The sequence below is a fragment of the Streptomyces sp. MP131-18 genome (assembly GCF_001984575.1).
In the GTDB taxonomy this organism is placed as follows: Bacteria; Actinomycetota; Actinomycetes; order Streptomycetales; family Streptomycetaceae; genus Streptomyces; species Streptomyces johnsoniae.
Genome location: NZ_LZNS01000001.1, coordinates 2,202,674 through 2,260,344 on the forward strand (window position 1 = coordinate 2,202,674; position 57,671 = coordinate 2,260,344).

At 72.9% G+C, this 57,671-nt stretch carries 43 protein-coding genes and 2 pseudogenes (1 of these 45 cut by a window edge); 19 read left to right on the top strand and 26 right to left on the bottom strand.

Annotated features, from left to right (window positions below; translation table 11 throughout):
* Positions 1–34 precede the first annotated feature (34 nt).
* The 10 genes and pseudogenes from STBA_RS09630 to STBA_RS09675 all read right to left on the bottom strand — a co-directional run bounded on the left by STBA_RS09630 (position 35) and on the right by STBA_RS09675 (position 12,157).
* Positions 35–1,237 (bottom strand): MBL fold metallo-hydrolase, encoded by a 1,203-nt coding sequence (locus STBA_RS09630; protein ID WP_107485013.1) that lies wholly within the window; start codon positions 1,235–1,237, stop codon positions 35–37.
* A 298-nt stretch (positions 1,238–1,535) separates the two neighbouring features.
* Positions 1,536–2,062, bottom strand: a pseudogene (locus STBA_RS09635) (transposase).
* A 130-nt stretch (positions 2,063–2,192) separates the two neighbouring features.
* Positions 2,193–3,230 carry a group II intron maturase-specific domain-containing protein gene (locus tag STBA_RS35600; protein WP_107485014.1) on the bottom strand — a complete coding sequence of 346 codons (1,038 nt, stop codon included), beginning with the start codon at positions 3,228–3,230 and terminating at the stop codon, positions 2,193–2,195.
* A 47-nt stretch (positions 3,231–3,277) separates the two neighbouring features.
* Positions 3,278–3,535: a hypothetical protein gene (locus tag STBA_RS09645; RefSeq protein WP_077058847.1), complete on the bottom strand. Its 258-nt coding sequence runs from the start codon at positions 3,533–3,535 to the stop codon at positions 3,278–3,280.
* Between the two features lie 276 nt (positions 3,536–3,811).
* Positions 3,812–3,934, bottom strand: a complete 123-nt coding sequence (locus tag STBA_RS39245) for a hypothetical protein (RefSeq protein ID WP_290443767.1) — start codon at positions 3,932–3,934, stop codon at positions 3,812–3,814.
* Between the two features lie 1,445 nt (positions 3,935–5,379).
* On the bottom strand, positions 5,380–7,509 hold the full coding sequence (locus STBA_RS09655) for a bifunctional serine/threonine-protein kinase/ABC transporter substrate-binding protein (RefSeq protein WP_077058849.1): 2,130 nt from the start codon (positions 7,507–7,509) through the stop codon (positions 5,380–5,382).
* 165 nt (positions 7,510–7,674) lie between these two features.
* On the bottom strand, positions 7,675–9,960 hold the full coding sequence (gene secD, locus STBA_RS09660) for a protein translocase subunit SecD (protein WP_077058850.1): 2,286 nt from the start codon (positions 9,958–9,960) through the stop codon (positions 7,675–7,677).
* A gap of 67 nt (positions 9,961–10,027) precedes the next feature.
* Positions 10,028–10,450, bottom strand: coding sequence for a hypothetical protein (locus tag STBA_RS09665; protein ID WP_077058851.1), 423 nt, complete (start codon positions 10,448–10,450; stop codon positions 10,028–10,030).
* A 70-nt stretch (positions 10,451–10,520) separates the two neighbouring features.
* Complete coding sequence (locus STBA_RS09670; RefSeq protein WP_077058852.1) at positions 10,521–11,186, bottom strand: response regulator transcription factor; 666 nt, start codon at positions 11,184–11,186, stop codon at positions 10,521–10,523.
* Between the two features lie 11 nt (positions 11,187–11,197).
* Positions 11,198–12,157 (bottom strand): sensor histidine kinase, encoded by a 960-nt coding sequence (locus tag STBA_RS09675; RefSeq protein ID WP_077058853.1) that lies wholly within the window; start codon positions 12,155–12,157, stop codon positions 11,198–11,200.
* A gap of 348 nt (positions 12,158–12,505) precedes the next feature.
* Between STBA_RS09675 and STBA_RS09680 the strand changes: the two genes are divergently transcribed.
* The 3 genes from STBA_RS09680 to STBA_RS09690 all read left to right on the top strand — a co-directional run bounded on the left by STBA_RS09680 (position 12,506) and on the right by STBA_RS09690 (position 14,039).
* Positions 12,506–12,829 carry a TraR/DksA C4-type zinc finger protein gene (locus tag STBA_RS09680; RefSeq protein WP_077058854.1) on the top strand — a complete coding sequence of 108 codons (324 nt, stop codon included), beginning with the start codon at positions 12,506–12,508 and terminating at the stop codon, positions 12,827–12,829.
* A gap of 86 nt (positions 12,830–12,915) precedes the next feature.
* Positions 12,916–13,230 carry a hypothetical protein gene (locus STBA_RS09685; protein ID WP_077058855.1) on the top strand — a complete coding sequence of 105 codons (315 nt, stop codon included), beginning with the start codon at positions 12,916–12,918 and terminating at the stop codon, positions 13,228–13,230.
* Complete coding sequence (locus STBA_RS09690; RefSeq protein WP_077058856.1) at positions 13,227–14,039, top strand: rod shape-determining protein; 813 nt, start codon at positions 13,227–13,229, stop codon at positions 14,037–14,039. The genes STBA_RS09685 and STBA_RS09690 overlap by 4 nt, the downstream gene beginning before the upstream one ends.
* Positions 14,040–14,441: 402 nt before the next feature.
* Here the strand turns inward: STBA_RS09690 and STBA_RS09695 are convergent, their stop codons facing one another.
* Positions 14,442–15,263, bottom strand: a complete 822-nt coding sequence (locus STBA_RS09695; RefSeq protein ID WP_077058857.1) for an SDR family oxidoreductase — start codon at positions 15,261–15,263, stop codon at positions 14,442–14,444.
* A gap of 85 nt (positions 15,264–15,348) precedes the next feature.
* Here STBA_RS09695 and STBA_RS09700 point away from each other — a divergent pair, with 85 nt between their 5' ends.
* The gene (locus STBA_RS09700; protein ID WP_077058858.1) at positions 15,349–16,200 is read left to right on the top strand and encodes a helix-turn-helix transcriptional regulator; all 852 of its coding nucleotides are present in this window, start codon (positions 15,349–15,351) and stop codon (positions 16,198–16,200) included.
* 195 nt (positions 16,201–16,395) lie between these two features.
* Here the strand turns inward: STBA_RS09700 and STBA_RS09705 are convergent, their stop codons facing one another.
* Positions 16,396–17,280 (bottom strand): fructosamine kinase family protein, encoded by an 885-nt coding sequence (locus tag STBA_RS09705; protein ID WP_253194605.1) that lies wholly within the window; start codon positions 17,278–17,280, stop codon positions 16,396–16,398.
* A gap of 261 nt (positions 17,281–17,541) precedes the next feature.
* Here STBA_RS09705 and STBA_RS09710 point away from each other — a divergent pair, with 261 nt between their 5' ends.
* A complete protein-coding gene (locus STBA_RS09710; protein ID WP_077058860.1) occupies positions 17,542–18,531 on the top strand; it encodes a helix-turn-helix domain-containing protein in 990 nt (329 codons plus the stop codon).
* 30 nt (positions 18,532–18,561) lie between these two features.
* Here STBA_RS09710 and STBA_RS09715 read toward each other — a convergent pair whose 3' ends face one another.
* The 3 genes and pseudogenes from STBA_RS09715 to STBA_RS09720 form a co-directional block, all read right to left on the bottom strand.
* Entirely contained in the window at positions 18,562–19,548 is a 987-nt protein-coding gene (locus STBA_RS09715; protein ID WP_079251825.1) for an MBL fold metallo-hydrolase, read from the bottom strand.
* Between the two features lie 356 nt (positions 19,549–19,904).
* Positions 19,905–20,066, bottom strand: a pseudogene (locus STBA_RS38735) (hydrolase); the annotation flags it as partial.
* A gap of 104 nt (positions 20,067–20,170) precedes the next feature.
* Positions 20,171–21,553: a glycoside hydrolase family 43 protein gene (locus STBA_RS09720; RefSeq protein WP_077058861.1), complete on the bottom strand. Its 1,383-nt coding sequence runs from the start codon at positions 21,551–21,553 to the stop codon at positions 20,171–20,173.
* Between the two features lie 581 nt (positions 21,554–22,134).
* On the opposite strand from STBA_RS09720, the gene STBA_RS09725 reads away from it, so the two are divergent.
* Together STBA_RS09725 and STBA_RS09730 are read left to right on the top strand one after the other, a co-directional pair.
* Positions 22,135–23,253, top strand: coding sequence for a cellulase family glycosylhydrolase (locus STBA_RS09725; RefSeq protein WP_077058862.1), 1,119 nt, complete (start codon positions 22,135–22,137; stop codon positions 23,251–23,253).
* A 131-nt stretch (positions 23,254–23,384) separates the two neighbouring features.
* A complete protein-coding gene (locus STBA_RS09730; RefSeq protein WP_079252371.1) occupies positions 23,385–24,050 on the top strand; it encodes a DUF998 domain-containing protein in 666 nt (221 codons plus the stop codon).
* Between the two features lie 25 nt (positions 24,051–24,075).
* On the opposite strand, the gene STBA_RS09735 is transcribed toward STBA_RS09730, so the two are convergent.
* The 3 genes from STBA_RS09735 to STBA_RS09745 all read right to left on the bottom strand — a co-directional run bounded on the left by STBA_RS09735 (position 24,076) and on the right by STBA_RS09745 (position 27,190).
* Entirely contained in the window at positions 24,076–25,602 is a 1,527-nt protein-coding gene (locus tag STBA_RS09735) for an MFS transporter (RefSeq protein ID WP_077058863.1), read from the bottom strand.
* A gap of 48 nt (positions 25,603–25,650) precedes the next feature.
* Positions 25,651–26,202, bottom strand: coding sequence for a TetR family transcriptional regulator (locus STBA_RS09740; protein ID WP_077058864.1), 552 nt, complete (start codon positions 26,200–26,202; stop codon positions 25,651–25,653).
* A gap of 379 nt (positions 26,203–26,581) precedes the next feature.
* Positions 26,582–27,190 carry a TetR/AcrR family transcriptional regulator gene (locus STBA_RS09745; protein WP_079251826.1) on the bottom strand — a complete coding sequence of 203 codons (609 nt, stop codon included), beginning with the start codon at positions 27,188–27,190 and terminating at the stop codon, positions 26,582–26,584.
* A gap of 465 nt (positions 27,191–27,655) precedes the next feature.
* On the opposite strand from STBA_RS09745, the gene STBA_RS09750 reads away from it, so the two are divergent.
* From STBA_RS09750 to STBA_RS09780, 7 genes are all read left to right on the top strand, one after another.
* Positions 27,656–28,963 (top strand): cation:proton antiporter, encoded by a 1,308-nt coding sequence (locus tag STBA_RS09750; RefSeq protein WP_077058866.1) that lies wholly within the window; start codon positions 27,656–27,658, stop codon positions 28,961–28,963.
* Positions 28,964–29,016: 53 nt separating this feature from the next.
* Positions 29,017–30,156 carry an acyl-CoA dehydrogenase family protein gene (locus STBA_RS09755; RefSeq protein WP_077058867.1) on the top strand — a complete coding sequence of 380 codons (1,140 nt, stop codon included), beginning with the start codon at positions 29,017–29,019 and terminating at the stop codon, positions 30,154–30,156.
* Positions 30,153–31,625, top strand: coding sequence for an amino acid adenylation domain-containing protein (locus STBA_RS09760; protein ID WP_077058868.1), 1,473 nt, complete (start codon positions 30,153–30,155; stop codon positions 31,623–31,625). The genes STBA_RS09755 and STBA_RS09760 overlap by 4 nt, the downstream gene beginning before the upstream one ends.
* Before the next feature lie 75 nt (positions 31,626–31,700).
* Positions 31,701–40,313 (top strand): type I polyketide synthase, encoded by an 8,613-nt coding sequence (locus STBA_RS09765; protein ID WP_077058869.1) that lies wholly within the window; start codon positions 31,701–31,703, stop codon positions 40,311–40,313.
* A 210-nt stretch (positions 40,314–40,523) separates the two neighbouring features.
* On the top strand, positions 40,524–41,852 hold the full coding sequence (gene ccrA, locus STBA_RS09770; protein ID WP_077058870.1) for a crotonyl-CoA carboxylase/reductase: 1,329 nt from the start codon (positions 40,524–40,526) through the stop codon (positions 41,850–41,852).
* Between the two features lie 53 nt (positions 41,853–41,905).
* Positions 41,906–42,907 carry a ketoacyl-ACP synthase III gene (locus tag STBA_RS09775; RefSeq protein ID WP_077058871.1) on the top strand — a complete coding sequence of 334 codons (1,002 nt, stop codon included), beginning with the start codon at positions 41,906–41,908 and terminating at the stop codon, positions 42,905–42,907.
* Positions 42,907–43,779, top strand: coding sequence for a 3-hydroxybutyryl-CoA dehydrogenase (locus STBA_RS09780; RefSeq protein ID WP_077058872.1), 873 nt, complete (start codon positions 42,907–42,909; stop codon positions 43,777–43,779). Before STBA_RS09775 ends, STBA_RS09780 begins: the two co-directional genes overlap by 1 nt.
* Here STBA_RS09780 and STBA_RS39455 read toward each other — a convergent pair.
* Complete coding sequence (locus STBA_RS39455; RefSeq protein ID WP_366510922.1) at positions 43,679–44,017, bottom strand: hypothetical protein; 339 nt, start codon at positions 44,015–44,017, stop codon at positions 43,679–43,681. The genes STBA_RS09780 and STBA_RS39455 overlap by 101 nt on opposite strands.
* Positions 44,018–44,037: 20 nt before the next feature.
* The gene (locus STBA_RS09785; RefSeq protein WP_077058873.1) at positions 44,038–44,403 is read right to left on the bottom strand and encodes a TetR family transcriptional regulator; all 366 of its coding nucleotides are present in this window, start codon (positions 44,401–44,403) and stop codon (positions 44,038–44,040) included.
* Between the two features lie 212 nt (positions 44,404–44,615).
* Here STBA_RS09785 and STBA_RS09790 point away from each other — a divergent pair, with 212 nt between their 5' ends.
* Positions 44,616–44,888, top strand: a complete 273-nt coding sequence (locus tag STBA_RS09790) for a hypothetical protein (protein WP_077058874.1) — start codon at positions 44,616–44,618, stop codon at positions 44,886–44,888.
* 65 nt (positions 44,889–44,953) lie between these two features.
* Positions 44,954–46,297, top strand: a complete 1,344-nt coding sequence (locus STBA_RS09795; protein WP_077058875.1) for an NAD(P)/FAD-dependent oxidoreductase — start codon at positions 44,954–44,956, stop codon at positions 46,295–46,297.
* 76 nt (positions 46,298–46,373) lie between these two features.
* On the opposite strand, the gene STBA_RS09800 is transcribed toward STBA_RS09795, so the two are convergent.
* A complete protein-coding gene (locus STBA_RS09800) occupies positions 46,374–47,144 on the bottom strand; it encodes an AfsR/SARP family transcriptional regulator (RefSeq protein ID WP_077058876.1) in 771 nt (256 codons plus the stop codon).
* Between the two features lie 737 nt (positions 47,145–47,881).
* Between STBA_RS09800 and STBA_RS09805 the strand changes: the two genes are divergently transcribed.
* Both STBA_RS09805 and STBA_RS09810 read left to right on the top strand, forming a co-directional pair.
* Positions 47,882–48,754 (top strand): histidine kinase, encoded by an 873-nt coding sequence (locus STBA_RS09805; RefSeq protein ID WP_107485017.1) that lies wholly within the window; start codon positions 47,882–47,884, stop codon positions 48,752–48,754.
* Positions 48,755–48,765: 11 nt separating this feature from the next.
* Positions 48,766–49,380: a response regulator transcription factor gene (locus STBA_RS09810; protein WP_077058878.1), complete on the top strand. Its 615-nt coding sequence runs from the start codon at positions 48,766–48,768 to the stop codon at positions 49,378–49,380.
* Here the strand turns inward: STBA_RS09810 and STBA_RS09815 are convergent.
* The 4 genes from STBA_RS09815 to STBA_RS09830 all read right to left on the bottom strand — a co-directional run bounded on the left by STBA_RS09815 (position 49,373) and on the right by STBA_RS09830 (position 53,635).
* Positions 49,373–51,124, bottom strand: coding sequence for a fatty acyl-AMP ligase (locus tag STBA_RS09815; protein ID WP_077058879.1), 1,752 nt, complete (start codon positions 51,122–51,124; stop codon positions 49,373–49,375). The two genes, STBA_RS09810 and STBA_RS09815, sit on opposite strands and share 8 nt — an antisense overlap.
* Positions 51,125–51,237: 113 nt before the next feature.
* The gene (locus tag STBA_RS09820) at positions 51,238–51,924 is read right to left on the bottom strand and encodes a hypothetical protein (RefSeq protein WP_077058880.1); all 687 of its coding nucleotides are present in this window, start codon (positions 51,922–51,924) and stop codon (positions 51,238–51,240) included.
* A gap of 266 nt (positions 51,925–52,190) precedes the next feature.
* Positions 52,191–53,336 (bottom strand): galactonate dehydratase, encoded by a 1,146-nt coding sequence (gene dgoD, locus STBA_RS09825; protein ID WP_077058881.1) that lies wholly within the window; start codon positions 53,334–53,336, stop codon positions 52,191–52,193.
* Positions 53,333–53,635, bottom strand: a complete 303-nt coding sequence (locus tag STBA_RS09830) for an FCD domain-containing protein (RefSeq protein ID WP_290443775.1) — start codon at positions 53,633–53,635, stop codon at positions 53,333–53,335. Before STBA_RS09830 ends, dgoD begins: the two co-directional genes overlap by 4 nt.
* 328 nt (positions 53,636–53,963) lie before the next feature.
* On the opposite strand from STBA_RS09830, the gene STBA_RS09835 reads away from it, so the two are divergent.
* Complete coding sequence (locus STBA_RS09835; RefSeq protein ID WP_077058882.1) at positions 53,964–56,984, top strand: CARDB domain-containing protein; 3,021 nt, start codon at positions 53,964–53,966, stop codon at positions 56,982–56,984.
* Positions 56,985–57,052: 68 nt separating this feature from the next.
* On the opposite strand, the gene STBA_RS09840 is transcribed toward STBA_RS09835, so the two are convergent.
* Positions 57,053–57,671: the final stretch of an asparagine synthase-related protein gene (locus tag STBA_RS09840; RefSeq protein ID WP_077058883.1), read on the bottom strand. It continues 1,106 nt past the right edge of the window; 619 of the gene's 1,725 nt are visible here — the last part of the coding sequence; its start codon lies beyond the right edge, outside the window; it ends in the stop codon at positions 57,053–57,055.

Below are 57,671 nucleotides of genomic sequence, written 5' to 3' on the forward strand. Positions count from 1 at the left end.
AAAGCGCGAGGCTAAACGGCGACCGCCGCACAGGTCAGCGGCGGCGGTTTCCGACGCCGAGCTGCATCAGGTCCTCGCCGACGATGAGCCGGCCGGAGTAGCCTTCGGCCGCGGGCAGCCAGTGCTCAGGGCCGGGGTCGGCCGGGACGAGGTGGGTGAGCACCAGGTTCTTCACCCCGGCGGGCTCGGCCACGTCCCTGCCGACCTGTTCGATGGTCGTGTGGCCCTGGAGCAGGGCCATGCGCATGAACTCCCGCTGGTCCGGCGGGAAGACGGAGACGATCTCGTCGATGTACGCGGCATCCACGCACTCGTGCACGAGGTAGTCGGCGCCGCTCGCCAGGTCGATGAGGTTCTGGCTGACCCTGGTGTCGCCGGACACGACGACGGAGCCGTCCGGTGTGTCGAACCGGAAGGCGAACGACGGGGCCGTGGGCCGGTGGTCGACCAGGGTCGCGGTGATCCGCACGTCGCCGTCGGTCCACACGGGGATCGGCGCGTCGAGGCGGGGCGGGATGCCGGGCGGATCGACGTGCCAGAGCGAGGAGATGTCGATGTCCTGCACGACGAACAGCTCGTCCGGGAGCCGGAACAGGCTGGCGCGCGCCCGCTCGTTGAGGTCGGCGGCGAACGTGTCCCGCAGCCGGTCGGTCGTTCCGCTGATCCCGGGTATGGGCCGCTCCGGTGTGACGACGGGGGGCTCCGGCCGGCCGGGCGGGCTGACCGGAGGAAGGGTGTCGCGGTCGCCGGGGCCGAAGACGCGGATGGGCTCGGACAGGCCCGTCCCGTTCGAGGGCACCGTCGGGTACAGCGCCGGCCATTCGACCCAGTGATCGGAGTGCATGTGCGTGAGGAAGATGCCGCGCACGTTGTCGAGCACACCGGAGGGCGACCCGCTGCCGAGACCGGCCGCGGCGATGCGCATCTGCGAGCCGAATCCGAGGTCGACGAGGTACACCCGGTCCTCGTAGACGATGGCGGTGGATATGCCCATGCGCGCACCGTCGGTGAGGACGGGGCCGCCGGCCGTGCCCAGCAGGACGACGCGGGTGCGGTGGCGGCTGCCGCTGATGTCCGGGCGCGCGGCGCCGGGCGCGCCGGCCGCCTGCGCGGCCCCCGACGTCCCGGCCACGCCCAGCCCGACGGCCGCGGCGGCCACACCGGCCGTTCCGGCGGCACGGAGGGCACCGCGGCGGGACATGTGGGCCCTGAGCAGTGGTCCGAGGTCGTCACACACAGAAGCTCTCCTTCACGTCGTCACTCGGCCTGCCCGAGCGGCAGAGGCTGCGATAACCGGCCGGACGCAGCATGCTGACGGATTCGCCTCGAGGATCGCTCAAGGCGGCACGGGGTCGGAACCACCACGTATCGATCGGGAATGCCTCGCACGCCCGCTGCCGGCCTCATCTGGCGGGTGACCCGATGTCCAGGACCGCGATGGTCTTCTCGGAGTGAGTCAAGGCGTCTTGGCGACTGCCAGTGCCAGAGACCCATATGACCTGGTTACTGAGAATGAACGCGTGATGTCGTTGACTTCAGCCGGGGCGGATGGTCAGGCCGGTCTCGGTGAGGCATCCGTCGATGAGGTGGCTGCGGTACTGGATGTGGCGTAAGCCGCGTCTGATCGTGCGGATCAGGTGTCCGGGGGTGGAGAAGGCGACGTGGGAAAGCCAGCCACGTCGCAACAGGGACCAGATGCCCTCCACGGGGTTGATGTCCGGTGCGTACGGGGGAGGTAGAAGATGGTCAGCCAGTCGTGGGAGGCGGCGAACTCGCGCATGCCGGCTGCCTCGTGGACGGTGAGGTTGTCCCAGACCAGCACGATCGGGCCGCCGAGTTGCTGGCGGGCGGCGGTCAGCACATAGCGGTAGTCACGCCAGGCGAAGCTGTTGCGCCCGCCGGCGGGATCATCACGCCGCGGGCGGTAGATCAGCCGGGATCTTTCGCCGGGTTTACAGCAGGCCAGCGCGGCGATGGAGACCCCGCGGCGGGAGCGCCCGCGAACCCGCACCACCGGGGCGCATCCGCGCCTGCCCCAGGTCCTGGCGACCGGCTGCGTCATGGAGAATCCGGCCTCGTCGCCGAGTAGGCCCGGGCGCGGTGCCGGGATTGCTCCCGGCCCGTTTCCCCGGACCTCTCGCCGAACCCGCCGTGCCTATTACTGGGCAACGGGCTCTCCACGGTCTCTGCCGTCAGGTTGTTGCAGGGGTCCAGGGGGTGGGAATCGTGTTGCCGCGGTAGCGATACCGGGTGGCCGGGATCGCGCTGATCTTCCGCAACTCGATCTCGCCCGCGCTGATCGGCCGCCACCGCCCGGTGGGGCTGAGCCGTCTGCGGACGTCCGTCCAGTTCCGGTGATGCCGCTCTTGCAGCAGCCGGATGACTCGCCACCAGACGAGGTTGTCCAGGTTGCTGAAGGTGCGCTTCGCGACGGCATGCCTGAAGTAGTTGGCCCATCCGTGGGCGACCTGGTTGAGGCTCACCAGGACCACGGCCAGGTCCTGCTGCGACGTTCTGTGGGTGAGGGTACGGATCTTCGCTTTCACCGACCGGACGGGCCGGTCGGCGATGAAGGTGCAGACGTACCACTTGTCCGTTCCGCGGCGGTCGGCGAGGGTGTGGCGGTCAGCGAAGTAGGCGGCGCGTGCGGCGCGGACGGCTGCCCATCCACGGGGGACGACCGCGAGCAGCATCAGCGGCAGCAGCGCGGGATGGAGGTGGGTCATGATCCCGGCGGCGGCGACGATGCACAGCAACGCGGTGGTGACCGCGGTGAAAGCCTCCACCATGAGATGGACATCCTTGGCGGCGCGGGAGGCCGCTTCGGACTGGTCGGACCAGGCCGGGTCGTCGTAGCAGGCGAGCGGCGCTTTCGTGGTGGCTTCGAGGTAGCGGGTCTCCGCCATCCCGTCGACGCGCGGTCCGATGCGGGCGGTGGTGGCGACCGTGAGCGCGGCCACCACGGACCGGGCGCAGGCTGCGGCGGCGGTGACGATCAGCGCGGGCAGCGCATCGCGTACGCGTTCCGCAGTGGGCCCGGCGGCCAGCAGCGGGGTGAGGGCGCTGGTGGTGGCGTACAGCCCGAATGCGGTGACGGCGCCGGAGACGAGCTGGAGCAGACAGGTCAGGGCGACAGCGCGGGGGGAGGTGCCTGCGGCGAGGTGATGCCACAGGTGGGCGGCGGTGGCGTTCAGGTGCCGCCATCGGCCGCGGCCGGCGCGGATGTCCATGACAGCTGCGCCACCGCCGGGAAGCCGGGCAGCGTAGATCTGTGTAGTCACGGGCACGATGCGGTCCTGACCATGGGAGTGTCCTGCCACCAGGTGGCGCGTGCGGTGTTGAGCCGGGCGAGCCACAGCTCGGTAACGTGCAGGACGTGCAGGACGTGCAGGTCGGCCAGCGGCGCTGGGGCGCCCGCGGCGGCTGCTTCGAGGTCTGCGGCGGCCTGACGGACATCAATCAGGCCGGCCTGGGCGAGTCGCGACGTGGCATACAAACGGTGGTGGCGGGCCTGGCGCCGACGCCACCAGGCCATCGCACGCCACTACCGCCGCCGCCACGAATATCAGGACCCCCGTGACCAGAAGTGCAGCTGCGGTGTCCGACTTGGGGTTTTTCGTTGTCCTGATCCAGTGAGCGGCAGACGGAGTTCCCCGCGCCCTTCCGCCTACGAGAAAGGGAGGCCAAGAGAAGGCCATGGGGACACCGCGTAGATACAGCGCCCCTTCTACAAGAAATCCCCGGGCGAGTGCGCCGATCCAGGTTGCTCGGGCGGACATCGACGGTACGGCGCGTGCCGCGCCGCATCCGCTCAGCTGTCGGCTTCGGGCGGATGCTGACCGCTCGCGCCGGCCTGAAGGCTGTGCTCGACCTCCAGCCCAAGGACCATTCTGTCCAACTCATCTACCTTGCGGCGCATTTCATCCACAGACATCCGGAGCTCCCGCCGTTGGCTTCGCCGAGCGCGTCGGTCGTCCGGCGGCGGCCGCTCCGCCGCCCTCGCCACCCGCTGGTAGTGCTCCTCTACGTCCTCGAAGAGGCGCCGAAGGTGCTGCGCTCTTTCCCACAGCCCCATGTCCCCGGCGCCGACCCACCCGGCCAGCAGCCGCATCCGGTCGGCCAGGAACTGGCAATGGCTGTGCGCGTGCGCGGCTTGACGCTGGAGAGATTGAAGGTATCGACCACCTCGATCCGAAAACACGCGTCCATCTTCCCGCAGCGAACTATCCGATGTCATCCCGTACCGCAGGAGCACACCCTGGCCGCCCGCACCTGCCCCTTGCGGATGCCTGACAATGCGCTGACGCACCGTCCGCCGAACCCGTGTGCATACAGGACGTACAGACCACCACCGGAACCTGACCAGCATCTACTCGAAACCACGGCTGCTGTGTCCGGAAGCCTGTCACTCCCGTGCCACGATCGGTGCATGAGCGAGTACTCCTGGCCCGAGGACGGCACGTCCGCGCCCGATTCAGCGGCTGGACGGGGCCGGTACGGTGTGCGGGCTTTCCCACAGGCTGTGAGTCCCGCGCTCGGCACTCCGGTGCGAACATATCGTCACGTATCGGACCTCCCAGATTCCCTGCGGCGGCGCGGCAGGGGCGTCGTCGCGGAAACGACCAGCTCGCGGGGGGGCACCGACGTCGTGCATGCTGCCGGAACCCGTTGGCGACCCCGACCCGCGCAGCCCATCGCGAAGGCCACCAGCGAAGTGAAGCCAGCCAGCTCGCCGTTCCGCAGCCCGGACGCCAACATCAGGCCGAGAAAAGGGCGGAGCGCGCCGCCGCCACATCCTCAGCCGACGAGCCCTGGCCCGTTGAGGAGCGGACAGCCATTATCGCCCCCCACTTACGGCAGCAGGCTCGAATCTCCATAGTGCCCCGCCGGGGGCACCACGCAGATGGTCGCATGACCAGTGGTGCCGGTCATGACCGTGGCCGGAGGGGCCGTTCCGGCGTGGTGGCCTGCCAGTTGTCTCGCGAGTGGTCCTGGAAACAGCCTCGACTGTGTCGGCTGTCAGGGTGATCCGGCAAAGGGCCTCGTTGATCGTTCCCTCGTAGTGAATCTCCAGCCGCAGAGCCTCGAAACAGCCGGCGGGAGAGGTCATCCGGGAGCAGAGCAAGGTCGACCGGTGTCACGGGCGGGCGGTCGAGAAGGTCCGGATTGGGCTTCAGCGCGGCGAGTTGCTGCTTGAAGTTCCGGCGGTCGGCCCGCCGCTCGTTCAGGCCGCGGATGAAGTCCACAAGCGCCACGTTGCGCAGGGCATTCATGTGTTCCTCGTGCTCCCGGCGCCGGGCATCGTCGAGGGTGAACAACCTCGGTTTGGGGAGGTTGGTGCGGGCACGGCAGTGACGCGGTGTCAAAGGCGGGAGCGTGTCAGGGTTCGTATGTGTAGTCCTCGACCGGGCCGAGCGGGGTGAACTCTCCGTCCTGGACCTGGAAAAGCTGGGGGCCGTCGCCTGCGTAGTCGCCGTCGGAGTCGAAGGCGATGAGGCCGGTGACTCCTTCGAGGCGGTGGCCCGCCACCGCGTCGAACGCCGCTTCCCGGTCCGCCTCCCTGCCCGCCCCCGCAACCGCCTCGATGATCAGCGCGGCAACGTCGAACGTCCTGGCCGAATAATGGCCCGGTCGCCGGCCGTTCGCCTCCTCGAAGAGCTGGGCGAACCGCCGGCCCTCCTCGCTGACGGACGAGTCGAACCGGTGAGAGACCAGGTACCAGCCCTCGGAGACGTCCTGCCACGTGGAGAGGAAGCGGCGGCCCATGAGCTCTTCCCCGCCGACCAGGTCTCCCGTGTAGCCCTTGTCCCGCAGCGCGACTGCCAGGTCACCTGCCTGGTCAAGGGAGCCGCAGAACGCCACGGCGTCCACGGTCGCCTCGACTGCGTACTGGGCGGCCTCCTCGAAGGGCGCCGACCTCCGGGCGTACGATCCCGACTTGCGCAGGCGCTCCACCACCGCGTCCGCCAACTCCCGGCCGGGCGGGGAGGCATCGTCGATCACCACCGCCGCGCTGCCGGCGAGGAAGCCGCCGATCGCCGCCCCCGCCTGCCGGTCGTTCGGGACGCCGCGCAGGAAGGTGGCGAAATCTCGCTGCCCGGCAAACTCCGGGCTGGTGACCAAGGGGCTCACGGCGGCCAGGCCCGCCGCCGAGTACAGCGGGCCCGCCGCCCGTGCCGTGCCGGAGTACGCCGGGCCGACCACCGCGAGCACCCGGCCGTCGTCGATCGCCGCCTGCGCGGCGGCGGTGGCGGTGTCAGCCGTGCCCTGGTCGTCGGCCTCGAAGACCTCGAAACGGAGATCGGGGTGGTCGCCGGACTCGTTGGCCAGGTCGACGGCCAGTCGTACCGACGCGAGCATGTCCCGGCCCACATCGGCGTTGTCGCCGGTCAGCGGGCCCTGGACGGCTATCCGCACGGTCGTGGGCTCGCCGATGGAGCCGTCGCCGTACGTGTCACCGCCGTTCGTGCCGGAGTCACCGCCGCCGCCGCCGTTGCCGTTGCCGGCGCCGTTGCCGTTGCCGGAAGTGGTGAGGGCGTACGTCAGCGCGCCGAGCCCCGCGATGCCCGCCGCTCCCCCGGCGATGGCCAGCGCGCGGCGCCGCGAGGGGCCTCGCGCGGGAGGGGGCGTGTCGGTCCGCGTACGGACCGAGTCGGCCACCGCCGTCGGCAGCCAGTCCAGGGCGGCCAGCCCGCCCGCGTCATCGCCAAGCCGCTCGACCAACTCCGCGACCCCCGGCCGCCGTTCCGGGTCCTTCTCCAGGCACCGGCCCACCAGCTCCCGCAGCCCGCCATCCGGCAGCCGCGTGAGGTCGGCCGGCTCGTACGCCGCGCGGAAGTTGACCTCGTGCGAAAGCCCCGAGCCGAACGGGCCGGTGCCGGTGGCCGCGTAGACCAGCACCGCGCCGAGGGCGAAGACGTCACCGGCCGGGCCGGCGCCCGCACCCCTCAGCTGCTCGGGTGCGATGAACCCGGGCGTTCCCACTATCGCGCCCGTCTGTGTGAGACGGGTGCCGGCGATGGCGAGCGAGATGCCGAAGTCGATGACGCGCGGCCCGTCGCTCGCCAGCAGCACGTTCGACGGCTTGAGGTCACGGTGCACCACCCCGGCGGCGTGGATCGCCTCCAACGCCTCGGCCAGCGCCCCGCCCAGCGCCCGCACCGATTCCTCGGGCCAGGGCCCGTGCGCGGTGACCGCGTCGTTCAGCGGCAGCCCCGCCACGTACGCCGTCGCCAGCCACGGCGGCGTGCCCTCCGGGTCGGCATCCACCACCCCGGCGGTGAAGAAACCGTTGACGCGGCGGGCGGCGGCGACCTCGCGGGCGAAGCGACCGCGGAATCGCGGGTCCTCGGCCAGCTCGGCCCGCACGACCTTCACGGCCACCGGCCGCCCGCCCGGCGACCGCGCCAGGAACACCCGCCCCATGCCGCCGGACCCGAGCCGCGCCAGCACCTGGTAGCGCCCCACCCGCTCCGGATCGCCCGCCTCCAACGCCTGAAACGCCGTCATGTATGTGCCCCGTCCCGATCCGCCAACAGCCGATCAAGCGTAGCGATGAAGCGCTCACGGCAGAGCTGCGCCGTTGCGCAACGCGCGCCCGATGCACGGGGCGCGGCGTTCGCGGGACCGGGATGCCGATCGTTCCCGCAGCATCGCCACGTTGCACGAGGACGGCTACTGCCGCAGCCGCCGGCTCGTCAGCCGTCTCGACGCGGCGACCGGCCGGCCTTTGCCCCGCCCGGCGCGTGCGTGCAGCGCGATGGCCAGGGGGGTGGCGGTGAACACCGAGGAGCAGGTCCCGACGACGAGGCCGATGAGCAGCGCGAGGGCGAAGTCGGTGAGCGAGCCGCCGCCCAGCACGGCGAGGGCGGTCAGGATGAACAGGGCGCCCATGCCGGTGTTGACGGTGCGGGGGATGGTCTGGAGGACCGCCGTGTTGGCGAGGGAGGCGAACGGCCCGGGGCGGGAACTCAGCTCGCGCAGGCGGTCGAAGACGACGACGGAGTCGTTCACGGAATAGCCGATGACGGTGAGCAGGGCGGCCAGGAAGACGCCGTCGACGGGTTTGCCGAGCCAGGCGAAGGCGCCGACGAGGATGAGCGCGTCGTGGGCCATGGTGAGGACCGCGGCGGTGGCGTAGGTCCAGCGGAACCTGACGGCGAGGTAGCCGAGCTGGGTGACGAGGGCGGCGCCGAGCGCGATGAGCGCGCCGGTGCGCAGTTCCTTGCCGAGGCTGGGGCCGATCATCTCGTCGCGGACCTTCTGCGTGTCGCCCCCGAGGTCGCTGATGGCCTGCCTGGCGTCGGCTTCCTGCGCGTTCGAGAGTTCCTGGGTGCGGACGGTCAGCCCGCCGTCGGCGGAGGCGTGGACGACGGCGCGCGGCAGGTCCGCCTCCGTCAGGGCGTCCCTGGCCTCGTCGGCGTCGACGGGCCGCTCGGTGGTGTACTCGATCATCCGGCCGCCGGTGAACTCGACGCCGAAGTCCAGCCCGCGGGCCGTGATGCCGCAGACGGCCAGGACCACGGCCGCGGCGGAGAGCGCGAGCCACCGGCGGCGGCGGCGCATCAGCTGCGGGTTGCGGCGTTCGAGCCAGGAACGGACCCGGCCGCGCACACCGATACCGGAACGGGCGGGGTGGAGACGTGCGCCCCTGCGGTCGACGGTGAGTCCCGCCAGGGCCCGGGTGATCACCAGGGCGCTGAACATGGAGGCCAGCACGCCGATGCCCAGAGTGACGCCGAAGCCGCGTACCGGCCCGGAGGCGAGGAAGAACAGCAGGGCGGCGGCGATGAGCGTGGTGACGTTGGTGTCGGCAATGGCACCGAAGGCTTTGCGGAACCCGGTGGCCAGCGCGGTGCGCACGGTGGTGCGGCGCCGCGCGGCGTACTCCTCGCGGGCGCGTTCGAAGACCAGCACGTTGGCGTCGACCGCCATGCCGATGGCCAGGGCGAAGCCGGCCAGGCCCGGCAGGGTCAGCGTGGCGCCCAGGGCGGCCAGGGCCGCGTAGGAGATCAGGGCGTAACAGGCCAGGGCGCAGGTGGCGAGGAAACCGAGCAGCCGGTAGGCGGCGATGATGAACAGCGACGTGAGTGCGGCGCCGATGAGCGCGGCCCGGGCGCTGGCGCTGATGGCCTCGGCGCCGAGGGTGGGGCCGATGGTGCGTTGCTCGATCGTCTCCACCGGCACGGGAAGGGCGCCGCCGTTCACCAGCAGGGCCAGTTCGCGGGCCTCGGCGCGGTCGAAGTCCCCGGTGATCTGCGTGGTTCCGCCGGTGATGCCCCCGCCGCAGGCCACGGAGGGGTCCACCTGGGGCGACGAGACCAGCTCGTCGTCCAGCACGATCGCGATGCGGCGGGCCGGGTCGCCGTCGCCGGCGCAGGCGGCCCGGCCGGTCAGCCGCGCCCACGCGTCCCCGCCCGCGCCGTCGAAGTCGACGGTGACGAACCAGCCCAGGCCCCGCTGCGCGTCGAGCCGGGCCTCGGCGCCGGACACGTCCGCGCCGGTGAGCTCCGGCGGGCCGAGGCGCAGCCGCTGACCGGTCTCGTCCGGCAGAACCCGTTCCCCGGAGCCGTCCGGGTCCGGTTCGGATTCCGCCTGGCGGGTGCCCGCGGGGCCGAGCACGGGGTGGAACGTGAGCTGGGCCGTACGGCCGAGGACGTCGGCGGCCTCGCGCGGGTCCTGGACGCCGGGCAGTTCGACGATGATCCGGTTGTCACCGGAACGCGTGAGCGTGGGTTCGGCCACGCCCAGCGCGTCGATGCGGTGGCGCAGGACCTCAAGGGTGTGGTCGGTGGCCGCGGCGTCGGCCTCGACGGTGGGCGCGTCGCGGGTCTGGAGAACGATCTGTGTTCCGCCGCGCAGGTCGAGGCCGAGGCGCGGCGGGACGATGACGGCGATGCAGGCGGACAGGGCGAGCACGACAAGGGAAAGGGCGCAGCGCACCCGGGTGGCACGGGTCAAGGGAACGGCTCCAGCAGGCATGCCGCGGCCCACGCAGGCGAGGGCCGCGTGTCGGACAGGGTCTCGGTCAGCTGCCGGAAGGTGGAGCGCGCCCGGCCAGGGGCGCGGTGTACGGGGGGTGCGCGGCGGGGATCGCGGCCCGCCGCGGCCCGGCCGGGCTCAGGAACTCGGACGGGAGTGTGGGGGCCGGCGTGGTGATCAGCGGCTGGAGGGGCAGCTCCGCCGGGGCGCCCTGCTGGGCGCGCGGCGGTGCGACGGCGTCCGGCCTGTCGGCGTCCCAGGTGCCGGCGGCGCGGTCGGGCGCGCTCTCCGCCGGTGCCGAGGGGGCCGCCGCGGCGGCCCCCTCGGCACCGGTGCCCGGCGAGGCGGTCACCGGGGCGGCGAGCAGGCAGACGACGGCGAGCAGGAGGACGGCCAGCGCGCGGCACCGGCCGGCCCGGGGCACGGGCCCTGTGGGGTGGCGGGAAGCCGCGATGGGCCACGGGGGCATGCGCGGCCTCCTCGGGGGCTTCCGGAGCGGGGAAAGCGGGAACGGGCCCGCGCGGGCGGCTGCCGGCGCCTCAGGGCTCGATCAGGCCGGCGCGGATAGCGTAACGGGTCAGCTCCAGCCGGTCCCGCATGCCCAGCTTGTGCAGCAGGTTCGCACGGTGGCGGTGGACGGTCTTGACGCTGATCACGAGGGTGTCGGCGATCTCCTGGGAGGTGTGGCCCTCGGCGATGAGCTTGAGGACCTCCTCTTCGCGGGGCGTCAGGAGGCTGTCGGGCACTTCCTTGCCGTCGCGGGCGCGGTCGAGGTAGTTGCGGATCAGGGCGGTGACCGCGCCGGGGTACAGAAAGGGCTCGCCGCGCCCGACCGCGCGGCAGGCGGCGACCAGGTCGCGGTCGGCGACGGACTTGAGCACGTATCCGCAGGCGCCGGCCTTGAGCGCCTGGAAGAAGTACTGCTCGTTGTCGTACATGCTCAGCATCAGGATGCGCAGGCCGGGCTGGGACTGCGCGAGTTCGCGAGCGGCCTGGAGGCCGGTCATGCGCGGCATGGCGACGTCCAGAATGGCCAGGTCGGGGTGGTGGGCGGCGGCGGCGCGGACGGCTTCGGCGCCGTCCCCCGCCTCGGCCACGACCGCGAAGTCGGGCTCCCCCTCCAGGATGAGCCGAACGCCGCGGCGCACCAGGGCGTGGTCGTCGGCGAGGAGGATGCGTGTCGCGGCTGCGGTCGTTTCTGTCATGGGCGCTTCTGTCATGGGCGGGCGCCCTTTCCTGCGCTGGGCACGGTCAGCAGCACGCGGGTGCCGCCGGCCGGGCGGGGTGCGATGTCGAGAGTGGCGCCGAGCAGCAGGGCGCGTTCGCGCATACCGCGGATTCCCGCTCCCTCGGCCGCCTCGCCGATGCCCCGGCCGTCGTCGTCGATCCGCAGGACGACGGAGGAGCCGGTGCGGTGGATGGCCAGCTCCGCCCGGTCGGCCTCGGCGTGGCGGGCGATGTTGGTGAGCCCTTCCTGGGCGACGCGATAGATCACCACCTCCGCCTCCCGTTCCAGCGGCGGAAGCCCGGACTGGATGCTGCGGGAGACCTTCATGCCGGCGTGGGTGGCGTAGTCGGTGGCCAGGGAGGTGAGGGCCGCCGCGAGGCCGAGGTCTTCGAGGACTCCGGGCCGCAGCCTTCGGGCGAGGCGGCGCACCTCGTCCAGGCTGTCGCGGACGGTCTCCTGGGCCAGGAGCAGTTCACCGCGCAGCGGGTCGGGGGCCTGGTCGGCGGTGCGTTTGAGGCCGAGCAGGACCGCGGTCAGGCTCTGGCCGACCTCGTCGTGGAGCTCGGCCGCGATGCGGCGCCGTTCGGTCTCCTGCGCGGACAGCGCGCGGGCGCTTGAGGTGGCGCGTTCGGCCTCGAGCCGGTCCAGCATGGCGTTGAAGGCGTGGACCGGCTCGGCGATGCCGCCCCGGACGGGCGCGGACAACCGCTGCCCCGGCTTGAGCAGGTCGACCGTGGACATCAGCCGGGACAGCCGGTCGAGCGGCGCGAGACCGACCCTCAGCAGGGCCGCGTTGGCCACCAGCATCACGCCGAGACCGGTCAGCAGGATGGCGGCCTCGGGCAGCAGGATCGGCACCGACACGGTCACCGGCGCCCACAGCAGCAGCGCCGTGGCCGCGCCCAGCACCACGGCGTTCAGGCCGAAGATCCGCCAGAACAGGGACACGGAACGTCACGCCTCCTTCGCCTTCTTCGCCTTCTTGAGTGCGGTCTCCGTCACGCCCCCCAGTGTCGTCCCGGGCCCGGGCCGCCGCTTCCCCGGGCACCCGCCGGGCGTGCGCGGTCAAGCCTGCCTGCTCGGAGGGTCCGGGTCGATGGCGACCACGACCCATTCCGCGCCCGCCCGTGGGCGTCCGCCCGCGCGGGTCTGCACCCCGCAACCCGCCCGAAATGGGGCCTGCGCCCGATGGCCGTCCGTTCCGTGCCGGGTCACAGTGAAAGTTCAGGGAGGAGCGGACCGGGGAACCGGCCCGCTCCTCCGTACGATTTTGTGGCAGAAGGGACCACGTTCGCGATGTCACCGGATACCAGCCGCCCCGCGGCCGAACCCGCGGGAGCGCAGGACACCAGGCAGCGGCTCGAAGACGAGCGCGATACCCGTCTCGCACAGTTGCGGGCCCTCGACAGCGCTTCCGACGGCTCGGAGGCCGACCACCTCGTGGTGCCGCAGCGGAGTGCCGTGCAGCGCGCCCTCCAGGACATCGAGGCCGCGTTCGGCCGGCTGGACAGCGGTACCTACGGGACCTGCCTGGGGTGCGCCGGCCCCATTCCGGCGGCGCGGCTGGACATCCTGCCCCACGCCAGGTATTGCGTCCCCTGTCAGCAGCGCGCCGGCTGACCCGCCGACCGCCCGTCCGCCCCCCTCGGCTCCGGCACTGCCGGAGTCTTCGTTCGTCCGTGGTCCCGCCTCGAAGGGGTGAAGCAGTGAACCATCAGTCCCCAGCCGAGTTGACCGAGTTGGCCGAGCTCCGGCAGACCCTCGGGGAGCAACCTGTCCTCCGCGGGGACCGGCCGAGCGGGCCGGGGCCCGGGCGGGGCGTCGGTGAGCCGGAAGCCGCCTCCCGGCGGGAGGCGCGGAAGGCGCGGGACGCACTGTGCGCCGCCGCCCGCGTGGTCCTCGCCGACGTGGAGGCCGCCCTGCGGCCCACGAACGACGGCAGCTACGGCAACCGCCTGCGGATCGTTCCGCAGGCGCGCTGCTGCTCTCCCTGCCACCGGTCGGGGGTGGCCGGCCGATGAGCCCCCGCGACACCGGCGGCCCGCGCCGCCGGCCGGCCTGGCCGCTCCGCCGCCGGAGCCCGGGGATCGCCCTCGACCTGGGGAGCGCGAGGACCCGGGTCTGGACGACGGGCCGCGGCGACATCCTCGACGTGCCCACGGTCGTCGGCCGCGGCCCCGGAACGGGCCACCCCGTCCGGCGGGGAACGATCGTCGACTCCGAGGGCGTCGCGCGGCTGCTGTCCCGGCTGGTGGCGGAACGCGTGCCGCGGAACGCCCGGCCCGTGGTCGTCTTCACCACGCCCGTGCTCAGCGCCCCGGGCCACCAGGCCGCCGCCGCGGACGCCCTCCGCGCCCTGCGCCCCAGGACCGTGCTGGCCATCGACGGCGTCAAGGCCATCGCCCTCGCCGCCGGAGCCGACCTGTCCCGGCCTCTGCTGGTCGTCGACCTCGGCGCACACCTCACGGAGGTGGCGCTGCTCGCCGACGGCACCGTGGCCGCGGCCCGCCGGAGCGCCACGCCCGCCGACGGCACGGCGGGCGCCTGCCCCGCGGAACGGGCCGCGGGCATCGCCGCCCTGATCACCGGCATGTTCGGTGACGACCCCAGGCCGCAGATGGTCGACGCGCTCGATCGCGGCCTGCTGCTCGCCGGCGGCGGGGCGCTGCGCCCGAAGCTCGCGCGCCTGCTGTGCGCCCGCCTGCGCGTTCCCGTTCAGGCCGTGCCCCAGCCGCAGACCGCCGCCGTGCGCGGCGCCGCCCGGGCGCTGGACGCCGCCCGGCGCCACCCCGGTCTGGACACGCCCGTCGACGCGCCCCCGCCCGCCTGACCCCCGCGAAAGCCGTCGGGCCGCGTTCTCGGACACGGCCACCGGCGAGTACCGGCCCCCGGGGCGCCACCGTGAGCCGGGTCGGCGGCCATGGGCGGTGGGCACGAGCCGCAGCGGGCCGGGCGGCCGAACGGCCGACAGCGGGAGGCGGCCAACCGCTGGTCCCGGCCGTACCGACTGGGAACGTGTCCGGTGCTCCCGTATTCGTGCTCGCCGACGGCCGGGCCCGGCCCGCAGGCCGCTTTTCTACCGTTTCTCTGCCGTTTCTACCTTCGGGTGATGTACACGAGTTCTGCCGGCTACGAGCTGCTTGCCGGGGCAGCGGCGGGACGTTCCCGGTGAAAGGTTCTGGTCATGCCGCGGATGTCCGCGCCGGCATACGGCTGACCCAGGCTCTCCCTTTCAGGCGCCGGCGCCGCCATCGACCGGCAGGATCGCGCCGGTCACGTACGAGGCGCGGTCGCTGAGCAGCCACGCGGCGGCCTCGGCGATCTGCCGGGGGGCGGCCATCCGGCCGAGCGGGATCGTTGCGGTCATCTGCTGGACGATGCCGGGAGTCGCCGCTTCCCAGGCGTCGATCATCTTCGTGGCGGTGCCGCCGGGGGTGATGCCGTTGACCCGGATACGGTCACCGGCCCAGTTCACCGCGGCGGTCTCGGTGAGGCTGTTGAGCGCGCGCTTCATGGCGCCGTATGCCGGCAGGGCGGGGTTCGCGCGGCGGCTGCCGATGCTCGAGGTGTTGACGATCGCCCCGCCACCGTTCCGTCGCATGAGTGCGGCCTCGGCGGTCATGGCGGTCCAGTGCGAGCGGAAGTTCACGGCGAACTGCTCGTCGATGTCCTCGTCGCTGGTGGTATCGACCGGGCCCAACTGCTGCTGCGGGGCCGCGCCGTTGTTGAAGGCCCCGTCGAGCCGTCCGTGCAGCTTTTCGACGCGGTCGATGGCGGCGCGGATGTTCGCGCGGTCGGCGAGGTCCAGGGCGACGGCGTCGGCGATGCCGCCGTCGGCGCGGATCTCGGTGGCGATGCGGTCGAGGGCGTCGGTGCTGCGGGCGGCGAGCACGACGGCGGCGCCCTCGGAGGCGAAGAGCCGGGCCGCGGCCGCCCCGATGCCGCGGCTGGCGCCGGTGACGAACACGACCTTGCCGGCGAGCAGGCCGACGGGCGGGCTGTCGATGTGGCTCGTGTGGTTCGTGTCGTTTGAGTCGTTCGTGTTGTTCGTCATGACACCAGCGTCAGCCCGGCCCCCGGCCGGATACAGGCACAGCCAGTACCAGGATCCGCCGCCGGGCGGCGCGCACACTTGGCGTATGACCAAACAGGAGCTCGGGGCGTTCCTCCGCAGCCGCCGCGAGCGGCTACGGCCGCAGGACGTCGGCCTCCCCTCCGGACCGCGACGCCGGACACCAGGGCTTCGCCGCGAGGAGGCCGCGGTCCTCGCGCACATCTCCACCGAGTACTACATCCGGCTGGAGCAGGGCAGGGCACCGCGACCGTCGGGCGAGGTCCTCGCTGGGATCGCCGGGGCGCTGCGGCTCACCGACGCCGAGTCGGACCACCTCCACGTTCTCGCGGGTACCGCGCCGATCCGTGCCCGGCTGCACCGGCGCGATGTCCGCCCGAGCATCCTCGCGCTCCTGGAGCGGCTGCCGCAGACGGCCGCTTTCGTGATGTCCGCCGCGTTCGACGTGCTCGCCTGGAACGACCTCGCGGCCGCGCTCATGGAGGATTTTGCCGACCTCGCCCCCGAGGACCGCAATCTCGCCCGCCGGGCATTCATCGGGCCGGCGCGGCCTGATGCGTCGCGGTACGGGATCTCCGACGCCGCCGAGTTCCGGCACCAGGTCGTCATGGAGCTCCGTGCCACCCTCGCCCGCTACCCGGCGGACCCCGCGGTGACCGGCCTCGTCGACGAACTCCGCGACGCCAGCCCCGACTTCGTCCGGCTCTGGGAGCGGCACGACGTGCAGGCCGCGCCGATGCTCACCAAGACCTTCCGCCACCCGGTCGTCGGGGAGATCACCGTCGACTGCGACTCGCTCGCGCTCAGGGACCGCGACCAGCATCTCGTTCTCTACAGCGCGCCGCCGGGCTCCCCCGGCGCCGAGGCTCTGGCTCTTCTGAACGTCCTCGGGACCGAGGCCGGTGACTATCTGCGGTAGCGCCGCGCTGACGTCATTGCCCGGGATCTGGTTCGGTTTCCGTGAAGCCGGCACGGCGCGGAAGGTCTCGACGAGGGCCGCCTCGGGTTCGGTGGCGAAACGGGGCGGCGCTCCTGTTCGGCCACGGCCTGCTCGGGTGCGCCCCGGCCCGCTCGCGCCGGCAGACGGCCGGCTGAGCCTTCGACTCAGCTGAGCTCACGGCCGTCGCCGGAACGGGGCGAGCGTGGCGCGCACGAGGTCGGCGGCGCCCCAGTCGGGGTCGAACTGGGCGATCACGGCCAGGTGCTGGCGTAGCTGGAGGATCGGCATGCGTTCGCGCCAGTCGCGGTCGAGCCCGGTCAGCTCGGCGTACAGCTCGAAGAACACGTGCGCCTCGGGCGGCGGCGCCGTCGTCCACAGGTGGGCCAGATCGACCTCGGCCCACGTGTACGACACGGCCGGGTCGATCAGCGCGGGCCGTCCGCCGGGGGTGGTCATGACGTTCAGCGCCCACAGATCGCCGTGCGTCAGGCACGCGGGCCTGACCGGCAGCAGCTCGGGAAGCCGGTCGCACAGCCGCTCCAGAGCCGCCCTGTCCGCGGCGTCGAGCGCCTCCTGGACGCGACGCTCGCCGAGCCAGCGCAGCAGCCGGTGCTGGGCGTAGAACGCGAACCCGTCGTCATCCCAGGTGTTGACCTGCCGACGACGGCCAAGCCAGTTGTCCCGGTGCCACCCGAACCGTGGGTACCGCGTGGTGGTGTGCAGGTGGGCGAGCACATGCGCGAGCTGCTCCCAGAAGGCCCCGGTGCCCGGCCGGGGCCGCAGCACGGACAGCACGAGCAGGTCGCGGTCCGCGAGGATGATCTCGGGCGTGGCGACGCCGCCCGCCTCGCGCAGCACGGTGAGCCCCTCGGCCTCCGCGGCGAAGGCGTCGTCCGACGGCGGTTCGCCGAACGCCTTGACGAACACCGACGTGCCGTCGCCGCGGCGCGCGAGCCCCGCGGTCGCGGCGAGGCCCCCGGTGGCCGGCTCTACCGCGACGACGTCGGTCAGGCCGGCCGCGTGAAGGCGTTGGAGCAGGAAAGACCTCGCGGCTGTCACAGGTGCTCCCCTTCGCTGGTCCCGCGTCATGGCAATCAGCGCCGAGCCCTCCGCGAACTCGCCGGCTCGAGCGCACTCTCAGCGGGAACGACCCTCTCACGAACGCCTGTTGCCCGCGCTCTCCCTCGAAAGCCGCACCGGCGAAGCGGCGCCTGGCAGCAGTGTCCGGGCCGGGGCACCGCCGTCTCGACGTCGGGGGCGGATAGTTCGAGGATGCCGGTGAACGGCACCACCGGCCAGTTACCTTGACGAGGGGGCCTCATGGCTGTGCGCATCCATCTGAGCAGTGCGGATCTGCGAAGCGTCACGGTGGCGCGCTGCGCGGAGCCGTTGTGCGAGATGGAACGGAGCCTGCGGGCGCTGCGGTTGCCGACGCGTGATCCGGTGACTGTCCGCTGGCGCCAGTGGGCGCGCAGGCAGCTGCCGAAAGCGGCGTACCCCCTGCTGACGCTGGTCCCGGCCAGCGGCCCCAGCCCTGACTTCCTGACCCCTCTCACCACCAGCCCCGACCTCGCCCCCGCCCTGAACGCCGTGCTGAGCACGCCACCGGCCCGCCTCCTGGGGGACCTCGGTCCGCTCGCCGACCGCAGCAGACCCTCGTCCTGGGTGGCCGACCTGACGAGCGGGAGACGGCCTGCACTGCGCCGTCTGGAACTGGCGATCACCAGCTACCACGACGCCATTCTGAAGCCGGTGGAGCACCACCTGACCACCGAGTTCGATACGGCTGCGGACGGCATGGCGCAGACCCTGGCTCGCGGCGGTCTCGATGCCCTGCTGCGCGATCTGCATCCCTCCATCCGCTGGGAGCCGCCCATACTCCACGTGGCGCACAGGCGGCTGGACGAGGATGTCCGTCTTCATGGCCAGGGGCTCCACCTGATTCCGTCCTTCTTCGCGAGCTCCAACGCGGTCATGAACGACGTGGTCGCGCCCTACGTCGTGGTCTTCCCGATGCGGCGCCGCGCCCTTTGGCACGCCGACTCCGGCCGCCCGGCACGGGCACTTGCCGACTTGCTCGGCGACACCCGCGCCACCCTCCTGTACGCCATCGCCCGGGCCGCCCGAGGCGTCTCCACCACTGCACTCGCCCAGCGAGCCGGCATAGCCAACTCCACCGCAAGCCATCACGTCAAAGCCCTCCGCGGCGCCCAGTTGGTCGCCACCCGACGCGCCGGCACCAGCGCCCTTCACACACTCACGCCGCTGGGCGAGCAAGTGCTCCGCTCCAATCCACATCCCGCTCGCTGATCCGGGCCCCGGCTCGCCGCGTCGGAACGATCAGGTCCGGAGGAACGGGCGGTTCAGGTGCGAGGTGGCCAGGAGGGCGCGGTGGCGGCGTGCCTCGGCGAGGAGGGACTGCCGACTGCGGCGGGCCGCGGCCGGGTCGCTCTCCAACCGGTAGGCCACGGGCGGCGCGGCCAACTGCACGGCGTGCACCAGAACGTCGCCGGTGATCACGATGCGCCGGTGCCCGCCGTCGACCAGGACGGACTGGTGCCCGGCGGTATGGCCGGGCGTCGGCACGGCGGTCAGCTCCCCGCCCCGGCCGCCGCCCAGCACCCGGACCCGCCCGTCGATCTCGTGCAGCAGTCCGGCCCGGCGCAGCGGCTCCACCACGTACGCCGTGGCGCTGTCGTCCTCGTCGAGCGCCGCTGTCTCGGCACGCTGGACCACGTGGCGCGCGTTCGGGAACATCGGCCGCCCCGCGGCATCGACCGCCCAGCCGAAGTGGTCCTCGTGGAGGTGGGTCAGTATGACCGAGTCCACGTCGTCCCGGTCGATACCGGCCAGTTCCAGCACCGCCGGGAGGTGCCCCGGCACCGGGGCCCATGCGGACGCGGGGCTGCCGGCCGGGCCCACCCCGGTGTCCACCAGGGTGGCCCGGCCGCCCGGCCTGCGGACGGCATAGCAGCGGAAGTCGAGCTCCCACGTGTCGTCCGGCCCGAACGCGTCGGGGTCGAGGCGTTCGGCCCTCGCCCAGTCCTCCTGCCGCGCGTCGGGAAACTGGTCCTGCCGTCTGCCGGGGAAGGGCCCGTGCGCGTCCAGCAGCGCCAGCACCTCGAACGGCCCTGCCTGCCGCGCCACGATGCGCGCCGGGTCGGCGCGGCGTTCCCCGGCCGCCGCCCGGTGCGCCGTGCTCGTGCCGGTCCAGGCGGCCAGCGCGCCGACGCCCACGCAGGCCGCGTCCCGCAGAACGCGCCGTCGGCTGCCGGTCGCCGGGTCGTCCGCCGTCGCGGCGTCGGACGGAACAGGACGGTGGGTCATGGTCTTCCCCTCATCGGTCGGGTCATGGGGCCTTCGGACATCGCGACCCCGCTCCCCGCACGGACCGGCCGCAGGCGAACGGGGGCACCCGCGCGCGGTGACGACGCACGCAACGCGAACGACCGGCCCCTCGGCGAATGCGGACGGTGCCGCTGCCGGGAACGCGCCAGCCCCGTTCGAGGATGACGGGGACGCCCGCCACCGAGCAGTGATTCGATCGTCGTCACAAACCTTGACGACTCGGCCCCCGCCCGGTCCCGAGATCCAACGGGAAGCCGGAGGGCCGTATCTACCGGCCCGAGGACGGTTCCCGTTCACCGGCGGGTACGGCCGGCTCCATGCCGGGCACCACCGGTCGTGGTGCGGGTGTCGCCGCAGCCCCGCGAGGGGCCGGAGTTGGCGTGGTAGACGAGCCGGTTCTCCGTCCCGTCGGGCGACATGAAGCAGCCGTTCGTCCGCGAGGAGGCACTGAGCGGGTCGGAACCGGTGAGTCCGAGCAGGCTGCGCTGGTAGTCGGGCCGCCGGTGAAGGCCGGCAGGCTCGCGAGCACCAAGAGCGGCGGACGTTGGGCGGCAGGCGGCAGGCGGCAGGCGGCAGGCGGCAGGCGGCAGGCGGCAGGTGACTAGTAGGTGATCTGGAACGTGGCGTCCTCACGGGCGACTTGGGGTGAGCCGGCGCCGAGCTGGTCGAGGCGGAGGATGTGGTCGGAGTGGCGGATGCGGTGGTCGGGGTGGTTGTGGGAGCGGAACGAGGTCCACGAGGCGTCGGCAAGGCCGGCCTCGGCGTGAAACGTCGCGTCGGCGGCGAAGAGCGCGGTGCCGTCGTTCGCATCGAGCCGGAGCTCGAAGTTCGCGTGCCGCAGGTAACTGCCCGGGAAGTTCACCGACTCGAACGAGGTGCCGGTGGCGTCGGCCAGCCCCGGCACCAGGTGCCACTGCTGGTCGGCGGGAGGCTCCATCGGGTACGGATCGAGCCGGGCGACGCGGTCCGCGTGCCGCAGGTACCGACCGGGAAGGTTGTATGACTTGAGCCGGCGCCACTCCGGCCCGCCCCAGCCGTCGATCAGCGCGTCCCGCTCGGCCGCGGTGATCGGGCTGATGCCGGCGTGTTTGGCGCTGACCGGTGCGGTGTAGCCGCGGTGGCTCAACGCCGCCCAGGTATCGCCGCCGACGTCGGATGAGTCCCAGGCGTAGAACACCGCGTTGGCCGGCGAGAACGAATCGCCCCACAGCCAGAAGGTGTTGCCGGCGTTCGACGCGACGAGGATCGGCGCCTCGATCGCCTGGCCCTGCCGCAGGCCGCGGGTCAGCGTGGCGTACGTGTTCGGCGCCCCCGTGGCCGACCGGGCCACGTAGAGGTTGCCGTCTTCGAGGTTCTTGTACGCCAGGTAGAAGGCGCCGCCGTGCGGCAGCACGTAGCCGTCGAGGACGTTGAAGCCGGGGTCGAAGTAGACCTGCGGCGGTCCCATGGCGGTGAAGTCGGTGGTGTAGTTGACCATGAAGACGTCGCGGGTGCCGTTGTGGGCCGAGTAGACGACTCCGTACGCGCCGCGCTCCGGGTCCCAGAACGACGTCGGCGCCCAGGAGTGGGTGGCCATGTCGTGCAGGTGGACGCGGCGGTAGCCGGAGAACGAGGTGAGGTCCGCCGAGTCCCATACGTGGATGTACTGGTTGTCGAGGTTGAACACGCGGCCTTTGAGATCCGTGGCCAGGACCACGAACGTGCCGTCCTGCCTGCGCTGGATGAACGGGTCCCGCAGGCCCTGCGTGCCGGCGGTCGGCGTCGCCACCGGATCGTTCTGGTTCAGCGGCATCCAGTTCAGGCCGTCGGTGCTGACCGCCAGGTGGAGGGCGTAGCTGTCATCGCTCTCGTTCGGTGACTCTTTGAAGTAGCACATCACGTAGGCCGCGTACGCCTGCTGCTGGGCGTGCGCGGCTTTCATGGGAACGGCCGCGGCGACGGCGGATGTCAGCGCGGTCGCCAGAACGGTTCGACGTGTCGGCATGGGGCGATCCCTTTCTGCGCGGGGGAACTGACGGAAGGGCCGGCGGCTCCGTCCGCGGGCGACGCCTCCTCGCGGTCGCGGGATGTGCGGCCCGAGCCGGCATGTGTGGGGCATTCCCGACCGCTTGACCGTTTGATATATCGAACGCGGTTCGCAATATCGATGGAAAGTTAGCGCCGCCCTCACGGGCCGTCAACACTCGGGGGCGGACCGGATCGGGCGCATGACCTGGCGATCGGATTCGTTCGATTTTGATCGATGCATGTTGTGTTGATTGACGGGGTGTTCGAGTCGGTCGACCGTGAACGGCATACGCCATCGGTGGGCGGCCACCGACGGCGCGCCCCGCACGGACGGCGGGGAGTCCCCCACCCCAGGAGCTGCCTGATGTCCGCCCGCCGCGCGACCGGCCGTGCCGGTGACTGCCGTCAACGGCAGACACCTCACCCACCCGAACGGCAAGCACTGCCGGGCGCGGAGTGATCGCGGCCTCCTGAACGTCGCCGGCCGTCCGCCGACCGCCCGACCTGCCCCGCCCGCGCCGCCGCCCCGGCGGCCTGACGCATCACGAAAGGGAGATCATGCGCCACTTCCATGCCCACCGCACGACCGGCAGGGCACGGCCGACCGTGCTCCCCGCACGCGCGCACCGCCGTCGCCGCGGCCTGTCGGCAGCGTTGTGCGCGGTTGTCGCCGTGCCGCTCGTGGCACTGTCGTACACATCGGCCACCGCGGCGGAGCCGGCCGCGGAGCCCGCCCCGCTGGCCGCCGCCGACTTCAGGGGCGTGAACTGGGCCATGCCCGGCGACAACTTCACCGACGGCCCTGTCGTTCCCGAAGGACTGAGCGAGGCGGACAGCTACGACACCGTCAAGGCCAAGGCCGCCGTTGTCTACGATCAGTTCGAGAGCAGCATCGGCGCCAACACCGTCCGGCTGCCGATCAACTTCGACTCGTACCCCGGTACGGCGTGGGGCGACGCGTACGCCGGAGCCGTCGACGCCGCGACCGAAAACGGCTTCAACGTGATCATTTCCATGTGGGAAGGGGCAGCGTCGAACGGCCGGATCGACGACATGCAGCACTTCAACACGATGTGGGACGCCGTCGTCGACCGGTGGGGGTCCGACAGCCGCGTCTACTTCGAGCCGATGAACGAACCCCACGGCTACAGCGCCGGGGACTGGGCCGATATCGCCGCCGCCTGGATCGCGGACCGCCCCTCGGTTCCCAGGGACCGGGTCTTCGTCAGCGGCCACGGCTACAACGGCGACGTCACGTACGTGTGCGACGACTCCCGCCTCGACGGGACCTACCTGTCGCTCCACCTCTACGCGTTCCAGTTCGCCGAGATGAGCTACGACGAGTGGGTGGACACCTTCGACGCCCGGATCGGCGACTGCGGCTCCCGCACCGTCCTGGACGAGTTCGGCGCCCCGCTGGACGACGGCAGGAACTACAACGACACGGACAGCGGCGACAACTTCGTCCGCTACATCCGCGCCGCCACCGACACCGTCCGTTCCCACGACATGGGCGCCGTCTACTGGCCGGCTCTCGGCGGCAAACACACGCACCGGCCGGACTACGACTGGTACTCCCTCTACGCCATCGAGGGCAGCGGCACCGACCTGACGCTGACCCTGCGCAACGACAGCATCGTCGACCGGCTCCACCACGCCTGGGCCACCGGCTCCTGAGGAACGCCGGCGGGGGCCGGCCTGACCGGCCCCTGCCGATGACCGTCGAGCCGGCCGCGGCGGCGGCACGGCGCTTGACGGAGCGGTCCGCCCTCACTACGTTCGGCCGTCACAGCACGTCACCACACTGGATGGACGGTCACCGTGTCCCGAAGACCCGCTTCCGTGACGGAGTCGACTCGGCGGAGGACGAGGCGGTGACGGGCTTGTTGTGGCTCGGCGCGTTCGGCTCATGGCTGTTCGTCGTCACCTTCCTCCTCGACGGCTGGACCCGCCCCGGGTATCACCCGGGGCGGCATGCGGTCAGCGCACTGGCGCTCGGTCGACGGGGCTGGATACAGACGGCCAACTTCATGGTCTGCGGCCTGGCGATCACGGCGGGCGCGGTCGCCCTCTCGGACGCGGCGGACAGCCTGTTGCTCGCCCTGGTGATCGGGGCGTTCGGGGTTTCGCTGATCGCGTCGGGCGTGTTCCCGATGGACGCCATGCGGGGCTATCCGCCGGGAACGCCCGAGGGGACACCAACGGACACGTCGGCGCGCCACCAGTGGCACGACTGGGCCGGAGCGATCGTTTTCGGCTCCCTGCCGATCGCGGCGATCATCGCGGCGTTCGTTCTGCCCGAGACCGTGTGGAAGTGGTACTCGGCGCTGACCGCCATCCTCATGTTCGCCGCCGCCGCGGCATTCGGTCAGGCGTGGGAGAACGACCACCCCCGCACCGGTCTCCTCCAGCGCGCCGCGATCATTGTCGGCTGGCTCTGGCTCGGCCTCCTGTTCGCCCACTCGACCCGGTAGCGGCGCCGCCGCGCCCCCGCGACGATCAGTGCGCGACGGTCTCCGCGCCGGTCGGCTGCTCGTGCCTCAGGTAGCGGTACACGGCCAGGCCGCCCGCCGTCAGCAGGGTGATGACGAGGGTCATGGTCAGGGCGTAGCCGTTGTCGAAGGCGCTGGCGGCGGAGTCCAGCAGGCTGCGGGCCTGCGCCTCCGGCAGTGCGGCGGCGACTGCGCGGGCCTCGTCGAGGCTGTCGCCCGCCGAGGCCGGTGTGTCCGGGGGCAGGGCGACGGTCGCGCCGTACACCGCGGTCAGGATGCTGCCGAGGATGGCGACGCCGGTGACATTGCCCAGCTCGTAGGAGACCTCCTCCACCGAGGAGGCCATACCGGCCCGGTGCGCCGGGGCGCCGCCCAGGATGGCGATGGAGGCGGCGGTCATGACCACGTCCAGGCCCGCGCCCGCCACCACCATGCCGGGCACGACCCAGGCGGGGCTGCCGTCCGCGCCCACGGGGCCCAGGGCTCCCGGGGTCATCAGCAGGGCCGCCAGCACGCCGAACGCGCCGACCAGCAGGCCGCCGCCGATCAGCGGGCGGACGCCGGTGCGGTGGACCAGGCTGCCGGCGAGGACGCCGGCGGGCAGGGCGCCGAGGGCGAATGCGGCCACCAGCAGGCCCGCGTGCAACGGCGTGAGCTCCAGGACCAGTTGCAGTCGCTGGGCGAGGACGAGCTGTATTCCGGCGGTGGCGAACATCGCCAGGCCCGCGGCGAGCACGCCGGCCAGCAGCCGCCGGCTGCGGAAGAGGGAGAAGTCGATCAGCGGGTAGGGCCGGCCGCGCTGGCGCCGTGCGAACGCCCAGAACCCGGCCGCGGAAACGAGCAGCCCGACGGCGCCGTGCCACAGCGCGGGATCGGGCTTGACCGTCTCCTTGATCGCGTAGACGAGGCCGACCAGGCCGACCATGACCTGGAGGGAGGCAAGCGCGTCCCAGGGCCGGTCCCGGCTGCCCCGGCCGCCGGGGGCGAACACGGCCGCCGCGGCCAGTGCGAGCACGACGACGGGCACGTTGACCAGGAACACCGAGCCCCACCAGAAGTGTTCGAGCAGCAGCCCGCCGACGATCGGGCCGAGCGCGGTGCCGACGACGGCCATCGTTCCCCACACGCCGATGGCGATGCCGCGTTCGCGTGCGTCGTCGAACGTGACGCGGATCAGCGCCAGCGTGGCGGGCATCATCGCCGCCGCGCCCACCGCGAGAAACGCCCGCGCGCCGATGAGGGCGGCCGGGGACGGGGCGGCCGCGGCGGCGACGGACGCCGCCCCGAACACGACGAGACCGGCCATGAACATGCGCTTGTGCCCGATGCGGTCCCCAAGCGTCCCCGCCCCGAGCAGCAGCCCGGCCATCACCAGCGGGTACGCGTTGATGATCCACAGCTTCTGCGAGGAGTCCGCCCCGAGGTCGGCGGTCAGCGTGGGCAGGGCGGTGTAGAGCACCGTCATGTCCACGGAGATCAGCAGCAGACCCGCCGAGACCGTTACGAGCAGCAGCCAGCGCCGCACCTTGCTCATTTCCACACCATGACTTTCCGCAATTGAACGTCGAACGGAACGCGGCGCTCAGACCGCCGGGCCGGCCGCCGGATCGGTGAGGGCGGCGATCCGCTCGATCAGGGCTTCCGTGACCTGCGGGTCGAGACCGCCCGGCGAGGTGGCGGCCAGCAGCCACAGGCCGTCGGCGGCCAGCCGCGCGAGGAACAGCTCCACCGCCTCCGGGTCGGGCGTGGCGGGCCGGGGCACCCAGCGCTGTGCCAGCTCCTCCCACGCCCGCGTCAGCTCCGGGTGGGCGGCCGCCTCCACCATGAACGCCAACTCGGCGCGGCTCTCGGTATCGTGCGGTCCGAACCGCACGTACGCCGCGGCCCGCTCCCGCGGGGTCGCCTCGTCCAGCGGTTTGCCCAGCTCGGCCAGCAGGTGGTCTTCCCACGCGTCGATCAGGTGCCGCTGGATCGCCCGCAGCAGGTCCTCGCGGGTGCGGAAGTGATACATCAGCCCCGCCTTCGTCAGCCCCGCCTCCTCCGCCGCGGCCTCCAGCGTCAGCGCCGTGATCCCCGCACGCGCGGTCACCCGCACCGCGGCTTGGAGAATCTGTTTCCTCGAACTCGGTCTCACACCGTAACTTTACCATCCGGAAGGTAAAGTTACGCCGCCCGCCGCATGCGGAGCCGCCGGTCCCGCACCCGCGCCGAATGTCTCAAGCCGGACGCGGACCGCCAGCGGTACGCGTGCCCCACGACGGCGGGCGCCGGTCGGCGCGTCACCGGAGAGGCCGCCGGATACGTGGGCCGGTGACTGAACCGCGGCCTGACCATGGACCCGGAACAGGCGAACGTGCCGCCTGACGGCTGTGCGACGCCGCCGCCGACGGCGACTTCTCCGAGGGCGGGTTCGCCGCTATGGACCGGATGCCCCGGCGACTGCCGGCGGGCGACGGCCGGGTGGTCTCGCTGATCACGGCGTCGCCGACCGGTGCCCGACTCGGGGGCGGGGGTCAGGGGGTGCTGTGGTGAGGCGGAGGGGTTCGGGGGGCGTCGAAGGCCAGCGGGAGGACGACGTCGTGCACCAGACGATGCGTTTCCTCACGCTCGACCGGCACTCCGGTCAGCAGCCGGCGGAAGAACATGACCGCGGGAGCGATCTGCCACAGCAGGTCCACGTCCGCGGTGCTGGCGATCTCCCCGCGGTCCCTGGCACGGATGAAGGCGTCGATGACGGGCTGCCGGCGCGCGTCGATGTAGCCCTTGCGCATGGCCGTGGCCAGTTCGGAGTTGCGCCTCAACTCGCCGACGAGACCGGCCATGATGTCGGCGAGACGTTCCATCTCATCGATCAGGTCGTGGAAGTAGGCCAGCAGGTCACCGCGGAGCGAGCCGGTGTCGTGGCTGGCGGGCAGGTCGCTGATGGCGTCGACGAGTGCGGCGACGACCAGCGCGGACTTCGACGGCCACCTGCGGTAGACCGTCGTCTTGCTGGCGCGTGCCCGCCCGACGACCTCGTCGATGGTGAGCCGGTCGTAGCCGTTCTCACGAAGGACTTCGAGCGTGACCTTGAGCAGTTGATCCCTGCGGGCCTGGCCGCCCGGTAGCGGCGCCATCGACATGGGCGGCAGTTTACGCCGAACTCCCCTTCGGAGTACAGTACGGTACTGTACTTCTCTCCTTCGAATGGGCTACATTCCGTGTCCGAAGCGACTGCGCAGGCCAGTGCGGCAGACCCGGGCCGCTTGGGAGGACTGGCCGTCGTCTCGCTCGCTCTCTTCCTCGTCGTAACGAAGGGGCTCACCCGCACCACCTGACCACAAGCCCCTGAGCGACAGGGCCCCGTCCTGTCCTGCTCAGGACAGCGCGCCGGGACCCCCGACCGGGCGCGCGGCCCGCCGGCCGAGGCGGCACCTCGGCCGGCGGGCCATACTTCCGAAGACCCCCGCCGGATCACCCGTTTCCGGGTGGTCCCGCGGGGGTTCTTCCATGTCTTGACCGCGTCTCAAGCGCGGGTCCCGATCCTGCTCACGACCTCTGAACATGTCGATCGCACCGAACGGCGCCGACCACCCTCAGGAGTTATCGTGAGCCTTGCCCAATCGGGCGACTCGGAATGGATCCTCACCACGGCCATTGGCGGCATCGCTCTGGTGCTGTTCGTCGGGGTGGGTTTCGTCCTGCTCAGCCGCCGGCTGCGGCAGCCCGCCGTCATCGGCGAGATCACCGCGGGGATCTGCCTCGGGCCGAGCCTGCTCGGCCTGCTGCCCGGCGACCTGCCCGAGCTGTTCTTCCCTGTGGAGGTGCGGGACCACCTGGGCGTGGTCGCGCAACTCGGCCTGCTCATCTTCATGTTCCTGATCGGCTGGGAGTTCGACTTCGCGACGCTCCGCGGCCGGCGGCGCACCACGGCGACCATCTGGTTCTGCGGGGCGGCGCTGCCGATGGCGCTGGGCATCGGGCTCGCCGCCGTGCTGTTCGGCGCGCACGACACGGTGAACGGGGAGGAACTGCGCTTCCTCGACTTCGCCCTCTTCATGGGAACGGCCATGTCGATCGCCGCGTTCCCTGTGCTCGCGCGCATCATCGCGGACCGCGGCATCCAGTCGACGCCCGTCGGCACGCTGGCCCTCGCGCTGGCCGCCCTCGACGACATCCTCGCCTGGTGCCTGCTGGCCATCGTCGTGGCGCTGGTCACCGCGACCGGGGCGGCCGGGTTCCTCGGTGTCGTCGGCTGGGGTGCGGTCTACATCGTGGCCATGGTGTGGGTGGTGCGCCCGCTGCTCGGGCGCCTGGTACGCCACGCGACGGCGGCCACCCCCTATCTGCCGATGCTCGCCGCCGCGGGCGCCCTCTGCTCCGCGTACGTGACCTCCGAGATCGGGCTGCACGCCATCTTCGGCGCGTTCGTCTTCGGTCTCGTCATGCCGCGCGGCCCCGAGCACGAGCTGATGCACCGGGCGGCGTTCATCCCGCTGGAGCACCTGAGCCGGCTGCTGCTGCCCGTCTTCTTCGTCGTCACCGGCCTGTCCGTCGACCTGACCGCGCTGACCGCCACCGGGGCGCTGCACATGGTGCTGATCATCCTGACGGCCTGCGCGGGCAAGCTCGGCGGCGTGCTGCTGTCCGCCCGCGCGACGGGCATGAGCTGGCACCGATCCACGACGCTCGGCCTGCTGATGAACACCCGGGGGCTGACCGAACTGGTCATTCTCAACGTCGGTCTCGGCCTCGGGCTGCTCAGTACCGAACTTTTCACCGCCATGGTGATGATGGCGCTGGTCACCACCGCCATGACGTCGCCGTTGCTCGGCATCGCTCTCCGCAGGGAGGCGCCGGCCGCTCCCGTTCCGCGGGAGTCCGTCCCGGTGCCCGCGGGGCGGGCCACCACCTGACCGCGCGCGCGGGAGCACGCGAAGCACTGTTGACGCCCGGGAGATGAGAGACCGTGAAGTTCGACTGGACCGATGAGCAACGCGCCCGGTACGACGGGACGCTGGCCGCCGTGCGCGAGGCGTTCCCGCCCGGCGCGCCGGGGGCGCAGGAGTACTACTCCCGCAAGGACTGGCAGCGCCTGGGCGAACTCGGCCTCCTCGGCCTGTCGCTGCCCGCCGCCTACGGCGGGGGCGGGCTCGGCGCGCTCGACACCGCGCACGCCGTGGAGGCGCTGGGCCGCGGCTGCGCGGAGACCGGCCTCGTCTTCGGCGTCAGTGCGCACCTCTTCGCCTGCGGCATGCCAATCGCCGACTTCGCGACCGAGGAGGTCAAACGGCGCTTCCTGCCGGGCATGGCCGGCGGCGAGCTGATCGCGGGCAACGCCATCACCGAGTCCGGCGCCGGCTCCGACGTCTCGGGGCTGAGCGTCACCGCGGAACGCGTGACCGGCGGCTGGGTCCTCAACGGCGAGAAGAGCTTCGTCAGCAACGGGCCGGCCGCCGACGTCTACGTCACCTACGCCACCACGGACGCGAAGGCCGGCCCGTTCGCCACCACCGGCTTCGTGGTGGACCGCGCGAGCGCCGGGGTCGGTGCGGGCGAGCCGTTCGAGAAGATGGGTCTGCGGCAGTGCCCGGCGGGCAGCGTCCGCTTCGACGACTGCTTCGTGCCGGACGCGCAGGTGCTCGGGGCGCCGGGTCAGGGCGGCGTGATCTTCCAGCACTCGATGGGCTGGGAGCGCGCCTGCCTCTTCGCGGGTTACGTCGGGCTCGCCGACCGCGTGCTGGAGCAGTGCGTGGCGCACGCGAAGGAACGGCGCCAGTTCGGCAGGCCGATCGGCAAGTTCCAGGCGGTGTCGCACCGCATCGCGGAGATGAAGCTGCGCACCGAGAGCGCCCGGCTGCTGCTGTACCGCGCCTGCTGGGAGATGGACCGCGGCGGGCCGGCCACGCTGGCCATCGCGCTGTCGAAGCTCGCGGTCTCCGAGGGCGTGCTGACCAGCATGCTGGACGCGGTGCGCATCTTCGGCGGGCGCGGGTACCAGCAGGCCGACGGCATCGAGGCGGCACTGCGCGACGCCGTGCCCGCCGTGCTGTTCTCCGGCACCTCCGACATCCAGCGGGAACTCGTCGCGAGGGAGCTGGGACTGTGAAGCTCCACCAGCTGCTCGCCGACTCGGCGCGGCGCCGCCCGGACGCCGTCGCCGTGCACGGCCCCGAGGGACCCGTGTCCTACCGCGAACTCGACGCGCTGGCCGACCGGTACGCGGCGGCCCTCGCCGCCCGCGGGGTGGGGCCCGGCGACCGCGTGGTGATCTGGAGCCGCAAGGGGCTGCACCCGATCGCGGTGATGCAGGCCGCCCTGCGGCTCGGCGCGCTGTACGTGCCGGTCACCGGCACCAACCCGCCGGCGCGGCTCGCGCTGATCGTGCGGAGCGCGGAGCCCGTGCTCGTCGTCGCCGACGAGGAGGCGGAACGCCGCGCCCGCGCCGCCGACTGGGACGCGGCGGAACTGCTCGGTTTCGCCCCGCTGCTGCGCCTCGCCGACGAGGGCGCCGCCGCGCCGCCGCACCACCCGGCCGGTCCTGACGAGCCCGCGTACATCCTGTACACGTCGGGCTCGACGGGCGCGCCGAAGGGCGTGTGCATCAGCCACCGCGCGGCCCTGGCGTTCGTCACCTGGGCGGCGGCGGAGCTGGAGGTCGGCCCGGCGGACCGGCTGTCCAACCACGCGCCGTTCAACTTCGACCTCTCCGTCTTCGACCTGTACGCCGCGTTCCTCGCCGGTGCGTCCGTGCACCTTGTGCCGGAGGAACTGGCCTACGCGCCCACGCAGTTGGCGCAGTTCATCCACGACAGGGAGATCAGCGTCTGGTACTCGGTGCCCTCGGCGCTCAGCCAGATGATGCGCGAGGGCGGCCTGCTGGACGGCCCGCCGCCGCAGGCGCTGCGCGCGTGCGTGTTCGCCGGGGAGCCGTTCGCGCCGCACCACGTCCGCACGCTGCGGCAGGCGTGGCCGAAGGTGCGGATGCTCAACTGGTACGGCCCGACCGAGACGAACGTGTGCACCTCCTACGAGGTCACCGAGGCCGACCTGGAACGGGACACCGCCGTCCCGATCGGCTCGGCGTGCAGCGGGGACACGGTGGTCCTCGACCCCGAGGGCGCCGCCGAGGGCGAGGTGGTGGTGAGCGGCCCGACCGTGATGCTCGGCTACTGGGGCGGGCCGCGGCAGCAGGGCCCCTACCGCACCGGCGACCTGGCCCGGCGGGGCGCGGACGGCAACCTGACTTACGTCGGCCGCCGCGACCACATGGTCAAGATCCGCGGGCACCGCGTCGAACTGGGCGAGGTGGAGGCGGTCATCGCCGCCCTGGACGGCGTGGCCGAGGCGGCCGTGCTCGTCCTCGGGCAGGGACTCGCCGCCGAACTGCACGCGGTCGTCGTACCGGCCGGGGACAAGCGCCCCTCGCTGCTCGCCGTGAAACGCCGGTGCGCCGAGCGGCTGCCCACCTACATGATCGTCGACCGGCTGTCCGTGCGCGCGGAACTCCCGCGGACCCCCAACGGGAAGCTCGACCGGCGCCTGCTCCTGACCGAGGCCGAAGCGGCCCGTTCCTGACCGGGGCGGCACCGCGCGGCACCGGCGCCCGCGCCGGACCGGCGCCCGCCGGAACTCACCACTCACGGAGGAACCATGAGAAGTGACGGCGACCAGGCCGTGGCCATCGTCGGCGCGGGGTGCCGCTTCCCCGGCGGCGGCAGCGGTCCTGAAGGACTGTGGCGGCTGCTGCTGAGGGGCACCGACGTCATCACGGAAGTGCCCAGGTCCCGCTGGGATCTGGAGCGCTACTACGACCCCGACCCGGACACGCCGGGCACGATGTACACGCGGTGGGGCGGGTTCCTGCCGGACATCGAGCGTTTCGACGCGGCGTTCTTCGGCATCGCGCCGCGCGAGGCCCGCCAGATGGACCCGCAGCAGCGGCTGCTCCTGGAGGTCGCCTGGGAGGCGCTGGAGGACGCGGGAATCCGGCCGGGCGACCTCTCGGGCACGCGGACCTCGGTGTTCACCGGCGGCCTCGGCGTGGACTACTTTCTCGCGCACGCCCGCGACGCGGGGATCGCCGGGATCGACCCCTGGTACGCCACGGGCAAGGAGTCGAGCTTCACCTCGGGCCGCCTGTCCTACCTGCTCGGGCTGAACGGGCCCAGCCTGTCGCTGAACACCGCCTGTTCCTCCTCGCTCGTCGCCGTCCACCTCGCCCGCCAGTCGCTGCTGACCGGCGAGTCGGACGCGGCGCTGGTCGGCGGCGTCAACCTGCTGCTGTCGCCGGAGCTGACAGTCTTCATGTGCAAGGCGGGCGCGATGGCGCCCGACGGCCGCTGCAAGGTGTTCGACGCGGGCGCCAACGGTATCGTCCGCGGCGACGGCTGCGCCGTGCTGGTCCTCAAGCGGCTCGACGACGCGCTGGCCGACGGGGACGACGTGCTGGCCGTCATCCGCGGTTCGGCCGTCAACCACGACGGGCAGAGCGCAGGGCTGACCGTGCCGAGCGCGACCGCGCAGCAGCGCCTGATCACCGACGCGCTGACCGCGGCGCGCATCCACCCGCACGACGTCGGCTACGTGGAGGCGCACGGCACCGGCACCCCGCTGGGCGACCCGATCGAGGCGTGGGCGCTCGGCGATGTGCTCGCGCGCGGCAGGAGCGCGGAAGACCCGCTGGTCATCGGCTCGGTGAAGGCCAACCTCGGGCACACGGACGGCGCCGCGGGCATCACCGGGCTGCTGAAGGCGGCGCTCGTGGTGCGGCACGGCCGCATACCTCCGCACCTGCACCTCAAGGAGCCCAACCCCAACATCGCCTGGGACCAGTGGCCGCTGCGGGTGCCGCCGACCGAGGGGCCCGTCGACTGGCCGGGCCCGGCGGGGCGGCCGCGGATCGCCGGGGTCAGCGCGTTCGGGCTCAGCGGCTCCAACGCGCACGTGCTGGTGGAGTCCCCGCCGGAACGGGCGACCGCGCCAGGTGCCCGCGCGGGCGGAACGGACGGCCGCGCGCTCGTGCTGCCGCTGTCGGCGCGTTCGGCCGCGGCGCTGCGCGACCTGGCCGCGGCGCACCGCGACCGGCTCGGCGGCCAGGAGGCGGAGGAGCGGGAGGGCGCGGACGGCTTCGCGGACGTGGCGTCGTTCGTGCGGACCGCGGCCGTCCGCCGCACCCACCATGCGGAGCACCGGCTCGCCGTCACCGGCGGCAGCGCGGCCGAACTCGCCGCGGCGCTGGACGCGTTCACCGCGCAGGCGCCGGTCGTGGGCGAGCGCGCGGGGCCGGGCGGCGTGTGCTTCGTCTTCTCCGGGCAGGGCGGGCAGTGGGCCGGGATGGGCCTGCGGCTGCGGGCGGCGGAGCCCGCGTTCCGCGAAGCCCTGGACCGGTGCGACGCCCTGATCCGCGAGGCCGCCGGCTGGTCGGTGGTCGAGGAGCTGTCCGCGGACGGGGACGCCTCCCGGCTGGCGGACACGGAGATCGCCCAGCCCGTGGTGTTCGCCGTGCAGGTGGCCCTGGCCGCGCTGTGGCGGTCCTGGGGCGTCGAGCCGTCGGCCGTCGTCGGCCACAGCATGGGCGAGATCGCCGCGGCGCACGTCGCGGGCGCACTCGACCTGGCGGACGCGGTGCGCATCGCCGTGCTGCGCGGGCGGCTGCTCCAACACGCCGCGGGGCAGGGCCGGATGGCCGCCGTGGCCCTGCCGGAGGACGAGACGGAACGGCGGCTCGCGCCCTACGGGGAGCGGCTGTGCGTCGCGGCGGCGAACGCCCCGGGCAGCACCGTCGTGGCGGGCGAGCCGGACGCGGTCGAGGAGTTCACCGCGACGCTGAAGGCCGAGGGCCTCACCTGCCGGACGCTGCCCGGCGGATACGCGTTCCACAGTCCGCAGATGGCCCCGTTCGAGCCGGAGCTGGTCGGGCTGCTCGACGGCCTCGCGCCGCACGAGCCGCGCGTCCGCATCGTCCCCACGACCCCGGGCGACGGCCGCTTCGACGCCGCGCACTGGGGGCGGAACGTCCGCCGGCCGGTCCGGTTCGCCGGGGCGGTGGCGGAACTCCTCGACGCGGGCCACCGCACGTTCGTCGAGCTGGGGCCGCATCCGGTGCTCGCCCAGCCGCTGACCCAGTCCCTGGAGGCGGCGGGCCTGGACGGCACCGTCGTGCCCTCGCTGCGCCGGGACACGGACGACGTGGACACCGCGCGCGCCTCGCTGGCCGCGCTGTTCACGGCCGGTGCCGACGTGGCGTGGGACGCGGTCGCCCCGGCGGGCGAAGGCGTCGACAAGCGGCTGCCCCGCTATGCGTGGCAGGGCGAGCGGCTGTGGTTCGAGACGCCGCAGGCGGCCGGGCCGGACGCGCAGGTCGCGGCCGGCGGGCTCGCCGCGCTGCACGGGGAGTTGCGGCTGTACGACGCCGCCGGCCGGGTGGTCGCGGAGGCGACCGGGCTGCGGCTGGGCGCGCCGGGCGACGGGGCGCCGACGGCTGCTGCCGTTCCCGGGGCGCCCGCCGTTCCCGCCGTTCCCGCCGTTCCCGCCGTCTCCGCCGCGGTGGAGACGGCCGGGCACCGGCCCGACCCGGCGGAACTGGCGGACCTGGTCGCGCGGAAGGCCGCCGCGGTGCTCGGACTGCCGCAGGGCGGCACCCCGGCCCGCACGCAGGGCTTCACCGAGCTGGGGATGGACAGCCTCGGCACGGTCGAGCTGGCCCGCCAGCTCCAGCAGGCGCTGGGGGTGCGGGTGCCGAAGACCGCCGCCCTCGACCACCCCACGGTGGAAAGGCTCGCCGCCTACCTGGACACGCGGCTCGCGGCGGCGCCCGCCGCGCGGGCCCAGGCGCCCGCGGCCGTTCCCGCGCCGGGGCCGGTGGCCGCCGGGGTCACCGGCCACGAGCCGATCGCCGTGATCGGCCTCGGCTGCCGCTTCCCCGGCGGGGCGAGCGGACCTGACGCCTACTGGCGGATGCTGCGCGCCGGCACGGACGCCATCCGCCCCGCACCGGAGGGCCGGTTCGGCGGGTCGCGCGTGTGGCACGGCGGATTCATGGAGGGCGTCGACGAGTTCGACGCCCCGTTCTTCCGCATCCCGCCGCGCGAGGCCCGGGTGATGGACCCGCAGCAGCGGATGTTCCTCGAAGTGGCCTGGGAGGCGCTGGAGCACGCCGGGCAGCCACCCGCCGCGCTCGCCGGCACCCGCACCGGCGTGTTCCTCGGCATGAACTCGACCGACTACGCCGGCATCGTCACCGCGCACCCCGGCAACGTCGACGCGTTCTACGGCACGGGCAACTCGTTCACCGCCGCCGCCGGACGGCTGTCCTACCTGCTGGGCGTGCACGGGCCGAGCCTGGCCGTCGACACGGCCTGCTCCTCCTCGCTGGTCGCGGTGCACCTGGCGGTGGCCAGCCTGCGGTCCGGGGAGAGCGAACTCGCCGTCGCCGGCGGCGTGAACCTCATCCTCAGCGACGTCATCCACCGCTCCACCAGCGCCATGGGCGCGCTCGCCGCCGACGGCAGGTGCAAGACGTTCGACGCGTCCGCCGACGGCTATACCCGCGGCGAGGGCTGCGGCGTCGTCGTGCTCAAGCCGCTGTCCGCCGCGCGCGCCGACGGGGACGACGTCCTCGCCGTGCTGCTGGGCTCCGCCGTCAACCAGGACGGCCCGAGCAGCGGCCTCACCGTGCCGAACGGCCCCGCCCAGGAAGACCTGTTGCGGCGCGCCCTCGCGGACGCGGGCGTGGCGCCCGGCGAGGTCGGGTACGTGGAGGCGCACGGCACCGGCACCCCGCTGGGCGACCCGATCGAACTCCAGGCGCTGGGCGCGGTGCTGGGCGAGCGGGACGGCTCCTGCCTGGTCGGCTCGGTGAAGACGAACGTGGGCCACCTGGAGGCCGCCTCCGGCGTCGCCGGGCTGATCAAGACCGTACTGGCCCTGCACCACCGGGAGATACCGCCGCACCTGCACTTCACCGAGCCGAGCCCGGACATCCCCTGGGACGAACTGCCGCTGGCCGTGCCCGTCGAGCCGACGCCGTGGGCGCCGGGCGCGGCGCGCCGCGTCGCGGGCGTCAGCGCCTTCGGGTTCAGCGGCACCAACGCGCACGTCGTGCTCGCGGAACCCCCGGCGGGCGCGGAGCCGGAGCGCGGGGCGGCGCCCGGCGGCGCGGCCGCAGGTGAACGGCGCGTCCACGCGCTGCCGCTGTCCGCGGCCGGGCGGAACGCGCTGCTGGCCCAGGCCGACGCCTGGGGCGCGCTGCTGGCCGACGGTGACGACGGTGCGGCGCCCGCGCTCGAGGACCTCGCCTACACCGCGGCGCTGCGCCGCACCCACCTGGAGCACCGGGTGGTCGTCGTCGGCGACGACCGGCGGCAACTGGCGGAACGGCTCGCGGCGTTCGGGCGCGGCGAGGACGTGCCCGGCGTCGCCGCCGGGCAGGCGGGCGCGGAGCCGCGGCGCGGCCCGGTGTTCGTGTTCTCCGGGCACGGCTCGTTCTGGCGCGGCATGTGCCGCGACCTGCTGCGGGAGAGCCCCGTCTTCCGGGAGGCCGTCGAGCGTTGCGACCGCGCGCTGCGCCCGCACCTGGACTGGTCGATCGCCGAGGTGCTGGCGCAGGGACATGAGCCCGCGGCCGAACTCGACCAGCAGTTCCTGCTCTTCGGCGTGCAGTACGCGCTCACGCAGGTATGGCGCGGCCTCGGCGTGGAGCCGGCCGCGGTCACCGGGCACAGCATGGGCGAGGTGTCGGCGGCGCTGTGCGCGGGCGCGCTTGACCTCGGCCAGGCGGTCGAGGTGATGGTGCACCGCACCGAGGTGCTGAAGGACCTGATGGGCCGCGGCGGCATGGCCGTCGTCGGCCTCGACGCCGAGCGCACCGCGGAGGAACTGACCGGGTACGAGGACCGGTTGTGCGTCTCGATCGTCAACAGCCACCGGTCGACGGTGATCTCGGGTGAGACGGCGGCGCTGGAAGAGGTCGGGGCCCGGCTGAAGGCGCGCAACGTCTTCTTCCGGCCCGTCGCCGCGGGGGCGCCCGCGCACAGCCCGGTGGCCGAGCCCATGCGCCGGGAACTGGTCGCCAGGCTCGCCGGGCTGCGTCCGGCCGAGCCCGTCGTGCCGATCTACTCCTCGGTGACGGGCGGACCGGTGGACGGGCCGCTGGACGCCGAGTTCTGGGGGCGGAACCTGCGGCACACGGTGTGGTACGCCGACGCGGTGCGCGCGCTGGCGGCCGACGGGCACACCACGTTCGTCGAACTGTCCCCGCACTCGCTCCAACTCGCCCCGACCGAGCACGAACTGGACGCGGCCGGCGTCGCGGACCGGCTGCTCGTCCCCTCCCTGACGCGGGACTCCGACGGCCCGGTGGCGCTGATGACGGCGTTCGGCACGCTGCACGCCACGGGCCGCCCCGTGGACTGGGAACGCCTGCACCCGGCGGGCGGGCGGCTCGCCGCCGCCCCCCGCTACCCGTGGCAGCACAAGCGGTACTGGGTGGAGCACGAGGCCGCGCCCGGCGCGGCGCCCGCCTTCGGCGGGGCCGCGGGCGGCGGGGCGCGGCACCCGCTGCTCGCGCGCGAACTGCGGGCCGCGGGCGGGCCGCGTACCCGCATCGTCGAGGCCGATGTCGACGCGGAGCTGGCGGCCGGGACGGGCGCGGAGCCGGTGGGCGGCCACCTGCGGCTGCCGGCCGCGGCCTGGCTGGAGATGGCACTGGCCGCGGTCGCGGGCGAAGGCGGTCGCGTCCGGCGGCTGGAAGACGTGAGCCTGCCCGGCAGTTGCCTCACCGACCCGGCCGTGGGCAGCGTGGCGCAGCTGACGCTGACCCCGGAGCCGGGCGGCGCGTTCGCGTTCGCCGTCCACGCCCGCGCCGCGGGCGACGGTGAGGGTCCTGCCCGGCCGCTCGCGGCCGGGCGCGCGGTGCCGGGCAGCGGCAGCGCCGCGCCGGGCGCGGTGCCCGCGCCCGGCGTGCGCGGGGCGCCGGACGCGCGGGTGACGGAGTGGTTCGCGGCGCGCGGCGGGGGCGGCGCGCTGCGCGCGGTGTCCGCGGTGCGCGGCGCCGACGCGGTCGAGGTCGAGGTCGAGTGCGCGCCCACGGCGCTGCGGTGGCGGATGCGCCCCGACGTGCTGGACGCGGCGCTGCGCCTGCCCGCGCTCCTTGGGAACGCGGACGAGGCGGCGCGGGACGTGCTGCCGTGGCATATCGCGTCGGCCGCCGTGTACGGAACGCCTGGGCAGCGCCTGCTGATCGGCGCCCGGCGCACGCCGGGCGCGGACGGCGAGCTGTGCGCCGATGTCTGGGTGGCCACGCCGGAGGGCGGGTTGATCGCAGAAGCGCGCGGGGTGCGGCTCGCTCCCCCGCCGGGCCGGCTGCTCGACGCGGCCGAACTCCGTTCCGTGGCGGACAGCTTCTACCGCGTCGACTGGCGCGAGCGCCCGCACGAGGCGGCGGGGGCGGCGGAGGCCCAGGAGCCCGCGGAGGCCGCGGGCGGCTGGCTGCTGCTCGCCGACGGCGGCGGCGTCGCGCAGGCGCTGGCCGGGCTGCTGGAAGAGCGCGGCGGAACGGTCGAGGTGCTGGCGGGGGCGCGGGAGGAGGCGGAGGTCACGGCGGCGCTGCGCGCGCTGCACCGCGGGCCCGGCTGCCGCGGCGTGGTCCACCTGGCGGCGCTCGACCTGCCGGAAGGCGCCCCGGCCGCGGACGGCCTGGCCGCCGCGGCCGCGGTGGCGGCCTCCGTGCCCGCGGTCGCCGCCGCGGCGCAGGCGGTCACCGGCGCGGCGGGAGGCGCACGCGTGCACTACGTCACGCGGGGCGCGGTCACGGTCGGGGCCGGGGAGCCGCCCGCGCCGCTGCACGCGCCCGTGCACCGGCTGGCCGGGGTCACCGGCGTCGAACGGCCCGCGGTATGGGGCGGGGTGACGGACCTGGACCCGTTCGGGGACGGCCCGGCGCAGGACGCGTCCTGGCTGCTGGCCGAACTCCTCGCGCCGGACGGCGAGGACCACCTCGCCGTGCGCGCGGGCCGCCGGCTCGGCGCCCGCATCGTCCGGTGCGCCGAGCCGGAGCCGGTGCTCGTGCCCCCGGCGCCGCGCGCCGACCGCACCTACCTGGTGGCCGGTGACGACGGCGGCCTCGCGGAACGCCTGGCGGCCTGGCTGACGGAACGCGGCGCGGGGCGCGTGGTCGCCGCGGGACCGCTCGCGGACCCCGGCACGGCGCGCGACACCGCGGGCGCGCTGGTGAAGGAGGCGGAACAGGCGGGGGCGCCGCTCGCCGGAGTGGTGTGGGCGGGCGCGGACTGGAACCTGGGCCCGCAGGGCGCCGCGCCGCCCGCGGCCGACGAGGTCGGCAGGCTGCTCGCGGAACGCGCCGCCGGGGCGTGGCTGCTGCACGACGTGTGCACCGAAGCGGGCCTGGATCTGGACCTGTTCGCGGTGTTCACCTCGGTGGCCGCGCTGTGGGGCGCCGCGGGCGCCGGGCACCAGGCCGCGCCCGACGCGCTGCTGTCCGCGCTGGCCGCGCACCGGCGGGCGCTGGGCCTGGCCGCGTGCGAGCTGGCGTGGGCCCCGTGGGACGGCGTCGGGCGGCTGGACGAGAACAGCAGGTCCCTGCTGCTGCGCAGCGGCCTTGAGCCGCTGTCCCCCGAGGCGGGCACCCGGCTGCTGGACCACGCGCTCGCGGGCGCCCACGACGCGGTCGCCGCGGCGGCGGTGGACTGGTCGCTGCTGCTGCCGCTGTACCAGCAGTCGCTGCGCTGGCCGCTGTTCGACGAGATCGCCGCGTCGGCCCTGGCGGCGCCGGACGGCACGGACGAGCTGCTGGCGCGCCTGGCCGCGCTACCGCCCGGGGAACGCGACGACCTGCTGCTCGATCTCGTCCTGGCCGAGGTGGCCGTCGTGCTCGGCATGGACGGCGCGGACGATCTCGAACCGCGGCAGGGCTTCTTCGAGATCGGGGTCAGCTCCATCACCGCGGTGGAGCTGCGGATTCGCCTGGAACGCCGCTTCGCGTGCGCGCTGCCCGCGACGCTCGCGTTCGAGCAGCCCACCGCGGAGGCCGTGGCCCGTTATCTGGCGGCCGACGTCCTCGGCCTGCCGGCCGCGGACGCCACCGGCACCGGGTCCGGCACCGGCACCGGCACCGCGCCGCAGCCGGAGGAGGAGGCGGCGGCGCAGCCACGACCGGAGTCCGCGGGGGACGGGGACGACCTCCTCGCGCTGCTGGATGAACAGATCAGCGCCGTCAACGACCTGCTCGGCAAAGGGGCCTTCTGACGGACCCGTCCGGCGGCGAAGATCCGACGGCGCCGGGGTGTGCCCACGCACGCCCCGGCGCCGTTCCGCGTGCGCGCGAGCCGGCAGATCCGCGGCCTTCGGGGTCGATCGGAGCACGAGCCGGGCGCGAGTACCCCTGGACGGCACCGTTTTACCTTGACAGCGAACCGCCACCCCGGCCCGCGGGCCGGCGCCGCGAAGAGGATAATCATGGATACTTTGACCGAGGCCGTGATCGCGGGGGCGCCCCCTGAGGAGCTGGCGCGGGCCGACGTCCCCCCGGACTACGTCGCCGCGCACCTGCGGATCGAGGACACCGGCATGTTCGCGGGCGTCGAGGACAAGGACGTCCGCAAATCGCTGCGGGTCGGGCGGGTGCCGATGCCCGAACTCGCCCCCGACGAGGTGCTGGTGGCGGTGATGGCCAGCTCGATCAACTACAACAGCGTCTGGTCCGCGATGTTCGAGCCGCTGCCCACGTTCGGCTTCCTGAAGCGCTACGGGCGCGAGGGCGGCTGGGCGCGCCGACACGACCAGCCCTACCACGTCGTCGGCTCCGACTGTGCCGGGGTCGTCGTGCGCGTGGGCTCGGGCGTGCGGCGCTGGCGGATCGGCGACCACGTGCTGGTCGGCTGCATCCAGGTCGACGACCAGGAACCCGCCACGCACGCCGACGGAATGATCAGCGCCGGGCAGCGCGCGTGGGGCTTCGAAACCAACTTCGGCGCGCTCGCCCACTACGCGGTGGCGCGAGCAAGCCAGCTGATGCCCAAGCCGGGCCACCTCACATGGGAGGAGGCGGCGAGCGTCATGCTGACCGCCACCACCTCCTACCGCATGCTGATCAGCGACAAGGGCGCGCGCATGAAGCTCGGCGACATCGTGCTGATCTGGGGCGCGACGGGCGGACTCGGCGCGTTCGCGGTGCAGTTGGTCAAGAACGCGGGCGGCATCCCGGTCGGTGTGGTCGGCTCGGCGGAGAAGGCCGCGCTGCTGCGGCGGCTCGGCTGCGACGTGGTGATCAACCGCGCGGACGTCGGCATCGGCGGTGCCGCCACGCCGGAGGAGACCGTCGAGCAGGGCAAGCGGCTGGGGCGGCTCATCCGCAAGGAGGTCGGTGAGGACCCGCACATCGCGTTCGACTACATCGGCCGGGCCACGTTCGGCATCTCCGTGTTCGTGGTCCGCCGCGGCGGAACGGTCGTCACCTGCGGGTCGAGCAGCGGCTTCCAGCACAGCTACGACAACCGCTACCTGTGGATGAACAGCAAGCGAATCGTGGGCTCGCACGCCGCCAACATGCAGGAACAGACGGAGACCAACCGGCTGTTCGCGCTCGGGCGGCTGACGCCCGTGCTGTCCGCCGTGTACCCCCTGACGGAGGCCGCGGAGGCCGCGCGTCTCGTGCAACTCAACCGTCACACCGGCAAGGTCGGCGTGCGCTGCCTGGCGCCGCGCGAAGGGCTCGGCGTCACCGACCCGGAGCTGCGTGCCCGCATCGGCGCCGAACGGCTCAACCCGCTGCGCCCTCCCGGCTGAGGCACGGGCGGGGACGATCAGCTTCCGACCCACACGAGCAAGGGGAGTTTCCCATGGCGAAGGGCACCATCGGCATTCTCGGAACCGGCTCCTACCTGCCCAAGGACGAGGTCACCAACGAGGAGGTGGCCGCGCGCGTCGGCGTCGAGACGGAGTGGATCGAACGCAAGACGCAGATCGCGGGCCGGCGTTACGCGGCTCCCACGGAGGCGACGTCCGACCTGGCGGCGGCAGCGGCGGAGGACCTGCTGAAGCGGTCGCCGGTGGCCGCGGAGGACCTGGACTTCCTCATCGTCTCGACCTCCACGGGCGACTCGCCGCAGCCCCCGACGGCCTACCTCGTCCAGGACCTGATCGGCGCGGCGAACGCGGCCTGCTTCGACATCAACGTGGTGTGCAGCGGGTTCATCTACGGCCTCGCGCTGGCGCACAGCCTCGTCGCGGAGCGCCCCGGCGCGCGCGCCCTGGTGATCGCAGCGGACGTGTACTCCCGCTGCCTGGACTTCTCCGACCGCCGCACCGCCGTACTGCTCGGCGACGGCGCCGGGGCGGCGCTGGTCGGCCAGGTGCCGGACGGGCTCGGGTTCGCCGGTTTCGAGCTGGGCAGCCGCGGCGACGCGCGGCGGCTGATCCGGGTGGAGGCGGGCGGCAGCAGGCTCCCGGCGTCCGAGGCGACCCTCGCCCGCGGCGAGCACTTCTTCCGCATGGACGGCCGCGGGGTGCGGGACTTCGTCATGGAGAACTTCCCGCCCGCCGTGCAGCGCCTGTCCCTGCGCACCGGTATCGGTCTCGACGAGGTCCGCCACTTCGTCCCGCACCAGCCGAACGGGGTGCTGCTGAGTCAGCTCGTCGAGAAGGCCGGCCTCGGCCACACGACGACGCACCGCACGCTGGAGCGGTACGGCAACACCGGCAGCGCCTCCGTCGCGCTCACCCTCGACCACGCCCACCGCGAGGGCGCGCTCCACCCCGGCGACCTGCTGCTGCTCGGCAGCTTCGGCGGCGGCATGTCCCTGGGCGCGACGTTCCTGCACTGGTCGGCGGCGGCCGTCTGATGGGCGCGGACGGAAGCGACGTCGAACGGGTCGGGCTCGTCGGGTGCGGGGTGATGGGCACCGGCATCGCCGAGGTCTGCGCGCGCGCCGGCCGGGACGTGCGGATCGTCGCCCGCTCCCCCGCCTCCGCGGAACGGGGCAGGCAGCGCCTGACGGCCTCCCTCGACCGGGCGGTCACCAGCGGCAGGCTCACCGCCCAGGGCCGTGAACAGGCCCTGGGGCACGTCACGTTCGGCACCGCGCTGACGGATCTCGCGGACCGGCAGCTGGTGGTGGAGACGGTGCGCGAGGACCGGGCGGTGAAGCGGGAGCTGTTCGCGGCGCTCGACGGCATCGTGCGGGACCCCGAGGCCGTCCTGGCGTCCAACACCTCCTCGCTGTCCATCACGGCGCTGGGCGCGACGACGGGCCGTCCCGGCCGGGTGCTCGGCATGCACTTCTTCAGCCCGGCCCAGGTGATTCCGCTGGTCGAGCTGATCCCCGCCCTGCACACCGAGGAGGCGGTGATGGCGCGCGCCGAGTCGTTCGTCGCGGGCGTCCTGGGCAAGGAGGCCATCCGCTCCGTGGACCGCACCGGCTTCACCGTCAACGCGCTGCTGGTGCCCTACGTGGTCTCCGCGGTGCGGATGGTCGAGTCGGGGCACGCGGAGCCGGAGGTGATCGACCGCGGCATGGTGCTCGGCTGCTCCCACCCCATGGGGCCGCTGCGGCTGGCCGACCTCATCGGGCTCGACGTGATCGCCCTGGTGGCCGGCGCGCTGTACGAGGAGTTCAAGGAGCCGCTGTACGCGCCGCCCGCGCTGCTGACGCGCATGGTCGAGGGCGGGCTGCTCGGCCGGAAGTCCGGCCGGGGCTTTTACGTCTACCCCTGAACGCGCGGCCCCGCCCCGCCCCGCCGGGCCGGGGCGCGCAGCGGGAGCGGCCCGGCCGGGTAGTGCTGCGCGGTGGGCCGATGATGCGCGCCAGGGGCTGTTCGCGCACCACGTAACGGGTCAGCGCGACGCCGACGAGCCGCGAGGCCGCCGGCGTCGCCGGGACCTCGGGCCAGGGCCTGCCGAGAGCCTGCGCGACCGGCACCAGCACCTGTGAGGTCTCGACGTCCCGCGGCATGACGGCCGCGCCGTCGTGCGTCAGGGCGGAGCGCGGCAGGCCCAGCGTCTTGCCGGTGGCGGCTCGCCCTCCCACAGGGGGAGGAACGCGCGGGGCAGTTCCTCTCCCATGGACCCGTCCCCCGCGGTGACGGCGGCCACCAGGTCCACGGGCTGTATGGCGTCCTCCATGACACCCGCGGACAGCCCCTCCTTCGACGTGAAGAAGTGGCGCACGACTGCCGCATCCGCTTTTGCGGCTTTGGCGATCGCCCGGATCGACGCCTTTTCATATCCGTCGCGCGCGAAGGCGGATTCCGCCGCCAGAACCGTCTCCCGCGTTGTCGAATTGCCCGGTCTGCGGCCCGCCGGCCTGCGCTGTGCCGTAATCACCTCGACGGGCGCCATGGGATTTCCCCCCTCCGAGGCGGTCAGGGAAGCCCACCTCCCCGTGGTTACGCGCCAATGCCGGACGTTGCTCCAAGGCCGTTTGCGAGGACTGCGCGAGCCGCGTTCGCACCTCCTGAGCGAAAGACGAGCCGTACTCCAGTGCGCTGGCGCACCCTCGTTCTCGTCGAGCACTGCATCGGCGCTCCTCGTCCGACCTACAGGAGAAATCAGTGACGGCGACAGACCGCGAAACGATCTACAAGGCCATCAGCACCTACGTCCAGGACACGTTCCTCGGCGAGGGCGACATCCCGGAGCTGACGGCCGAGTCCCCCCTGCTGGAGTGGGGAGTGCTCACCTCGATGAACACCTCTCTGCTGCTCGCCTTCATCAGGAACGAACTCAACGTGGTGGTCCCGCCGACTCACCTCACCGGGCAGCATTTCGCCAATCTGCGGAGCATCACGGACACGGTGTACGACGTGTCCCGCCAGCCCGCCTGATCCCGCCCCGGCCGCACTCGGCCTTTCCTGACAAGACGACCGAAACCAGAAGTGGAGAGTGTGTCGTGGACGCAGAGTTCGATATCGGTATCATCGGGGGTGGCCCGGCCGGCGCAACGGCCGCCTCCTACCTGGCCAAGGCGGGATTGTCGGTTGCCGTCTTCGAGGCGGAGAACTTTCCCCGGGACCACGTGGGCGAATCCCTGGTGCCCGCCACCACTCCCGTGCTGCTGGACATCGGCGCCATGGAAAAGGTCGAGGCCGCCGGCTTCCCGAAGAAGTTCGGCGCGGCGTGGACGTCCGCCGAGCAGCGCGACATCGACCACATGGGCTTCCGCGGGCTGACGCACGACTTCAGGGCGGCGGAAATCCTGTTCAGCGAGCGGGATCAGAAGGGAGTCGACCGCGACTACACGTTCCACGTGGACCGCAGCAAGTTCGACCAGATCCTGCTGAAGCACGCCGAGAGCCTGGGCGCGAAGGTGTTCCAGGGTGTGCGCGCGGGCAAGGTCGACTTCTCGGGCGAGCACCCGCAGATCGAGGTGAAGATCGCCGGGCGCAGCACGCAGGTCCCGGTGCGGATGGTCGTGGACGCGAGCGGCCGCCGCACGCACCTGGGCTCGCAGGAGAAGTTCAAGATCGCGGACCCGGTGTTCAACCAGTATGCCGTGCACACCTGGTTCGACGGTCTGGACCGCAAGGCCCTGGCGGTCAACAAGGACCAGGCGGACTACATCTTCATCCACTTCCTGCCGGTCACGGACACGTGGGTCTGGCAGATCCCGATCACCGACACGGTCACCTCGGTCGGTGTGGTGAGCCAGAAGAGCCGGTTCAAGACCTACGGCGGCGACCGGGAGAAGTTCTTCTGGGACACCATCGCCAGCCGCCCCGAACTGCTCGACGTGCTCAAGAACTCCGAGCAGGTCAAGCCGCTGAAGACCGAGGGCGACTACAGCTACGGCATGAAGCAGATCGCCGGTGACAAGTTCGTACTCATCGGTGACGCGGCCCGCTTCGTCGACCCGATCTTCTCCAGTGGCGTCAGCGTGGCGCTCAACAGCGCGCGGATCGCCTGCCAGGACATCATCGCGGCGGCGGAGAAGGGCGACTTCTCCCGGGCGCAGTTCTCCTCGTACGAGGCGAAGCTGCGCCGCGGCGTGCGCAACTGGTACGAGTTCATCTCCATCTACTACCGCCTGAACATCCTGTTCACGGCGTTCGTCCAGGACGACCGGTACCGGCTCGACGTGCTGAAGATGCTTCAGGGCGACGTGTACGACGACGAGGAGCCGAAGGCGCTCGCCGCGATGCGGGAGATCGTCGAGGCCGTGGAGAAGGACCCGAACCACCTGTGGCACCCGTACCTGGGCGACCTCAAGGCCCCCTCGGCCGCGCCGAGTTTCTAACGGCAGGCGGCACCGCACGCACGTCAGGGCCGGCCCACGGGGGCCGGCCCTGACGTGCGTGCGGGTGGCCGCCGGCTCAGCCGACGGGGCGGCCGGTGAGGACGGCCTGCTGGATGCGCTGGAGTTTGGGCGAGGGTTCGAGACCCAGCTCCCGCACCAGGGAGCCCCGCAGCCGCTGGTACGCCTCCAGCGCCCGCCAGGGGTTGCCGGCGCGGTGGAGCGCGAGCATCAGCTGGGCGCAGAAGTTTTCGTGCAGGGGCTGCTGCGCCGCAAGGACACGGAGTTCGGGTATGAGTTCGGCGTGGCGGCCGATGCGCAGGTCGGCCTCGATGCGCCGCTCCAGCGTGGACATGCGGCGCTCCTCCAGGCGCAGCACTTCGAGTTCGAGCGCGCTGCCGACCCGGACGTCGACGAGGGCAGGGCCGCGCCACAGGTCCAGGGCCTGACCGTAGAGACGGGAAGCGGCATGGGCGTCGCCGGCCTCGGTGGCGTGGCGGCCGGACTCGACGAGCTGATCGAACTCGACGAAGTCCAGGGTGCCGGGCTGTACGTGGAGGACGTAGGCGCCGTGTCGGGTCTCCAGGACGTCCTTGGCCTGGCGCGAGCTGTCGTGGATCAGGGACCCGGCGATTTTGCGGCGGAGCTGGAGGATGTAGGTCTGGAGCGTCGTGGCGGCGCTGCGCGGGATGGACTCGCCCCACAACTCCTGCATGAGCGTGGACACGGTCACGACCCGGTCGGCGTGCAGCGCCAGCAGGGCGAGTAACTGCCGGGGCTTGGCCGCGCTCGGCACGATCGACACCCCGTGGTCATGAGCAGTGAACGGTCCCAGTATATTGATCTCCATCTGTGCCTCTCCCTCATCTGCGACGACCCCCGATCGGTCGGCACGGCAACCCGAGCGATCCCGGAGCCTGGCAGACACGGCGCCTGACTCCCAGTGACACGTTCATCCCGCGGGGCATGAAGTTCTCACGCCAAGTGCGTGTCCGGGGCACTGCCGGTCGATGACACGGCGCGGGAGACTCGTGGGTCGCCCCCGCGCCCCCCGAGGCCCGTTCACCCTCGGTTCACCTTGCCGCTCCGCCGTGCACAGAATAGGGGGGCCCAGAATGCGCCGCGCCACCCGTTTGCCCGGCATTTCACGCCTTACCCTCTGGGCCACTCCGCATATCTTCATATAATCTGAAGCGGCCATTGGTCACCTTGAGGAGCGCCTGGATGGCAGGCAATTTATGGGGCCCGGACAGAGGACCTCCTGGAACGCACAGCCGCGGGCCGCACGAGTCCGGCGGGCCGTCGGCGCGCCGCAACGTCCTGGCGTTTCGCCTGGCACGGACCGTCACGCTGCTGGTTGTCGGCGGGTGCTGCTCGCTCGCGGTCCTGGAAGTGCTGCACCGTGTCCCGCCGCCGGTCAGGGCCGCACTCTGGCCGACTTTCCTCTCGGGCATTTCAGCGATCCAGTATGCGCACAGGACGTTCACTTCTGCCTCCAGGAGCCCGGGAAGGCGAGCGGTAACGACCGGTATCCGCGCCGTTCTGACCGCCGTTCTGCTGTTCCACTTCGAGGCGGGCTGGGCCCATATGGCCGCGCCCCTCGCCGGTTCGGTACTGCTCGTCCTTCCGGCGCCGTTCGCCGCGGCGGGCCTGCCGCCCTCCGCCGTGGGCCTCGCCACGGTGGGCACGGCGGTGGGCGGGCTCGTCCTGCACGGCCTGGCCCGGCCCACCGCCCTGATCCGACGGGCGCACCTGGCCACGACGGAACTGCTGCGGTCCCGCCTCGCCGGGGAACGGCGGCGCTTCGCGCGGGATGTCCATGACCTGCTCGGCTACAGCGTCTCCGCGATCACGCTCAAGGCGGAACCCGCGCCGCGGCTGACGGACGCCAGACCCGAACGAGCCCGCGCGGAGATCGTCTCGCTCCTCGACGTCAGCCGCCGCGCCCTGTCCGACGTCAGGTCGGTGGCGCACGGCTACCGCACCCTGTCGCTGGCGCACGAGGCGTCCATGGCCCACATGATCCTCGCCGCCGGGATCGAGGCCGGGGTCGAGGCCGGGATCGATGTCGAGCGGTGCGGCCGCCCGCCGCCCGAGGTGGACGCGCTGCTGGCGACGGCCCTGCGCGAGGGCGTCACCAACGTACTCGGGCACAGCGACGCGCGGCATTGCCGCACCACTGCCGACCGCCAGCAGGGCACGGTTCGGCTGGAGTTGACGAACGACGGCGTCGCACCGGCGAACGGCGCGACCGCGTCGGCGGGCCACGGAACCGGGAACCTGACCGCCCGGTTCACCGCCGCCCGCGGGCGCGTCCACGCCGGGGCGACCGGCGGATTCTTCCGCCTGACCACCGAGGTACCGGCGCCCGCCCGGTGGCCGGCGGCCGCCCGCGCAGGGCAGGAGGGAACGTCCGCGGCAGGCCCGCGATCGATGTCAGGCACCACTGCGAACGAGTGACCGGGGGAATCATGCAACCAGTGAAGGTACTGCTGGCCGAAGACCTGTCCATGATCAGGGGTGCGCTGATCGCCCTGCTCGAACTCGAACCCGATCTGCGCGTCGTCACCTCGGTGGGACGGGGCGACGCGATCGTGCCGGCCGCCGTCCGTTCCCGGCCCGACGTGGCGATCATCGACATCGGCCTGCCCGGCGGCGACGGCATCACCGCCGCCGCGGCCCTCCACGAGCAGGTGCCGACCTGCCGGACTCTCATCCTCACCGCGCAGGGCCAGCCAGGAACGATCCGCCGGGCGCTCAGCACCCGGGTGTCCGGTCTGCTGCTCAAGGACGCGCCGCCGGAACAGCTGAGCAAGGCGGTGCGCGCGGTCGCCGCGGGCGGCCGGTTCATCGACCCCCAACTGGCGCTGTCCGCCTGGGACACGCAGGAGAATCCGCTGTCGCCCCGGGAACGCGAGGTGCTGCGGTTCGCCGCCCAGGGCGCGGACACCGACGAGATCGCGGGCTGCCTCTACCTGTCGGTCGGCACCGTGCGGAACTACCTCACCACCATCGTGACCAAGCTCAACGCGCGCAACCGCGTCGACGCCGTGCGCATCGCCACCCAGGCCGGCTGGCTCACCTGAGCGTCCGCTCCTGCGGCCCGGCCGCCTCCGGCACGCCGGGCAGCACCTCCTGGTGCAGCGGGCGCAGTTCACCCGCGAGAAACAGCCGCCGCATCGTGCCACGGCGCTGCTTGCCGCTGGTCGTCCTGCGCACCGTGCCGGTGCGCACCAGCAGCAGGGCCGCGGGCACCACGCCGAACTCGTGCGCCACCCGGTCCCGCACGGCGGCGGCGAGGCCGGCCAGGTCGAGCCGGTAGCGGTTCCCGGCCCGCACCTCCTGCACCACGACCAGCCGTTCCGGCTCGTCGTGCACGCCGAACGCCACGCAGGCGCCGAACGCATCGCTCACCTCCCGCACCGCGTCCTCCACGTCCTGCGGGTACAGATGGCGGCCGGCCACGGCGATCAGCTCCTTCAGCCGCCCCGTCACGAACAGTTCCCCGTCCGCGGCGACGCCCAGGTCGCCCGTCCGCAGCCAGCCCGCGCCCGCCCCCTCGGCCGAGCCGTGGAACGGGGCGGCCGCGGCGCCCGACCTGTTCCAGTAGCCCGCGGCCACGCCCTCGCCGCGCACCCACACCTCCCCCACCCGGCCCTCGGGGAGCACGCGCCCCGTCTCGGGCTCCACGACGAGCAGTTCGCCGTCCGCGGCGTCCGCCGGGCCGCAGCCGACCAGCGTGCGGGCGGGCGCGCCCGGCTCCGGGGCGCGCAGTTCGCCGCCCGCGAGCGCCGCGGGGTCCGCGCGCCGGGTGCGGCGGGCGCCGCGCGCCGCACCGGTGACCAGCAGCGTGGCCTCGGCCAGCCCGTAACAGGGCGTCAGCGCGGCGGCGCGGAACCCGGCGGGCGCGAAACGTTCGGCGAAGGCCCGCAGGGTGCGTTCGCGCACCGGCTCCCCGCCGCTGACCGCGATCTCCCAGCCGGACAGGTCCAGTTGCGACAGCTCCGCGTCGGTGACCCGGCGGGCGCACTGTTCGTAGGCGAAGTCGGGGGCGCCGCTCACGGCGATGCCGTGGTCGCCGATCGCCCGCAGCCAGGCGGCCGGGCTCCGCAGGAACGCCGCGGGCGGCATCAGCACGGCGGTGGCGCCGAGCCACAGCGGGTGCAGGAACTGGCCGATCAGGCCGAGGTCGTGGTAGAGCGGCAGCCAGCCGCCGAGCCGCGTGCCGGGTGCGGTGCCCAGCGTGCGGGCGATGGCGCGCTGGTTCGCCAGCAGGTTCCCGTGGGTCACCATCACGCCGCGCGGCTCGCGGGTGGAACCCGAGGTGTACTGGAGGAGGGCGACGGAGTCGGGCCGCAGGTCCGGCATCCGCCAGTCGCCCGCGTCCGGCACCGCGTCCACCGGCAGACAGGGAACGTGGCCGCGGCCGACTTCGGCCAGCAGCTGGGACACGACGGCGGCATCGGCACGACTGGTGAGGGCCACGCCGACCGCGGCGTCGCGGGCGATGGCCGCGGCCCGCCGCGCGTGGGCCCGCCGGTCGCCAGGCCAGGGCGCGGGCACGGCGATCGCCCCGGCGTACAGGCAGGCGAGGACTCCGGCCACGAACGGGCCGGGGGACGAACAGAGCACGAGCACCCGCTCACCCGCGGCCCCGCGGTCGCGCAGCCACGCCGCGAGGCGTTGCGCCAGCGCGTCGAGACCGGCGTAGTCGAGGACGTGCGGAGCGGCCGGGCCGGCATCGTCGCCCAGCAGGAGCACGGCGTCCCGGCCGGGCGCCTCGGCGACCCGTTTCCTGACGTGCTCGGTGAAACTACGAGAACCGGTCACGCTTCCCCCAGTGTCCAGAAACCGCCGCCAGAAGCGGCGGAATTCCCATGCTGGGGAAATCTACCGAGCGTCTCTCGAACAGGACTCAACTATTCCCGGAGCCGCCGCCCCGCCTACCGCGTCGGCACCACGCCCCCCGGGCACCAGTGCCGAAGCCGGGCCTGCGACCCGCCTTTCTCGGCAATACACTGAGCGACGTCCGCCTCCACATCCGCAACCTCCGTGATATCCGCGGTCATTTCGCGGTAGGAGGAGGAACGCAGCACCTGGTCGAACAGGCGGCTGTCCTCGCCCCATTCCAGAGTGATGTAGTCCCGCGGCGAGAGGAAAGAACGAAGAACGCGGACGCCGCTCGGGCCGCCATGGCGGGCGAGATGATCGGCGCGCCGCCACAGCCGCTCCTCGAAGGCGCCCGCACGCCCGTGCGCGCGGTACCCGCTGACGACGGCGCACGCGGCCGAGAGCTGCCCCGAGGCCCCGTCGCTGCGCACCTCTCCCAAACATTCCGCCTGGTCGGCACGGGTGTCGACGAGGGTGCCCACCTCCGCGGCCTGCCGCAGGATCGTCTCGTCGTGCACGGTCTCGACGAACGCGCCGAGTGTGCGCCAGAAGCCGAAGTGGATGTAATTACCCGGCTGATCAACCGACCGGAATGTCGTCATGAGGTCCACGTTTCCACGGCGCCCCACACAACCTATGTGCTCGAGGAACTGCTGCTCGAACAGACGCGCGTCCTGTTTGACCGCGAAGCGGTTTACAACGACAACGGGCCCGCTGAGGTCGCGGGCTATTCGCATCATGGAAATCCTTCGGGCGAGGGCTCTCTGGGAGCTACGCTGCGGGCGGACCCGGTCCGCCCCGGTCACACCCAGCCGCCGAGTGTCGCTCGACTTCGAGCGGCCCGTACGTGCCGGTTTACGCAAGGCTACTCCTCAGTTAAGTGAGAAGTACAGCCCTCAACGTCGCACGCACGGCCCCGAGGTGATGCGATTCGTGAATGCCGCCGCCCTCAATTCGCCGCCCGCCAGGACCGGAACTAGGCCCTGCCCGGCCGTTGCCCGGCCGGTCACCACTCGGCGAATGAGCCGTCGTTGTGGCGCCAGACCGGGTTGCGCCAGGCATGGCCGGTGCGGTCCGCGGCCCGCACGGCGGCCTCGTCGACGGTGATACCGAGGCCGGGCAGGTCGGAACGGACGGCGTGCCCGTCCTGGAAGCGGAACGGCTCGGGGTCGACGACGTAGGAGAGGAGATCGGCGTCCTTGTTGTAGTGGATGCCCAGACTCTGCTCCTGGATGAGGAAGTTGGGGGTGGCGAAGTCGACCTGGAGGCTGGCCGCCAGGGCGATGGGCCCGAGCGGGCAGTGCGGCGCGAGCTGCGCGCCGAACGTCTCGGCGAGCGTGGCGATGCGCCTGGTCTCGGAGATGCCACCGGCGTGGGAGAGGTCGGGCTGGGCGACGGCCACCCCGGCCTGGAGGACCGGCAGGAAGCCGCCGCGGTCGAAGATGCGTTCACCGGTGGCGATGGGCACCGGGCCGGCGGCCACGAGTCCCGGCAGCAGGTGCCCCTGGTCGGGCAGCACCGGTTCCTCGACGAACAGCGGGTGCAGCGGGGCGAGTTCGGCCAGGAGACGGCGGGCGCCCGCGGCCGTGAACCGCCCGTGGCAGTCCACCGCGACGTCCCGGTCCTGGCCCAGGACCTCGCGGGCGGTGGCCACGCGCCGCACGACCGCGGATATCTCCGCGGCGGTGGGGTGCGGTGAGATGCGGCCCGACGCGTTCATCTTGACGGCGGTGAAGCCCGCCTCGGCCAGCGCGGCGACCTGCTCGGCCAGCTCGCCCGGGTCGTCGCCGCCGACCCAGCCGTAGACGCGGGCGCGCTCCCGCACGGGGCCGCCGAGCAACGCGTGGACGGGCGCGCCGTAGTGCCGGCCGGCCAGGTCCCACAGCGCCTGGTCGATCCCGGCGACGGCGCTGGACAGGACGGGGCCGCCGCGGTAGAAGCCGCCCTTGGTGAGTACCTGCCAGTGGTCCTCGATGCGCAGCGGGTCCTGGCCGACCAGGTACTCGGCGAGCACCTCTACGGCGGCGCGCACCGCTTCGGCGCGGCCCTCGACGACGGGCTCGCCCCAGCCGACGGTGCCGTCGTCGGTCTCGACGCGGCAGAACAGCCAGCGCGGCGGGACCATGAACGTCTCGATGCGGGTGATCTTCATGTGCGGAGTCCTTTCCTGACCTCGTCGAGGTCGCGAACGGATTGGGCGAGCAGGGTGCGCATGGCGGCCTCGGCCGCGCCCGGGTCCCGGTCGCGTACGGCGTCGAGCACGGCCAGGTGACCCGGCACGGGGCGGCCGGCGTGCGCCGAGCCGCGGACGATCCGGTCGCGTTCGGCGAGGCCGGACTCGATGACGACCTTCATGCGTTCCAGCAGCTCGTTGTGGGTGGCGGCGAGGAGGGCGCGGTGGAAGGCGAGGTCCGCGCGTACGGCCTCGGCGGGGCCTTCGGCCGCGGCCATGGCGCGATCCGGCCGCCGAGGATGCGGTGGGCGATGGCCTCGACGGTCTGCCCGTGGACTTCCCCGGCATGCGTGCGGCGTCATGCACCGAAGCCTTGCGGGCGGGAGGGGACCCCGTCAAGGAAAATTAGTAATTAATACGGCCCCTACTCGGCCGGACAAGCATGCCGAAACCGTTGACAAACCCATGACACGCTTGAAAACTCTCTCATCAAGTCGCAAGAGTTCAACTTCCTCACGCAAATCTTGGCACGCTTATTGCAACTTCCCGGCGGGCCCCTGGTCGGCCTGCCGCAGTCCCCCCGTTCACAGGGAACAGAGGACACCCATGACATGGAAGCAACACGGCAGACGGCTGCTCGCCGCCTGCCTGCCGGCCGGCCTGCTCGCTGTCGGACTCCTGCCCGCCCCCGCCTCCGCCGCGGCCGCCACCGATCTGGCCGCGGGCCGGCCGATCGAGGCGTCCTCCACGACGCAGTCGTACATCGCCGCCAACGCCAATGACGGAGACGTCACCACCTACTGGGAGTCCAACGGCTTCCCGTCCACGCTGACCGTGGACCTCGGCACCGACGCCGACCTCTCCGCCGTCGTCGTCAAGCTCAACCCCGACCCGATCTGGGGACCGCGCACCCAGAACGTCCAGGTCCTCGGCCGCGCGCAGGGCGAGGCCGGCTTCACACCGCTCACGGACCGCGCCGACCACGCCTTCGGCCCGGCCGCGAACCGGAACACGGTGACCATTCCCGTCGACGGGCGGGCCGCCGACGTGCGGCTCACATTCCACGGCAACACCGGCGCCCCCGGCGGCCAGGTGGCGGAACTCCAGGTCATCGGCACCCCGGCGCCCAATCCCGACCTGACCGTCACCGACCTGACCTGGACACCCGCCTCACCCGTGGACGGCGACGAGGTCACGGTGAACGCGACGGTGGCGAACGAGGGTTCCGCGGACGCCGCGGCGACCACCGTGGACGTCCGGGTCGGCGGCACCGTCGCGGGCAGCGCGCCGGTGGGCGCGCTCGGCGCGGGCGAATCGGCCACGGTCCGGGTGCCCGTCGGTGCGCTGTCCGAGGGCAGCCACGGCGTCGCGGCCACGGTCGACCCGGACGACGAGATCGCCGAACAGGACAACGCCAACAACGACTTCACCGCACCCGACCGCCTGGAGGTCGGCGTGCGCCCCGGGCCCGACCTCCAGGTCCTCGGCCTCACCACGAGCCCGCAGAACCCGGCGGTCGGCGCGGAGGTCACGTTCACCGCCGAGGTACGCAACCGCGGCACCAGCGACGTCACCGCCGCCACGGTCACCCGGCTGACGACGGCCGGCACCACGCTGAACGCCCCCACCCCGCCGGTCGGCGCGGGCGAGACGGTCACCGTGGCCTTCGACGGCAGCTGGACCGCGGTCGACGGCGGGGCCGACTTCACCGCCACCGCGGACGCCACCGAGGCCGTGGCGGAGACCAACGAGGCCAACAACACCCTCGGCCACGCCCTCGTGGTGGGGCGTGGTGCGTCGTTGCCGTTTGTGGAGTATGAGGCGGAGGCGGGGGTGTTCGAGGGGACGTTGGTGGAGGCGGATGCTGAGCGGACGTTCGGGCACACGAATTTCGGCACGGAGTCCTCGGGGCGTGCGTCGGTGCGGCTGGATGCGACGGGTGAATTCGTGGAGTTCACCTCGGTGAACGCGACGAACTCGATCGTGGTGCGCAACTCGATCCCGGACGCGCCGGGGGGCGGGGGGCAGGAGGCGAGTCTGAGTCTGTATGCGGACGGGGAGTTCGTGCAGAAGCTGACGCTGTCCTCGCGGCACAGCTGGCTGTACGGGAACACCGATGACCCGGAGGGGCTGACGAACACCCCGCAGGGCGACGCGCGGCGGCTGTTCGATGAGTCCCATGCGCTGCTGGCCGGCAGCTACCCGGCCGGGACGACGTTCCGCCTCCAGCGGGACGCGGATGACACCGCGGAGTTCTACTACGTGGACCTGATCGATCTGGAGGAGGTGGCGGCGCCACTGCCGCAGCCGGCCGGGTGCACCTCGATCACGGAGTTCGGCGCGGTGCCCGACGATGGCCTGGATGACACCGCGGCGATCCAGGCGGCGGTGACGGCCGATCAGGAGGGGGAGATCGACTGTGTGTGGGTGCCGGCCGGGCAGTGGCGCCAGGAGCAGAAGATCCTCACGGACGACCCGCTGGACCGCGGCCCGCACAACCAGGTCGGTATCCGGGATGTGACCCTGCGCGGGGCGGGGATGTGGCACTCCCAGTTCTACACGCTGACCCCGCCGCACGAGGCCGGGGGGATCAACCATCCGCACGAGGGGAACTTCGGGTTCGACATCGACGCGAACACGCAGATCTCCGATATCGCGATCTTCGGCTCGGGCACGATCCGCGGCGGGGACGGCGGCGCGGAGGGCGGGGTCGGGCTCAACGGCCGCTTCGGTGAGGGCACCCGCATCGCCAATGTGTGGATCGAGCACGCGAACGTCGGGGTGTGGGCCGGGCGCGACCACAGCAACATCCCCGAGCTGTGGGGGCCGGCCGACGGCCTTCAGTTCTCCGGTATGCGCATCCGCAACACCTACGCCGACGGTATCAACTTCACCAACGGCACCAGCAACTCCCAGGTGACCGACTCGCACCTCCGCACCACGGGCGATGACGCGCTGGCGGTGTGGGCCAGCCGCTACGTGGCAGACCCCGGCACCGACATCGGGCACGGCAACACCTTCGCGAACAACACCGTCCAGCTGCCCTGGCGGGCCAACGGCATCGCGATCTACGGCGGATACGGCAACACCATCGAGAACAACGTCATCTCCGACACGATGAACTATCCCGGGATCATGCTGGCCACCGACCACGACCCGCTGCCGTTCTCCGGGCAGACACTGATCGCGAACAACGAACTCCACCGCTGCGGCGGCGCGTTCTGGGGCGAGGCACAGGAGTTCGGCGCGATCACCCTCTTCGCCGCCGCCCAGGACATCCCCGGCGTCACCATCCGCGACACCGACATCCACGACTCCACCTACGACGGCATCCAGTTCAAAACCGGCGGCGGCGCCGTCCCCGACGCACAGATCACCAACGTCACCATCGACCGCTCCAACCACGGCTCCGGCATCCTGGCCATGGCCGGCGCCCGCGGCAACGCCACCCTCACCGACGTCACCATCACCAACTCCGCCCAAGGCGACATCCACATCGAACCCGGCTCCCCATTCACGATCACCCACGACCCGGCGGTGTCCGGCTCCGACCGGCCCGCCGCGTGGGCGCCCGGCGGCACCGCCGCCGCGGCCCCCGCGGGCCGGCAGGCCCGCCGGGCGGCCTGACCCGCGCACCGCCCGGCAGCCCGTGCCCCGGCCGACCGCCGGGGCACGGGCCCGCCGTTCGGGCGCGCTCAGGCGCCCACGTCGAAAGACCGCAGCCACAGCTCCAGCGTGAGAACGAGCCACAGCTTGCCGCCCTGGCGCGGCAGCAGCGTTCCCTCGCGGCGCAGCCACCTGCGCAGGGTGTCCTCACGGAACAGGCCGCGGGCGCGGGCGGCCCGGCCGAGCAGCAGGTCGTGGCCCAGGTCCCGCAGCGGCCCGTCCAGCCACTGCTGCACCGGGACCCTCATGCCGCTCTTGGGCCGGTCCACGATCGTGGCGGGCAGCAGGTCCCGCACGGCCTCCTTCAGAATCCACTTCTCCGTGGTGCCCGACAGCTTCTGCCGCGGCGGCACCCGGAAGGCGTGGTCGATCACCGCCCGGTCGAACAGCGGAGCGCGGCCCTCAAGTCCCGTGGCGGCGGTGATGCGTTCCACCTTGGTGAGGATGTGGTGGGCGCCCTTGGTCCGCAGGTTGGCGTGCAGCAGCTGGTTCAGCAGGCCGGTCATGCGGCCCTGCCGCAGATAGGGCGCGACGGCCTCCGCGGGCTCCGGCGCGTCGGCGAGCCGGGCGAGCGCGTCCGCGGTCAGCAGCACCGGCAGGTCACCGTGGCACTTGCGGTAGGAGTCGATGTAGGCCCGCGCCCGCGCG

Excerpts from the sequence above, each read along its gene's own strand:
- dgoD (WP_077058881.1), bottom strand. The coding sequence starts at position 53,336 with ATGAAGATCACCCGCATCGAGACGTTCATGGTCCCGCCGCGCTGGCTG.
- STBA_RS09655 (WP_077058849.1), bottom strand. The coding sequence starts at position 7,509 with ATGACGGCGTTTCAGGCGTTGGAGGCGGGCGATCCGGAGCGGGTGGGG.
- STBA_RS39455 (WP_366510922.1), bottom strand. The coding sequence starts at position 44,017 with ATGCCGCGGGACGTCGAGACCTCACAGGTGCTGGTGCCGGTCGCGCAG.
- STBA_RS09785 (WP_077058873.1), bottom strand. The coding sequence starts at position 44,403 with ATGGCGCCCGTCGAGGTGATTACGGCACAGCGCAGGCCGGCGGGCCGC.
- STBA_RS09830 (WP_290443775.1), bottom strand. The coding sequence starts at position 53,635 with ATGGCCGCGGCCGAAGGCCCCGCCGAGGCCGTACGCGCGGACCTCGCC.
- STBA_RS09695 (WP_077058857.1), bottom strand. The coding sequence starts at position 15,263 with ATGACGAACAACACGAACGACTCAAACGACACGAACCACACGAGCCAC.
- STBA_RS09800 (WP_077058876.1), bottom strand. The coding sequence starts at position 47,144 with ATGGAGATCAATATACTGGGACCGTTCACTGCTCATGACCACGGGGTG.
- STBA_RS09780 (WP_077058872.1), top strand. The coding sequence starts at position 42,907 with ATGGGCGCGGACGGAAGCGACGTCGAACGGGTCGGGCTCGTCGGGTGC.
- STBA_RS09720 (WP_077058861.1), bottom strand. The coding sequence starts at position 21,553 with ATGCCGACACGTCGAACCGTTCTGGCGACCGCGCTGACATCCGCCGTC.
- STBA_RS39245 (WP_290443767.1), bottom strand. The coding sequence starts at position 3,934 with ATGTCTGTGGATGAAATGCGCCGCAAGGTAGATGAGTTGGACAGAATG.
- STBA_RS09775 (WP_077058871.1), top strand. The coding sequence starts at position 41,906 with ATGGCGAAGGGCACCATCGGCATTCTCGGAACCGGCTCCTACCTGCCC.
- STBA_RS09700 (WP_077058858.1), top strand. The coding sequence starts at position 15,349 with ATGACCAAACAGGAGCTCGGGGCGTTCCTCCGCAGCCGCCGCGAGCGG.
- STBA_RS09725 (WP_077058862.1), top strand. The coding sequence starts at position 22,135 with ATGCGCCACTTCCATGCCCACCGCACGACCGGCAGGGCACGGCCGACC.
- ccrA (WP_077058870.1), top strand. The coding sequence starts at position 40,524 with ATGGATACTTTGACCGAGGCCGTGATCGCGGGGGCGCCCCCTGAGGAG.
- STBA_RS09670 (WP_077058852.1), bottom strand. The coding sequence starts at position 11,186 with ATGACAGAAACGACCGCAGCCGCGACACGCATCCTCCTCGCCGACGAC.
- STBA_RS09730 (WP_079252371.1), top strand. The coding sequence starts at position 23,385 with ATGGACGGTCACCGTGTCCCGAAGACCCGCTTCCGTGACGGAGTCGAC.
- STBA_RS09735 (WP_077058863.1), bottom strand. The coding sequence starts at position 25,602 with ATGAGCAAGGTGCGGCGCTGGCTGCTGCTCGTAACGGTCTCGGCGGGT.
- STBA_RS09715 (WP_079251825.1), bottom strand. The coding sequence starts at position 19,548 with ATGACCCACCGTCCTGTTCCGTCCGACGCCGCGACGGCGGACGACCCG.
- STBA_RS09810 (WP_077058878.1), top strand. The coding sequence starts at position 48,766 with ATGCAACCAGTGAAGGTACTGCTGGCCGAAGACCTGTCCATGATCAGG.
- STBA_RS09665 (WP_077058851.1), bottom strand. The coding sequence starts at position 10,450 with ATGCCCCCGTGGCCCATCGCGGCTTCCCGCCACCCCACAGGGCCCGTG.
- STBA_RS09645 (WP_077058847.1), bottom strand. The coding sequence starts at position 3,535 with ATGGCCTGGTGGCGTCGGCGCCAGGCCCGCCACCACCGTTTGTATGCC.
- STBA_RS09690 (WP_077058856.1), top strand. The coding sequence starts at position 13,227 with ATGAGCCCCCGCGACACCGGCGGCCCGCGCCGCCGGCCGGCCTGGCCG.
- STBA_RS09765 (WP_077058869.1), top strand. The coding sequence starts at position 31,701 with ATGAGAAGTGACGGCGACCAGGCCGTGGCCATCGTCGGCGCGGGGTGC.
- STBA_RS09835 (WP_077058882.1), top strand. The coding sequence starts at position 53,964 with ATGACATGGAAGCAACACGGCAGACGGCTGCTCGCCGCCTGCCTGCCG.
- STBA_RS35600 (WP_107485014.1), bottom strand. The coding sequence starts at position 3,230 with ATGGACATCCGCGCCGGCCGCGGCCGATGGCGGCACCTGAACGCCACC.
- STBA_RS09710 (WP_077058860.1), top strand. The coding sequence starts at position 17,542 with ATGGCTGTGCGCATCCATCTGAGCAGTGCGGATCTGCGAAGCGTCACG.
- STBA_RS09680 (WP_077058854.1), top strand. The coding sequence starts at position 12,506 with ATGTCACCGGATACCAGCCGCCCCGCGGCCGAACCCGCGGGAGCGCAG.
- STBA_RS09805 (WP_107485017.1), top strand. The coding sequence starts at position 47,882 with ATGGCCGCGCCCCTCGCCGGTTCGGTACTGCTCGTCCTTCCGGCGCCG.
- STBA_RS09745 (WP_079251826.1), bottom strand. The coding sequence starts at position 27,190 with ATGTCGATGGCGCCGCTACCGGGCGGCCAGGCCCGCAGGGATCAACTG.
- STBA_RS09820 (WP_077058880.1), bottom strand. The coding sequence starts at position 51,924 with ATGATGCGAATAGCCCGCGACCTCAGCGGGCCCGTTGTCGTTGTAAAC.